Genomic DNA, 55587 nt, shown 5'->3' on the forward strand with positions numbered 1-55587 from the left:
ACCAGCCTGGTTCAGCAGATAGAGCGCTTTCGAGAGACGTACCTCCCAGACGTCTTCGCCACCGTCAAACGTCGGAATCAGCGTATTGTCGATCATCTCCTGAACCCACAACGGCACGTAGGTCGTCTCTTCGACTAGGAGATCGAACAGGACGTCCCACGGGACGATCCGACCGGCTTCCTTCGACGACCAGCTGAACTTGGTGAACAGCGACCGGACCAGCACGAGCAGTGCCCGGCCCTGAATGTAGTCTCTATCGGTGGTCCGACCCTGGGTGATGAGCGTCTGCATCACCGATCGGAGCAGTGTGAGATCGTATTCCCGGAACGGGTATGACTCGACGGGATCAGGATCGGCACTGGCGACCGAAGCGTACGTCTCAAGTGAGAGATCCGGCATCGACTGCAAGAGCGACGTGACAGTGTCCTCGCCGTCAGGCGTCGATTTCTGGAGCCAACGCTTTCGAACGATGATTTCCGTGTCCGCGCCTTCGAGGCGAACTTGCTGATGGGTCCAGTGATCCGCCGGTGGCTCACCGATGAGTTGCTGGCGCGTATCCGGAAGCGAGTACTGCCCCGTCGTGACGACGACCGGATTCGGTCCACGTTGCAGCGCCTCCATCGTTTCTTCGAACTCCCGGTATCTGTGACTGCTGTCACCGACGAACAGCGCGACCTCGTCGAGGCCGAGCAACAGTTCCGTTCGTGTACTGCCGTCGTTGAGTGCATTAGTCGCCGTCTCGACACGGGAAACGAGTTCGTCGGCGTCGAATGACTCCGGTTCGACATCGTCTTCTGCGGCCTCGATAGAGGCCTTCACTCCCTCTCGGGTGTCCAGTTCCGTCCCGGTCGTTTCGGCCATTGCCGGCAACGCCTCGTACAGCCAACTGCGGAGGGACGCACGCTCGTTGTGCACGTCTTCGAACGTCTTCCCCTGATGCTCGAACTCTTGGAGCGCGTCCCAGACACCGTCGTACTCCATATCGAGCGTCCACGCCCATTCAAGCAACCAGTTCGGGTCGGTTCGATATCCCAATTCACGACCGATAGCCTCGAAGATCATGAACGGCAACGGCGGCTCTTTCGAGGCATCCCGGTCGAGCAAATTGAGGAAAACCGGCTTCAAACGATCGACGTGAGAGTCCCTGATGGCGCGTTGGAGTTCGTCGAAGCCCGGCCACTGGTCGGCGAGTTGATCCCCGAGATATGCGAATTCCGAGTCGTCGTCGGCGAGGAAGCCGACGAGTTTCAGAAGGTGTGTCTTCCCCGATCCAAACGTTGCATGCATGTAGAGGAAGCGTTCGGCTTCGCTCGGATGGGTTTCGACGACGTCGCCGAGCTCCTCAAGAACCCGTTTCGCACTGTCGGTTTCATAGAACTCTCTGACGTCAGTCTCGGCTCGTTCACGGGCGTTGACCTTCTGTACCTCTTCGAGTGGTCGCGTCGGATCGCTATGAAAGAGATCACTGATTGTCATCGTTGGAGATGCACCTCCCGGATCGGACTATTGATCTGATGGGCTGGGTAGTAGTGTCGTGACGGGCCGCCGAAGAAGCTCAATTTCCCGCCGACAACGTCACCCGGGAAGGGAATACCGATGGTGGACTTGACGTTTCGCCGGTCGAGTTCGTCGAGGAGTTCTGACGCACGACTGAAGGGGTACAGGCTTCCGAGGTTAAGCAGGAGCAGTACGTGACTCTGTGTCTTCACCTTCTCTTCGGCGACCGCCTCTTCGAGTATTTGTTGGACGAGTTCCGCGGCAAGGCGGTCTTGCATCGTCTCCTCGATGCGTTCTCCGGCGGAGACCTCATCCTCGAACTCGGAAAGCGGTTCACCGAGATCGACGAGAAGTTTGTACACGTCAGTCTTGGGGAGCAATTCGTCGAGCCAGATCGGTTGGACGGTCACGCCGTCGGGAATCGCTGGTGCTTCGGCCGGAGTGGTTGCCCAGGCTTCCAGACGCTTTGCTGTCCGGTGTTCGACTGCGGGATCGACAGCGGCAATGACGAACGGGTTCCGAATCCCACGCTGACCACGGGCGAAGGTACACAGCTTCTCCTTGAACGAGCGATACGGTGACGCACTCGTCGTTTCGCTCATCGAATGATCACCCCCTCATCGACGTCACTGATATCGAGTTCACCGTCTTCTACGAGACGTTGGAGACGTTGGTTCAGTTTCTGACGGTCGTCGGGAACGATCCCGATCCGATCGACATCTGACGGCCCACGAGTCTCGACTATCGAAGAAAGGGTGTCGAGTCGGGTCGCTAACTCCTGGGGATCCGGTTCGACGGCCATTTCGAGCGATTCCAGATCCGAGATCGTATCAGCAGCGTCGATGAACCCTTCTGCGCCGCCATCACCACCGAGCGTCGTGATCGCGGAATCGATCGACTGGTACCACTGCTTGCACTGGCGCATCGGTGTGATATACGTTTCTTCGAAGGCTCTATGGACGCCAGCCGGGAGATCGGTCGCCGGTACAATCCACAGATGGTCGTCGATCCGCTCGATCAGATCGGTCAGTTGCTTCTCGTCCGTGAACGACGCCCACGCCCGTTCGAGTTCGGGAAGCGGATCTGGAACGAATTGCTCGGAGAACGTACTCCAACCATCCGTCGTCCACCAGTCACCATCATAGGTCACAATTGCACTCCTGCGTTCTTCGAGCGCTTGTTGTGCCTGCTCGTCGATCCAGTCAAATTCCCGCTCTCCGATCACCAGCAGCGCATCGAGACGGTGAAGGGTAGACAGTCGGCGATTCCATACGTCGGTTACCTCGGCAAGCCACTCATCCGTGGCGTTCGTCTGCTCGATCACGTCCTCGATCCCATCTCCTTGGGACTTCACTGTCGTTAGGCGATCTTCCGTTGCCGCGATGCGATCGTCTAAATTCGTAGCGAACGCTTCCAGCAACTCTGTGACGACCGCCGTTTGCACGTCGGTATCGGCAACTAGAGTTACGTCTTCGCGGAGGCCACTGAGCTTCGCGTTAATTCGCTGATTGGCTTCCTGAAGGTGAATCAGTCCGTCAGCGACGGTTTCGGTCGTCTCCTTGAAACCGCCATCCTCCAGAAGTTTCCCGAGCGGTTTGCGTGGGAGGAGTTTGAGCATCGTCGTCGCTACATTGTCGAGATCGAGTACGGCCTCATCTTCGAGGGTGTTCCCGTTTTCGTCGATCGGAAGTAGCCGTCCGTTTCGGCAGAACCCCCAGATGATCGCACAGAGAGCAGGCCGGGCGTCATCGTAGAACGGTTTCTCTTCGACGACACCGTCGAGAACAGTGGTCATCTTGAGTCCACTCTCCCGATCCTTCAGCTGTCGCCCAACGAGAGCCATCACGTTTCGCTGGATCGTCTGCTGGCCTTCGCTCGTTTCGTCATTCGATGTAGGCACTTGAATTTTTTGCGCCCACGTCGGGAGCGGCTCCGTACTATCGAGCTCGCGTAATTCTTGGAGTCGCTCCTCGTTGACCTGGAGCATCATCGGGTGGAAATCGTCGGGGTACGAGATATCGACGGCCGTCTGAACTGCGCTCGACAGAGATTCGATATCAGATCGGTCCTTGACCGTGAACGAGCCGCGTCCCATTGCACTCTCCAGTTTGCTCCGGACAGCGTTCGCACGCTGTTCGAGATCCTGGTTGACTGCTGGCGGGGCATCGTGACTAGCGATCGCATCGCGGAGGGCCCACCACTCGATCAAACTGTTGCGCAAGTCCTCGATTCCGTCTGTGTCGATGTCCCAGTAGAGTGTCTCCTCGTCCATTCTCTCTTCAGTAGCATTCGGACGAAGTCCCTGGATCGTCACATCGACATCAAGTCCACCGTCCGTCTCGAGACTCGTTTCGAGACCGATATCGTCAACGCGGAAATGATACGAGACCGGGTATTCATCACCGGACTCACCATATGGCACAGACTCCGGGAGAGAGAGGTCTTGGGTGATCCGCTCCCAGAGGTGTTCATCGAGGGTCGAAAGAATGTCGTCCCAATCTGGGTTCGCTTCGTTTTGCTCTGTCTCCTCGTAGATGGTGCGTTCTTCTTGCGTTGCGAATCGATAGCGGGGACCGCTCTCTTCCTGAGCCGGTCGTATGAATTTCTCGAGTCGATCGAGGGATTCCTCGACACGGTTAGTCGTGCTGATCCAGGACTGCCCGTTGAGATCAGACATGACCGCGACGGCAAGGTTCCCTTCGTTTTGCGGAACGATATCCGGCACGTGTTTTAACAGCAACACTGCCTTTGCAACGCGGAGGTCGAACTCGCGCACGTCGCTATCACTATCGTTGACTGCATCGACGATACCCGTCGTTTCGTCTGTTCCCTCCAAGACGCGCATATCCTGTGGAAGGATCTCCCGAAGCTCGGGCTTGATCAGCTCGAAGAAGTCTACGATCGAGATGAGGTGATCCGCTTCGGACTCATCCACCCATCGCTCGAGCAATCCATGCATCAGCGCGAGGATGGCCCGTGCCGTCCCAGAGAAAATCGATTTTGCAGGATCATTTGCCTCACGACGCAGATTGAACAGGATTTCCAGGAAGAGCGGCGCGTGATAGGGAAGGAACGGATAGTACTTGACGAGTTCTTCGTCATCGATCTCGTCAAGAGGGGGCTTGGTATTCCGTTTGATCTCATTGTAGACCAGCGACTCGGTCGGTTTTACATCGGCGTCGTCGAGGATTCGACGAACCGCGTCGGACCCCTGCTCTGACTTCTGGAAGAGTCGGCGTTTGGCGATCTCACCGACGTGTTTGCTTGGGAGTTGGTATCGGTGAGGGAATCGATCCTTGACGATGCTGAAATCAGCGCCATGTGCCGCAAACTGTGGCTGAACGTCTTCGATTTTTGCCTGTGCGGTTGCGACTAACTGGATATCGCCGTCCCCGATTTCGTCGACGTTCTCTGCAAGCGTCTGAAGTTCGGTCAGTCGCTCGAAATCCGTCCCGATGAAGAGACTCACTTCGTCAAGTAATAATACCAGCTTCACGGGTTCGCCGAGCGCTTCTTCGCGCTCCTGCCGAAGCGCTTCGAGTCTGCTGACGACTTCTGCTGGATCAATATCCGACGGCTGGAGATCAGTGTAGCCATCCCGAGTCCCAGTGACTTCTTCAAATAAGGCAGGCAATACGACGTCGGACAGCGCACTGTACTGTTGGATATCGTTCCAGAGATCGTCTTCGTCCCAATCATACAGCGGAGCGTCAGATGTTACTCCATTGACAACCCTGGCTGCCCGCTCCTGTCGATTCGACCAGTCTTCGGTCGTTCGATACCAGTCCTCGAAATATGCGACATCGAGCTGCGAAGACAATCCCGTCGAGACGTCGTCTGATACTCCTGTCAGTATCGGGTTCTGGTGAGCGTGTCGAAGAACGATCTCACTGAAACTGCGTTGTTTCTGGCCCTGATATTTCAGGAGGTTCATCGAGACAGGGATAACGTGATACGCGGAGTGAACTCGCTCCCATTGGTCACGAAGATCAGCAAGAGCATCCCCCGGCACCCCTTCAGTGGTGAGATCATTCCAGATATCCTCGTATCGGGTTTCAAGCCAGTTCGTATCAAGCAGCCCGTCAAGGACAGTAAGGAGGTGGCTCTTCCCACTCCCGTAGTATCCATAGAGCCAGTAATTCGAGCCGGTTCGCATATCCTCGGACTCACCGAGCAACCGGTCGATGAAGTCCTCCAAGAAGCGTCGGGAGTCCGCAGTTACGTGATACGATTTGATTGCCTGTCGCCGATGTTGATGGTCGCCCGGGGTTTGCTCTTCGCGGTCAATTCGGACAGACTCCTCGAAGTCCTCCGGGAGGTCCTCGAACCAGTTCGCGGTATCCATCACGTTGACTCACCTCCGGTAACCCATCCGTACGTCTCACTGGTTGGCCGAAGTTGGAGACCGCCAGGCAACTCGACAAACTCCCATGCATCCGTCCGTGCCGCTCTGTCGTATAGTTCGTCCCAGCGATCGCTCGGCTGGAACAGATAGAGCAGTCCGATCGGCGACTCAAACCAGTCGTCATCGCCTTCTTCGTAGGCATACCCCATCGAGACAAGAAGAGGAATTGCACCGAGAGAGGGTGGTTGCTGAGCGACCGTCTGTTGCTCCTCGAGAACGCCGATATCTCGCATTACGGATCTAAACCCTTCATACCAGCGTTCGAGGGTAGAGTCGGCGTAATCCAGTGGGGTACCATCAGCGTACTCGAATTGATCGAGAATCGATGCGAGTGTTTCATTCGAGAAGTCAAGCGGGTTCTGCTGATTCGTTGAGAGACGTTGCGCGTACTGATGGACAACGTAGCGAACGAGTGGATCGTCAGCGACGAGATACAGATAGAGGACTTGGGCTTTGTCCCGCGTTGTGCCACACGAAGCTAACACTGCCGGGAGAACACTCGGATTCGGGAGGCTCGAAGGCGCATTTTTGAACCGTGAAGTAAGCACTCGAAAGATCTTCTGTGAACTCCCCCGAGTACTGCGATCCGAACGACGTTCGCCGAACCAGACCTCCTTTACCTCGTTCCAGTTTTCATGGGCTTGATACAGCTGTGCGATCTCTTGGGCCCGATCAACGAGAAGACCACACATTGTCAGATCCATCGTAACCTCCTTAGAAGAGAACCGGTGGGAAAGAGAAGGAAGGTGGATCTGTCCGCCATCTGGGAGCGTGCTCATGCGATAGTGGAATCAACCTATCCACTTTACTATTTGTGGTGGAGAACGGGTCGTGTTCAGATTAGCTGATTCCGGGCCCGTTCGCTCCTCGCAGAACGGGCGTGGCGGGATTCGAACCACGGTCGGACGTGCTCGCTTCGTTGCGCGCGACCACTCTGATTCGAATCCGCGCCATGCCGGCTCGCTCACTACCTTCGCTGCACGGGCGTGGCGGGATTCGAACCGGACCGAGACTCGCTTCGCTCGTCTCGTAGGGTTCGAACTCCGGGGCCCGTTCGCTCGTCGCGTTCGCTCCTCGCAGAACGGGCGTGGCGGGATTCGAACCCGCGATCGAGAGGTTAGGAACCTCTCGCCCTGTCCGCTAGGCCACACGCCCGCACTCAGAGGTCAACTTCGGGACGAAAAAATGCTTGCGCTTGCCCCCGAGCCTTTATCCACGACACGTCCTGAACACAGGGTATGGCAGACGAAACCACGAGACGGGGATTTCTCGGCTCGCTGGCAGCGGGCGCAGGGATCACACTCGCCGGGTGTGCGACCGCCCCTGCAAGCGAGGCGGACGATCTCCCGGGTGACGTCACAGATCTCGAACCGCTGGAGACTCCTGACGATCGCGGCGACCCGTCCCGGTTCACCGACGTCTACCGGGCAGTCAGGGACTCGGTCGCACAGATCCGCGTCCGGACAGGCACGGGCGTCGCCAGTGGTACCGGCTGGGTCTACGATACCGACGGCAGGCTGGTGACCAACGAACACGTCGTCAGAGACGCGACGGACGTGTTCGTCCGGTTTCGAACGGGCGACTGGCGAGAGGCCGATGTCCACGCCGAAGACATCTACAGCGACCTCGCGGTGCTGGTTCCCGAAGCGGTGCCGGACTCGGCGGCTGCGCTCCCGCTCAGGACACAGGACCCACCGATCGGCGAGGAGGTCATGGCGATCGGCAACCCCTTCGGATTTTCCGGGTCGGTCTCCTCGGGAATCGTCAGCGGCCTGAACCGCTCGCTCCCCGCCGCGGGCGGTAGCGGGTTCTCGATCCCGGACGCGATCCAGACCGACGCCCCGGTCAATCCCGGGAACAGTGGCGGCCCACTGGTGGATCTCCGGGGATCGGTCGTCGGCGTGATCAACTCCGGCGGTGGTGACAACATCGGGTTCGCCATCTCGGGGGCGCTCGCCGCGCGAGTCGTCCCCGCGCTGATCGAGACCGGCGAGTACAACCACTCGTATATGGGCATCACACTCAGACCGGTTACGCCAGCAATCGCCGAGAGAGCAAACCTCGAGGCGGCGGAGGGCGTCTATGTCGCCAGTGCGATCGAGGGCGGGCCAGCAGACGGTGTCCTCGAAGAAGGCGACGTCATCAAACGTATGGGTGGCCAGCCGATCCCGACCGAACAGACGCTCTCGACGTTTCTCGCGCTCCGGACGAGCCCGGGCGACACGATCGAGATCGAAGTCGTCCGCGACGGCCGTCGCGAGACGGTCGCGCTCACGCTGGGCGAGCGTCCGGAGCCACAATTGCTGGGGTGATCGACGCCGAACGGCGCGTTACGGCGGTAGCGAGGCGAAATCCCACCGTCCTCGCAGCTGATCCGCGTCAATCCGCGCGTTCCGGCTGTGACGTCCTTATCGCGGCGCGCGTAGTCGATACGGTTCGTCTGAGTAGCCCCCGGACACTCTCGCGTCGGCGGAAAAGGAGACCGACACCGAGGACGACGTACACGGCGGTATAGACATAAAGGATGGCCATACTCACCTCGGTTGCGGCCGGTTCAGCGAACGTCTGGACGACAGCGAACTCGGCGACCACCTGCGTCACGAACAGCCCGAGCAGCGCTATCGCCTCACGGGTGCTGACCTCGAAGTTGGTCAGGATAGCGATAGCGAAAAAGCTCTGGGCGGCGGTGATCCAGATCTCCACGGTCTGCTTCGAGTCGAACGGGAGCGTCCCGACCTGTCCCGCGGAGAGCGAATAGACGACTGCGAGCGTGCCGATAAGGAGCGTCCACTGGTTGATCTTCGAGGAGATGAGCGCGTTGAACCCTGCGGTCGTCCGCGCCTTGTTCACGAGATACGCGACGACGATCAACTCTGGACTTTCCGAAGCAAGGGGTGCGAGCCACTGAATCATGAAGAACTTGGGAACGCCGTACTGGAGGCCGACGTGTTCGAGTCCTTCCGCGAATGGGTGGACCGCGGTGAAGATAATCGCACCCGAGAACGCGAACCCGAAGAGGACCACGAGCACCCGTGGGACCTTCGGGTACTGCTGGAAGTACGCGGGGACGCCGACGTGCTGCTCGGCCTCGTCAATGTCGCCTCGGACGATAATGAGGAGATAGAGGACATAAATCCCGACGAGCACGAGCGAATCGACTGGTCCGATCCCGCCGCTGAGCGGAACCAGGAACGCGACTACTGTCGCAGCCAACAAGAAGACAATTTCCAGGGAGATACCGCGATCGAGTGTGACCACGTCTGCGAGCGTGCCCGGCCGACGTTCGACCGCCGGATCGGACGATCGTACCGCGCGGTAGATACTGAACAGGGCGATGCCCGACCACCCGAGGCCGATGAGAATACGGTTCGCGCCCGTCATGTTTGCGACGGCGAGGTTAGCCGCCTCGCTCGACCCGCCGCCGGCCTGCCAGGCGTACAGCGCGTCAACGGCGTACTCCGGGGCGACGGCGAGAACCGCCAGAACTGCGATAGCGAAGGCTCTCGGGACGTCTTTCTCGGCTGTCTCGGCGGCCCACGCGAGCAGGAACGCGGCTCCGAGAATGGCCCCCCCACCGACGATGACAGCCAGTCCTGCAGCGATGTTCTCGCCCGGATGGACCGTACCATAGCCACCGTGGGAGAGAAAGGTCCCGATCCAGGGTACTGTCAGCAACACCGTCGCGGTGACCGCAATGAGTGGGTGACGCAATCGGGATGACATTGAGTTGTGCGTCAGCAGAACGCCTCGACGTAAAAATTACAAGATATCACCGTACCCCCCGAAATCTGGTTATATAGCCCTTGAATCGCCAGAATGCTGCTTCTGGCGACTGTTCGAAGAGGCGCGGCTCTGAGGCTCTCAGCTCCGGAGACTCGGCGGTATCGACGAGAGAAGCGGTACGTGTCGCGTCAGGACGATGCGTGGGCTACTATCACTCGTCCGTCACAAACTGAACATCCGCATCGGCTGCACTTCGTTTCACACTGTCGATGCCGCGCTGCACGCCTTGTTTCGATTGATACCCTTCGCCGCTGTCGGCGATGATGTTCCCGTTGCTGGCGACGAGGCGCCATCGCCACTCGCCAGCGTTGTCGCGGAAGACCTCGAATGTGGCCGTGCGAGACATATACTACACACTGGTGGAAGAGAGTCTTAAAACAACGGACTGGGTCCCGACATTGCGTCTCCCGATCTTTTGGGGCGTTCGCCGTGCTCGGTCGCACAGGCCCGACCGAGAGCGTCCCTCGTGCCGGACGCTCGCTCGCCCGCGTTAATCGCTTGCCGTCTCACGACTCATGCCGCTCGTCCGCTCGGCGCGTTGCCGACCGACGTGCTGATCACTCGCTGACGACCAGCGTGTCGTCTTCGAGGTAGTGGTCGAGGTGGTGGGCGTCTTCTTCCACTTCGACGAGGATCTGCCGGAGGACCTCGGCGGTCGCGTGGTCACCGAGGTTGGTCGCGAGGTCGACGTGATCGCGGAGACTCTCGATGATCTCGCCGTAGATCTCCAGGTCGTTCTCCAGGGACGTCCGGATGTCGTAGACGTCCTCGCCCTCGGGTTCGACCGGCGCGTGTTCTTCGAGGCTCTTCCCGCTCGCGATCGGCGTGCCACCGATAGCCTGCAGTCGTTCGGCGAGTTCGTCGGCAGCCTCTTCGGCACGTCCGGCGGCCTCGCCGAGGTACTCGTGTACGTCGTGGAACTCCGCGCCCTCGACGTTCCAGTGGTGCTTCTTGAGCTGGTGATACAGGACGTACGTCGAAGCGAGGTCGGTGTTCAGCGCCTCGACGATCTGCTCGGCTTTCCCCTGCTCGAGACGAAGCCGGTTCTCCTCGACGGTGCCTGCCTGCTGGCGGATCTCCCTCTGAGTGCTCATTGCAATCACCGATACGAACGCGATCCCCATATAGTTTCTCAATCCGGAAATGTATTTCTGAAAAGCAAAACAAGAGTTCGATATGGCGGAAACATTTGCGGCAGTCTGTGACGATCCGGGCGTCGTCATTGTCGTCACAGTGTAACTGTCATTGCCTGACGATCGATCAGCTACGAACCGATCGGCAAGGTCTCGACGCCGTTCGACAGCGCCGAAGGAATGCCGATCCAGCCGCCGGTGGCCGACGACGACAGCCGCGAGTACGCCGACGATCGGTTCGTCTAGGAAAACAGCGATCCGCAGTTATTCGAGGCCGAGGTCCGCGAGCGAGTGAGTATGCTGCCAGGCCCCGGTGACCTCGTCGACGTCGAACTCGAGGACGCCGTCAGTCAGGCGGAGTCGAACTGTCTCGTCGCCGATCTCGGCGTCGTGCAGGTGCAATTCGAGGGGCTGATCGAACTCGCTGACCGCGACCATCAGCTCACCGTTCTGTTCGAGCATCTCTTGGAGATCTTCGGATTCCATGGTTCGGATATATGCTTTGTTCGGCCCCGGCAAAAGCGTTCCTCTCCCATCAGTGTTTTTGGCAGGCCTAAAAAGAGGCAGAACCCGCCCGTTCTGTAACCCCTTTACCTGCGACTCCACTGAGGTCAACTGTATGCAAGTCAAAGCGTACCACCAATGTCAGCACTGCGGGCAGGAACTGGACAGCCCGACCGTCTATCGACGGCACGCCCTGTGTGAGTCCTGTACATAGACGACCTGAACAGGCGATTACGATTCTCAACCGGCGGTCTCGGGCTACCAGAGTCACCAGCGGGTCATCTACGCTGTCGCGATCACGATTCACTACTCGAGCAGAAACCGGATCGCGTCGGGAAACCGATCGGCCCACGCCGACTCGTGGTGAGTCGCGCCCTCGTCGTAGACGTACCGGAGTCGCTCGTCGTACCCCATCGTTTCCAGGGTTTCGACCAGCCGTTCGGCACCGCTCTCGAACGCGGCTGACCGGCCGGAGTCGTCCGGGAACTCGTCGCCGCCGACGTCGACGTAGACGCGACCGTCGACGTACCCGGCGTCTTCGATGAACTCGAAAATTTCGTGCCAGGGCCCGCCGACGGCCGGACTCATCGCGCCGACGAACGCGAACGCCTCCGGATCCCGAAAGAACGAATAGAGGCTGATCAGTCCGCCCATCGAGGAACCGAATACACCGCGTACCTCCGAGACACGAACCGTCGATTCGACGGCCGGTCGGACGGTTTCGAGTAGCCAGTCCGCGTGGGCGTCTCCAAGCGGTTCCACGTCGTCGGGCAGGTTGACGTCGTCCGGTGCTTCAGTGTGGTCGTAGAACGGCGCGTACTCGATCGGTCGCTGTTCCCCTGCGTTCGGGATTCCGACGACGATCGCTTCGATCCCCTCGGCCGCCAGCCGTTCCATCGTCTCGTCGACGCGCCACTCGCCGTCGTAGCTGGTCTCCCTGTCGAAGAGGTTCTGTCCGTCGTGCATGTACACGATCGGATACGTGTCGTCGCTGTCCTCGTAGCTCGGTGGAAGATATACCAGCAGTTCCCGTTCGAGATCGAAGTAGTCCGCTTCGATCGGCTCGGAGACGCGCACATCCCCGACGACGGTACTTCGGGGTTCGCCCTCGTATGGCTTCCAAGACACGCCCATGTGACTCCCATAGTATAGCCTGTTGCTAATACTATCGACCGTGCCACTTGATGCCGGCGGAGAAAGGAAGGGAGTTCCCGGTATCGGACGGAAATCAAATATTTCTGTGATCAGCAAACGCCGGAACCGTCGCCTCTTTATCAACAATTTGGGTCACACTCGGTTTGTGCAATAAAAAGAATCACACATCGATTATCCCGAATTTTTCTCTACACCGTCATACGAAATAGCGGTACTTTTAAACCTCGGCCTGCTAATTGGTCACACAGGATGTCCGAAGACGACCAGATGAAGCGACGACGATTCCTGCAGGCGACCGGTGCATCCGCCCTGACTGTGGGACTCGCCGGTTGCAGTGGCGGTGGCAACGGTAACGGCAACGGCAACGGCAACGGCAACGGTACTGAAACCCCGGGCTCCGATGTGTCGTACCCGTACGGGGCCAACGAGATCCGCATAGGCGAGGCCAAGGCCGTGATGGAAGAGGCGGGATACGGTCCCGACAACCGGTTCGAACTGGATTGGCTCCAGTATGTCAGCCCTGCGTGGGGAGAGATCGCGGAGACGGTCCGTGGCCGCCTGGAACAGGCCTATATCGACATGAACACCAGCGAGGCCGACTTCGGGCAACTGCTCGACAAAACCGAGAACGGCGACATGCAGGCGTTTACGCTCGGCTGGGTCGCCGACTACCCGGGTGCGCGCAATTTCCTGCAGTTGGTCGATCCCGAAAACACCATTTACGACGCCGAAGGGATCTCACCTAACGGTGCTCGACTGTTCTGGTCGGAGGACGCCTACACCGACACTGACGTCCGCGACAGCATGACCGAACAGTTCGATCGCATCCAGAACAACCCCGAAAACACCGATGAGGCTCAATCGACCCGCGCGGACGCGACCAGAAAGATGGAGGAACTCATCTGGGAATCCGCCGCGATGCTGCCGATCTACCACAGCGTCGAGGACAGCTACTGGTACGACCGGGTCGACTACAACCCACCGGGCGGCATGGGCGGCTCCCGGGCGAAAGCCAGCAACTCGGTTCGGGGCATCGAGGGCAGCGATACGCTGAACGGCACGTCAGTGACGCTCAACTCGCTGGATCCGATCGCGTCGGGCAACACCTCCAGTGGCAACAAGGTCATGGACCTGTTCGACGCGCCGATGAACTACGTCAACGGGACCACCGAGGTCGAACCCCTCATCGTCGAGGACTACACCGTCAGCGAGGACCTCACCGAGTACGAGTTTACCCTCAAGGAAGGTATCCAGTTCCACGGCGACTACGGTGAAGTCACCGCTGACGACGTCGTCTACTCCATCCGGCGACTCGTCGAATCGCCCAACTCCACGAACACGTACTTCCCGATCAGCGTTCTGAACATCGACCGCGAGGAAGACGACGATGGCAACGTCGTGCCCGGTTCGACCGCCGTCGAAGCCACCGGCGATTACACGTTCACGGTAACGCTGCGAAACGCGTTCGGCTTCACGCTGGAAGTGCTGGCGTATTCGGCGTTCTCGGTGGTTCCGGAAGGAATCGTCGGGGACATCGACGGCTACGAGGGCGAGATGGAGTGGTCGGAATTCTCGAGCAACCCCGTCGGCTGTGGCCCGTTCGTCTTCGAAGAGTGGCAGTCCGGGGTCGGCGGCGAGTTCCGCGCGTCGGCGTTCGCAGACTATCACGACGGCGAGCCGGCGGTCGGCAACCTCAGCTACACGATCCTCTCCGACCCCAACTCCATCTACAACCGTTTCGTCAACGGCAACGCCGACGTGTCGGGGATCCCGACTTCCCAGTACGACCAGAGCCTGGTCTCGATCGAAGAGGAAGACGGTGTGACCCAGCTCGGCACCTACGGCCCCATCGGCAACGACAAGACCGTCAACATGGCCCGAACGCCGACGATCGACACCTTCTACATCGCGTTCAACATGGAAGAAGTCCCCAAAGCCGTCCGTCAGGCGATGGCGTACGTCATCACCCGCGATGACTTCGTCAGCAACGTTTTCAAAGGCCGCGGGGAATCGGCTTTCCACCTGACGCCCCCGCAGGTCTTCCCCGGTGGCGCCGAAGGATACCGGAACCACTGGCAAGAGTAACGGCGCCCGGATCAATATAGTTAAATCTCCCCCTCCGCATTTCTCGGGTGTGCTCGCGTACCATGTCTCCGATTTATAAGACTGACCGTTGCCCGGATCTGGTGCGTGCCGGATCACGAGGGGATACCGTCTTCCCAGGTGGACCGAGTTCGATGTCGCGGTCCCGTCGGGCGGCAGATTTCGATCTCTCTCGGAATTCGCTTGACGCTCCGCCCGATCCAGGGCAGGTGATCGGCAGATGAATCGTTCGCTTTACCTCGTCAAACGCCTGCTGTTGGCGATTCCCGTAATGCTGTTCGGGTTGACCCTGTCGTTTCTGATTCTCTACTTGGGGCCGATCGACCCGGTGGGAACGATCCTCGGCCGGGATGCGACTCCGACGGATATCCGTCAACTCCGGATCCAGCTCAATATCATCTACCCGAACGGTGAGCGGGTACCGCTTTGGGACCAGTATTACAGGGTTATCCGCGACCTGGTCACGTTCCAGTTCGGCGACTCGTGGACGATCAAGCGACAGGTGCCAGTCACTGAACTCATCCTCGGCCGGATGGCCCCGACCATCTGGCTCGGGTTCTGGTCAGTGATGATCGCACTGATCGTCGGGATCCCGCTCGGTCTGTACGCTGGCCTGCGGGCGAATACCTATCGCGACTACGCGTCGTCCGGGTTCGGTATCATCTGGCGTGCCATGCCGAACTTCTGGCTCGCAGTAATTCTCGCCGGGCTGATTTCGGCCGGTGGGGCCCTCGACTGGTATCGGACTTTCCTCGTCGAAACCCCGGTCGGCGGAACACCGGACGCCGTTCGGAACCTCTTTACCGTCCATCCTGTCTTCGAGGGGATCCCGATACTCGAAGCAGTCGGGATCCCAGTCCCGAACATCGTTCCGATGGCGATCGCGTTCAAGTGGATCCTACCGGGTGCACTGGTCCTAGGGTCGTCGTCGATGGGCAACGAGGTTCGAATCGGTCGAACGGCTGTCCTAGAGAGTATCAATTCCAAGTACGTCGAAACCGCCAAAGCTAAAGGGGTGTCGTCACGACGGATCGTCCTCAAGCACGTCGGACGCAACGCGGTCATCCCGCTGCTGCCGGTTATCATGGGCGAGTTCTATCTGCTGATCGGCGGTTCCGTCCTCGTCGAACAGGTGTTCGGGATCAACGGACTCGGTAACCTGTTCTTCAGGGCGGTTCTCGGCCCGGACATCCCGCTGGTGATGGCGCTGATATTCATCTTCATTATCATTCAGATAGCGTTCAATATCACGCAAGACCTGCTGTACACCTACATCGATCCCCGAATTAGCCTCGAGGATACCGAATAACCATGTCTGATATGACCGACACCGGATCAATCCGGAAAGAACTCACACAACGTGACGAACTGTCGTTGTACACGCGCATCGCGAGCGACCCGAAACCGTTCCTCCGGTGGGCTGTCCCGATGCTCGTGCTCATCGCTGTCGAATTCCCGACCTACGCGGGAATCGCGGTCGGGACACTGGACGCAGCAGTCATTGCAGTCACAGGTCTCCTTGAGGTTCTCCTGGGGCTGATTTCGACGGGACTCGCACAGTCGGTCGCCGGCGCGCAGAACGCTGCCGTCGGAGTGCTTCGCGATGCCGGCGGATTCGTCGACGGGCTCCCCCACCTGTTCAGTCGCGAAGTGATCCCGAATCAGGGATACAAAGCGGGGCCGAACGGACCATGGAAGGGTACGTTCCTCGGACTTGAACCAGCATACGCGTGGGCACTTCGGGCGTTGCTCATTGTCGCGTATGCCCTGCTCACGTCCTACTGGGTGTTTCAGGGCTGGGTCGTCTATCGCGCCCACTACCGCGAGGCGGACTGGACGCCGACTGACGATATCGTCGACAACCTCAGGAACCACCAGTGGGGAAAATTCGGACTGCTGGTTCTGGTGCTATTTCTGACGATGGCAGTGTTCGGATCTGCGCTCGGACCGACGACAGTCGAGCAGAACATCATGAGTCCCTACAGCGACAAGATACAGTATTTCAACGGGGAAACCGGAACGGTCGATGACATCTATCCCGGTCAGGCAAACTTCAACTCCAAGTCGAAAGGGTCCGCCGAGTTCAACGTCGGGCCGATGTCATATGACGATTATGGACGATTCCATCCGTTCGGGACGCTCACGAACGGTCGTGACCTGTTTACCTTTATGATGGGGGGTGCCCGGATCACATTGATGGTCGCGGGCATCGCGATCGGCGGCGCGGCACTCGTCGCGGCACTACTGTCGATGATATCGGCGTACTACGGTGGATCGGTCGATCTGGCCGTTCTGACGACTGCTGACGGCGTCGTCTCGATTCCCAGGTTGCTACTGTTGATCTTGATCAGCGCCGTCTTCGCAAATCACTGGCTCGGAAACGTCCTCAATGGCGGGTTCTTGCTGGCGCTCATCTTCGCGTTCACCACGTGGCCGTTCCTGTGGCGTGCAGTCCGTGGTCCGGCGTTGCAGGTCGCACAAGAGGAGTGGATACTCGCGGCGAAGAGCTACGGGCAACAGCCGCGAAAAATAATGCGCAAGCATATGTTTCCCTACATCGTCGGGTATCTGCTCGTCTACGCATCGATGTCGGCTGGTGGCATCATCATCGGTCTCGCAGCGCTTTCGTTCCTCGGCAACGGACTGGGGATCTCACCCCCAACACCGGCCTGGGGACGCGCGATTTCGATGGGTCAGGATTACGTGTCGAGTCCGTCGTGGCATATTTCCATGATACCGGGACTGATGATCGTGCTACTGGTAACGGGCCTGAACGCACTCGGTGACGGAATCCGAGACGCGATCGATCCCGAGGCTGGGAGCACAGAGGGCGAAGAGGCCGCAGCAGGAGGTGGCGGATGATGTCATCGGACAAATCTATCACAATGAGTGACGAAGAACCGATCCTGTCGGTGGACAACCTTCAGACCGTGTTTTACACCGACAGAGAGACGATACGAGCCGTCGATTCGATTAGTTTCGACGTCAGGCTGGGCGAGACAGTCGGCATCGTCGGCGAGTCAGGTTCCGGAAAGAGCGTCACTGCACGCTCGATCATGGGTTTGATCGACGCTCCCGGACGAATCGAACCGGAATCCTCGATCACGTTTGATGGACAGGAGCTCACCGATCTCTCGGAGGCGCAGTATCAATCGATCCGTGGCAGCGGTATCGGGATGGTCTTCCAGGACCCACAGCAGTCGTTGAATCCGGTCTACACAATCGGAAATCAGATCCGCGAGTCACTGCGGATCAACCGCGACATCACGGGGAAAGAGGCGATCGAAGAAGCGACGAACTTGCTCGAATCAGTCGGTATACCGGACGCAAAGCGCCGACTCGACGAGTATCCACACCAGTTCTCCGGAGGAATGCGCCAGCGAGCAGTCATTGCGATGATGCTGGCTTGCGATCCCGATTTCCTGATCTGTGACGAACCGACGACCGCACTGGACGTGACGATCCAGGCCCAGATCCTCGATCTCCTCAAAGAACTTCAGGAAGAGCGAAACCTGTCAATCCTATTTATCACCCACGACATGGGTGTCATAGCGGATGTCGCCGACCGCGTCAATGTCATGTACGCTGGACAGATAGTCGAACAGGCACCGGTCGAAGAGCTGTTCGAGAACCCGAGACACCCCTATACCAGAGCACTCATCGACTCGATTCCGGGCGAACACTCTCGGAAAGAGGGGCTCCAGACGATCGAGGGCAGTGTGCCGACCCCGAACGAACCGGCGGATTACTGTCGGTTCGCACCCCGCTGCCCGAAAGCGTTCGGTGCCTGTGATAAAGTCCCGCCACAGCACGTGTCCGTGAGCGACGAAATCGACCATACAGCGGCGTGCCTGTTGTACCCGGAGGGCGAACCGGAATCGAGTCGAATCGAGACACATCTGGCGAAAGGCGACGGAACGGAGGACGATACATGAGCGAAACGATCGGAGAGTCAAAATCAACCGTTCGGGACGATACCCTGATCGAAGTGAGCGGTCTAAGAAAGCACTACGGCGGTGACGGGATCTTCGCAGGGCCGCCAGTGAAAGCTGTCGACGGTGTCGACTTCACGATCGAGCGTGGCGAAACGCTCGGGTTGGTCGGCGAATCAGGCTGTGGCAAGAGCACGCTCGGCCGGACGTTATTGCGACTCGAAACGCCCACCGAAGGCTCGATCTTGTTCGACGGGACGGACATTACGACACTGTCCGGATCGGACCTGAAAGAGTGGCGGCGAAACGCCCAGATGGTGTTTCAGGACCCCGAATCGAGTCTCAACGACCGGATGACTGTCGGCGAGATTATTCGTGAGCCGCTCGACGCTCACGATTGGAAGGGCAAGCAAGACCGCCGCGAGCGTGTGCTCGATCTGCTGGACGCGGTTGGCTTGAGCGACGAACACTACTTCCGATATCCACACCAGTTTTCCGGCGGTCAGCGCCAGCGAGTCGGGATCGCGCGAGCACTGGCTCTCGAACCGGAGTTTCTGGTTCTGGACGAACCCGTCTCGGCACTGGACGTGAGTGTACAGGCCAAGATTATTAGTTTGCTCGAAGACTTGCAGGAAGAGTTCGACCTCACATACCTGTTTATCGCGCACGACCTGTCTGTTGTCCGTCATATTTGTGATCGAGTCGCGGTGATGTATCTCGGAAAGATTATGGAACTGGGCGAAACCGAGGACCTGTTTCAGAATCCTTCGAATCCGTACACGAAGTCGCTCATATCGGCCATTCCCAGGCCGGACCCGACGGACGCGACGCGGCGGATAACGCTTCCGGGGACGCCACCGAGCCCACGTGACGCGCCCGCTGGCTGTCCGTTCGCGACGCGCTGTCCCGCGAAAATACGCCCCGAATCGCATACCGACCTTGATGAGGACGTTTGGGACCGGATCGAACAGTTCCGTGAAATCATCCGAGAGCGGTCCCGAATGGATCTCAGTACGGCAGACATTGCGAAGCGAGGACTCGGCCGGTTCTCCCGGTTCGACGATATCAACGAGACGGCTTCGGACCTGTTCGGAGACATCGATGTCCCTGCAGATATCGCGGAGCATATCGACGTAGCGGTCGAATACGTCGAAGACGGGTATCCGAGTAAGGCCAGAGAGTACCTGTACGAGGAGTTCAGCAGTGTCTGCGACCGCGAAAAACCGGAAAATCACGTCGTTTCGGAGTCGGATCGGTACAGTTACTGCCATCGCCACACGAACGAGTACGAAGATGTCGATACGGTCCTCTCCCGCCGTACAAGTGACGAGTGAAATATACCGTTCTATCGAGTTCGCGTTTTGGGTCGGCACCGTCTCGGTGATGATCGTTGGCGTGAGCGCGGTAGGAGCCGTGCTCTTCGGAAGCGGGCTGCTGACGCTGAAATATATCCTTTTCGTCGTCGGCTTCGTCCTCTTCGGGATCGGAAGCTTCGGAATACAGCCCAAATCGCCCCGGAAACGGAAGAAACGGATCACTGTCGATTCCGACGATCCACTCGCGTTCGAAGAGCGGATTCAACAGTTACCACCACTCGATGACAATCCTGTCCCGCACCCTGACCGGATCAGCCGGAACATAAAGGTATTCGTGACCAGCCTGGTCGTACTCGGAGTGTCACTGATATTGGAATACGCACTCGGCGTCTCGGTGTGAGACACGACAGTACGCTTTCTACTCTCGGATATCAGTTCGAGACGATATTCGGCACACCGTCGTGTCGAATCCGTTCGAAAGCGTATAGTTGGCAGTACCAGTCGGTGTCGACACGCACACGTATCCGGATACCATTTATTTGTCCGCAGCGAGAGATACAGATATGGTTCGAACAGGTCCGGACGGAGCGGGTCCCGACACGAGTGAGCATCTGGCGCAGGCGAGCGACGAAGCACAGAGCGGCTGGGAACAGACGGTCGAAGACATGCGGCGAATGGCAGCTGACCGAGCGGATACCGGGTACGAAACAGTAACCATCGCTGCGGGGGATACAACCCCGAAGCCGCCGTCGTCCGGGGATACCGACGAGTGGGGGCTCTCGTATGTAGTTCCGAGCAATTTTGCGGACGATTTTCTGGACGCATACGAACAGGCAACGTTCGAGGAAACCGGAGTTTACCAGGCCGAATCAATGGGATTCGCGTTCGTGGTCACTGAGTGTCTCGACCACGACGCGAACATCGCGCTGTTCATCGCGGGAACGTACCAGCTCCAGTTCGCGGCACCGCTAGTTAGAACTGCTATGGATCGCGACCAGATGTACACGCACGTACAGAAGATCGACGGAACGCACTTGGGGACGATTGAGCATGACGACCCGTCAGCTTTTTTTCCGGATCCGGAACGGATCTACGCCTACGAGATGTAGGGCCACACCTGCGATTCCGTCTCCGATCCGAAACCGCTTTTCGGCTCCCACTCCGAGTTGCGGACGCGCGAGGGTGGCTGAGCCTGGCCAAAGGCGGCGGGCTTAAGACCCGCTCCCACAGGGGTCCAGGGGTTCGAATCCCCTCCCTCGCATGAGTGTGCGGCACAACATCGCGCCGCACCGAATCGTCTGGTGGATTCGAAGCCTACCAGTCGCGCGCAGCGAAGCGAGCACGTCTGGGTTCGGTTCGAATCCCCTCCCTCGCATAGCGAGGCCGACCGAAGGGAGGCCTCGAGGAAGCGAACGGCGAGCGAAGCGAGCCGTGAGCCCCAAATGCAGCAGTGGGATTCGAACGAGTCTCACTCCGACTGTCCGTGCGGGCCGGGCGGTCCTTCGAACCCGGTCTCCATCATCTCGCACTCGCCGTTCTGGTTGATGAGGATCCGTCCCTGATAGCCACACGAACCGCTGTTGTTGTACCTGCAGCGCGTGCACCGACACTCGAGATCCTTTCCTGAGCCTGGGAATGACATACAGGCTATTACGCACCAGAGCCCTTGGGAGTATGGGTCAGTGACGTGGTTCAGGACGATCGAACGACGGTATTATCGGCCACCGCGTCTCCTGTCGGCGTATAGAACAGCTATACACCGACAATCCGGAACTCTACGACGCGATCCAGTCGGAGTGGGACTACGACCGGGACTGCGCGTTCGTCCGCGATCTGCTCGATGGCCGAGACCCTGAAGATCTGCGGTTGCTGGAGATCGGGTGTGGAACCGGCGAACACACCCGCCGGTTCGCCGCGGACGGCTACGACGTGACCGCCATGGACCCGAACGAGGGGATGCTCTCCCGTGCCAAGGAGAAAATCGATGTCGACTATCACGCCGCCGGCGTTCCGGGAATCCCGGTCGATTCGGAGTTCGACGTCGTCGTCGCGATCGACGTTGGCGAAGCGGACGACAGTCGATACGCCCGGATCGTGCAGATGAACCCCGACGGCCACGTCTGCGTCGACATGCGGCCAATAACGCCGTTCAACGATCTGGATATCGCGCTGGCGCTGGCCGAACACGGACTCGACATCGAACCGGTCGACGGTTACGGCCCGGATGACGATCGAACTGTCTTCGTTTGCACGCCGCGCTGATACGGGCACGCTCGCCTAGAATCGATACGTATCCGCGTCGTCCCGATCCCCTCCGATCTCCGAACCACACTCGGTGCAGACTCCCAGTTCGGCGTCATAGTGACGGTCACAGACCAGCCGCCCACACCGGTCACAGACGTGGTCAACGTCCGGCTGTCCACAGACGTCACAGAGTCCCGAGACGCTCATGTCTGACGATAGCACGCACGAACGCTTGACACTGGTGGTAGCACGGCTGCCACGTCTCCGGTGCGACCCAGAAGTCCCGACACGCTCTGCCGCTGCCGGGACGTTTAGGCGTCGCCTGTCCGAAGGCAGTCCGTGTACGAATCACGCCTGCTGGTCGGGCTCGCCGCGGCGTTCGGCGGGATGGCGCTTTTGCTCGCGCTCCTCGGCGTCGTCTACAACCCGATCGTGCTCGCGGTCGCGGCAGTGTTCGGTGCCGTGGCCTACCTCCTGTGGATCCACGGCACGGGCCGGCTCGCGGGCCGTCTCTACGCGCGCGTCCAGCGGCAAGCCGAGCGAAACGCGAGATGCCGGGGCGATCGCGACGCCCGCCGCGGGCGGGCAGAGGGGCAACGAGATCGCGGCGGGTTCGGGGCCGGTCCTCGCGGGGACTGGCGACCACCCGGTTCCGGGAGTCGGAGACACCGGCGCGCCGACCAGCGCAGCGGTGGTACGCAAAAGCGACCGCCCGGGCAAACCGACAGTCCGAGCGTCGCGGAGGCCGCCCGCAGACTCGGTGTCGATCCTGAGGCCGACCAGGAGACGATCAAACGGGCCTACCGGGAGAGAGTGAAAGCAGTGCATCCAGACACCGACGGCGGCGACGAAGAGCGGTTCAAGCGCGTCGCGGCCGCCTACGAGCGGCTCAAAGACGAGTGACACGCGACAAGGAACGACAGGGAACCGACCAACACAAGTCGGATATATCGAACGCTCTCACGGACAGATATGACTGACGCGCCGCCGCTCACAATCGACGTCGACGGAACGCTGACCGACGGTCAGGGAGCGATCGATCACCGGACCCTGCCGGCACTGCGGGAGTGGCCCGCCCCGGTCGTGATTGCGACGGGCAAGTCGATGCCGTACCCGATCGCACTCTGTCACTTCGTCGGAATCGAGGGGCGGGTGGTCGCCGAGAACGGCGGGGTCGTCGCTGTCGCCGACACCGACACGCTCCAGTTCCAAGGGGACCGCGAAGCCGCACTGGCCGTCACCGATGCCTACGTCGAGGCCGGATACAGCCTCGGGTGGAGCGAGGTCGACTTCGTCAACCGGTGGCGTGAGACCGAGATCGCAGTCGCCCGCGAGCAACCGCTCGAACCACTGGAATCGATCGCCGCCGACCACGGACTGGAGGTCGTCGACACCGGCTACGCCTATCACGTGAAGTCCCCGGACGTGAGCAAGGGGAAGGGGCTCGAGGTTGTCGCCGGGGAACTCGGGCTCGACCCGGCGGCGTTTCTGGCGATCGGCGACTCGGAGAACGACGTCTCGACGTTCGAGGTCGCTGGCGAGGCCGTCGCAGTCGCGAACGCCGACGACGCCGCGCTCGCGGCGGCCGATCGAGTCACTGAGGCGGCATACGCCGACGGGTTCTTCGAGGCGATCGGTCTCGATCCGGCCTGATGGTGGTCGGCTTTCGCCACCGCTCTGCTGTGATACCGTACTGTTCTGCGGTCGGTGCGGACGGGATGTACTGTAATACGGTCGGTTGTAAGTCTGTTCCAGATCGATCGCATCCGTTATGCGATCGTACCGGTAAATCGTTACAACCGACCGTATAAATCGTTCCACGCATCTGGCCCCGAGATATAGCGATACAGACCTGTACTGTGGCGTATGCGGGGAAGGCTTATAATAGCGCCGCGATTACCCACGCCCATGAGCCCGGACCGGGCCCCCCTCGAACGCGCGCTCGAACGCGGCGAGCAGGAAGGGGGCAGCGTCGAGTTCAAGGAGCGACTCAGCGAGGACCTCCACGCGACGGAGGGGCGATTCGAGAGCCTGGCGGCGCAGCTGCGCCACCGCGTGCTGAGCGGTGACGGCGAGGCGACCTACGTCGTCGGCGTCACTGACGACGGCGGCCTCGCCGGTATCGAACCCGAGACGTTCTCCGAGTCGATGGACGTCCTCTCGCTTCTGGCCGACGAGGCCGGCGCACACATCGCGGACGTCCAGACATGGAGCGTCGAGCGCGGCGGCATCGTCGGCGTCGCCACGATCCGGGAGGGGACGCGACTGGCCGACGACGAGCACATCGTCGTCGGGACCGCGGGCCACGTCGACCACGGCAAGTCCACATTGGTCGGATCGCTTGTGACCGGCCAGGCCGACGACGGGCAGGGCAGTACCCGGTCGTATCTCGACGTTCGTCCCCACGAGATCGAGCGGGGCCTCTCGGCGGACCTCTCCTATGGCGTCTACGGCTTCGACGAGGACGGGCCGGTCCGGATGGACAACCCCGACCGCAAGTCGGATCGAGCGCGCGTGGTCGAGGAGGCCGATCGACTCGTCTCGTTCGTCGACACCGTCGGCCACGAGCCGTGGCTGCGAACGACCATCCGCGGGATCGTCGGCCAGAAGCTCGACTACGGCCTGCTGACGGTCGCGGCCGACGACGGCCCCACGCGGACGACCCGTGAGCATCTCGGCATCCTGCTGGCGACCGAACTCCCGACGATGGTCGCGATTACTAAGGTCGATCTCGTCGACGACGACCGCGTCGCCGAGGTCGAACGCGAGGTCGAGCGACTGCTCCGGGACGCCGAGAAGACGCCGCTGCCGGTCGCCCGCCACGGGGTCGATGCAGCGGTCGAAGAGATCTCCGAGACGGTCGTTCCGGTCCTGCGGACCTCGGCCGTCGACGGCACCGGGCTGGAGACGCTCGACGAGGTGTTCGAGCGCCTCCCGAAGACCGAGACCGCCGCTGACGGCGACTTCGAGATGTACATCGACCGAACCTACAAGGTCAGCGGCGTCGGCGCGGTCGCCTCGGGGACGATCCGTTCAGGTCGTGTCGAAGCCGGCGACGAGCTCCTGCTGGGACCGATGGCCGACGGCACTTTTCGGGAAGTCGAGGTCCGCTCGATCGAGATGCATTACCACCGCGTCGACGAGGCCGAGGCCGGCCGTATCGTCGGGATCGCGCTCAAGGGCGTCCGCGAGGCCGACGTCGAGCGCGGGATGGTCCTGTTGCCCCGCGAGGCCGATCCGACGCCGGTTCGGGAGTTCGAGGCCGAAGTGATGGTCCTGAATCACCCGACGCGGATCGGCGACGGCTACGAGCCGGTCGTCCACCTCGAGACCGTCAGCGAGGCGGCCGCGTTCTACCCCGAGGGCGGGCAGCTGCTACCCGGCGACACCGGCCGCGCGCGGGTTCGGTTCAAGTTCCGACCGTACTGCGTCGAGGAAGGACAGCGGTTCGTCTTCCGAGAGGGGCGTTCGAAAGGCGTCGGAACGGTCACGGACATCACTGGCCCGGAGTAGCCGGATCGATCCGGCAGACCCGCTCGCCGGCGACGACGCGCCGGAAGTTCTCGAAGACGAGCCGCGCCTGTGCGGCCGCGGCGTGGTTGTCCTCCGTGACAGTCTCGAGTGCCGCGTGCTTTTGCTCGTCGGAGATATCCTTCCCTTCGATGACCCACCGGGCGGAATCGAGGTCGTATTCGGGATGGAACTGGACGCCGTAGGTGCGCCCGAGCTGGAACCCCTGTAGCGCCGCGTCGTTGCGCGCGATCACGCGTGCGTCGCCGGGGAGTTCGACGACGGCGTCGGTATGGGTCTCGAAGGCGGTGAACGTCCGTGAGACGCCGTTGAACAGCTGAGACGCGCCGGCGCGCCGGACCGTCCGGTAGCCGAGTTCGCGCTCGCCCATTGCCTTGACGCGACCGCCCAGCGCTTCCGCGAGCAGCTGGTGGCCCCAGCAGACCCCGAGCATCGGGATCCCGGCCTCGTGGGCCGTTCGCGCCCAGTCTTCGACGTCGGCGATCCACGCGCGGTCGTCGTAGGCCGAACACTGCGAGCCGCTGATGATCGCGCTGTCGAAAGGGAAGGGGCCGGGCTCGGGCGGTAGTTCCCCCTCGCTGACCTCGAAAACCGTCACCTCGCCCTGCAGTTCCCGCCGGAAGTTGCGTCGCACGGGCGTCTCCCCGACCGAGGCGTCGAGCAGCGCGAATTCGACCATTGTATTGTAGGGTACGCGCACAACAGCGAAATATGTTGCGCCCCGAACGGGCCAGCGGCGCTACGCCGATCCAGTGAGATCCGCCTCGAGGACGAAGAACGGTTCGTCGGAGATCACTCCGTCGGCGGCGACCGCCTCGAACAGCGCCCGCGCGGCGTCGGGCCCGTCCCACACGCTGTGGCCGTAGACGGCCCACGTCTCGACGCCGTCGCCGGTCTCTCGTTCCCGCTGGCGCACGCGTGCGGTCGTCGCTCGCGTTCCCGTCTCGTCGTCGGTTTCGATCGGGACGGGGTCGGCTCGAGACGCGCCGTGCGTCCGACGCGGCGAATGGATAGATAGAAAAGTGCTGACGGGCAACCGTGGAACATGCACGTCCCGACAGAGCTATCGTCATACATTCGCGTACTCAAGCTGGCGAGTACGCCCTCCTGGAACGAGTTCTCGCAGGTGGCCAAGATCGCCGGGGCCGGGATCCTCCTGGTCGGCTTTCTCGGTTTCTTGATCTTCGCGTTCATGTCGTTCGTCCCGGGTGGTCCGTGATGGGAATCTACGCTGTCAAGACCACGGCAAGCCAGGAACGCACCGTCGCGGACATGATCATCAGCCGCGAGGAGGAGGAAATCCACGCCGCGCTCGCGCCCGACTCGCTGACGAGCTACGTGATGGTCGAAGCCGACGACATCTCGGTCTTCGATCGGATCCTCGACGAGATCCCCCACGCCAACGGGGTCGTTCAGGGCGAGTCCTCTATCGCGGAAGTCGAGCACTTCCTCTCGCCCAAACCCGACGTCGAGGGGATCGCCGAAGGCGACATCGTCGAACTCATCGCCGGCCCGTTCAAAGGCGAGAAAGCACAGGTCCAGCGCATCGACGAGGGCAAAGACCAGGTGACCGTCGAACTGTACGAGGCGACGGTCCCGATCCCCGTGACGGTGCGGGGCGACCAGATCCGCGTGCTCGACTCCGAAGAACGATAGGACTACGACGAAGGTTGCCAGCACCACCGAATAAAAACGACGAAGTTTTTTCTACCGTCGCTGCACAGTAGAGGACGTGACAGATACGTTGCCGGTCCACGTCAACCGGGGTCAGTTACACGGACTTGAGGTCCCGAACGAGGTCGAGGTGAGTGGATCGTTCGACGTGGTCCTGCAGAACCACGGGGAGTCGGTCCACGTTCACCTGCATCTGGACGACGCGCTCTCCGATATCGCGACGCTGGCGGCGAACAACCACCACGTCGCAAGTGACTCGTCGCGGCGTGTCACCGTCGACGTGTCGGGATCCGGACCAGCCCGTGGAAAACTCAAGGTCGTTACTGCCTACGGTGCGACGACTCGGTACGTAGACGTCGTCCTCACCGAACCCGAAAACGAACGGCGGGACGTCACCGTCGACGAGTCGCTTTCGAAACCACAGCCGCAGGCAGTGTCCGCCCACTCGGGGACGACCGATCCGGGCGCGTCAGATTTCCCCCTCCGTCCCGAGATGGCTGTCCTCGGACTCGGTGGCGTCGCGCTGGCGATCGCCGCCGTCGCCGCGCTCGTGCTTGACAACACCGTCGTCTTGCTGGGTTCATTCGTCGTTCTCGCTGGTGTCCTCGTCGCTGTCTATCAACTCATACGGTAGCAGCCAAGCAGCGTCCGTGCTACTGGTGGCTAGACGTTCGTAACGATAGCTGGCACGACGGGGTGCCAGATCAGTTCGAAATAGTATCGTCACCAGTATGCGCAAACGTCGCCGGACATTGCGTATGCCGATCATACGGTCGGTTGTAAGTCTGTTCCGGATCGATCGCACCCGTTATGTGATCGTACCGGTAAATCGTTACAACCGACCGTATCAGTCGTGGGTCGCCGGCATCACGTTCTCGGCCACCGATTCGGGATGGGGCCCTCGCATCGAAGCGTCTTCCGGTATCGCGCTGACGGCGTAGAACGTCGTCTCCGGGTCCCGGTGTTTCCGCCAGTGCCACCAGGTCTTGGCTATCAGATAGAGCTTGCGGGCCCGACTCAAGTTCGCGTCCCGACCGATCGTGTCGAAATCGACCTGACGGATCTTCCGGTGGTGGTCGGCATAGAGGACGGCAGCGAGCAACACCGCGAACTGACAGTCGTCAGGGAGATAGCGGATCCCGGCGACGCCGTCGCGGTAGAGGCGCTCCGTTCGGGCCATCTCGGCACGCATCGCGGCCTTGAGCGATTCAGTGGCCCGGCGCTGGACAATGTCCTCCTCGCTGGCCCCGAACTGTTCGAGCGTCTCCAGCGGGAGATAGATTCGACCGTATTCGGAGATGTCTTCGCCGACGTCACGCAGGAAGTTCGACAGCTGGAACGCCTCTGCCAGCGACGCCGCGTGTGGTCGTGCCGTCTCCTTCTGTTCGGGATCCATCACGTCCAGCATCATGTTTCCGACGGCGACGGCCGATCCGCGCATGTACGCCTCGAGGTCCTCGTAGGTCTCGTAGCGGTCCCGCTCGATGTCCTGCTCCATCGCGTCGATGAAGGTGTTCACGTCCGCGTCCCGGATCGAGGTCCGTTCGTGCAGCGACTGAAACGCCGACAGGACGTCGTCGTCGGCAGGCTCTTCGCCCAGTGCCTTCGCACGGAACGATTCGAGCCGTTCGTACTGCGCTTCTGGCGGGAGACCGTCTGCCTGATCGACGACCTCATCAGCGATCCGAAAGAACCCATAGAGGACATAGGTGGGTTTGCGAATGCGCTCGGGGAGCAACCGCGTGGCATAGTAGAACGTCTTGCCGGTCTGCCTGTGGATTTCCTTGCTCGTGGTGATATTGTCGTCTAACATCGAGATCGAAGGGTGTTACTTCCTACTGGGAGTGAGAGACAGTTAGTTCTTTGCCTGACAGAAACCGACACCGGGAACGGGGACGTGTCGAGGGGTTCGTGTTGCAACGGTACCCGCTCATATGTGGGCCACAAGAATAAGTCGAACACCCAAATGGTTCGGGCAGCGCGAACGGTCACGGGGCGCGCTGACCGGGCCGCGGCGGATTCACGAACAGCGCGTCAACGACCGCGATCGCGCTGAACACGGCCCCGAGACCGATAGCCACCTGCACTGAAATCGGCGACAGATGTCCGAACAACACCGCACTGAAAAACGCCAGCGGAATGGCCACGAGGACGACGTCGTACCGACTCAAGTCGGGGCCCGTCGCGCGTGTCTCTGACTGCTGTTCGGCCGGTTCGACGTACCTGTCGCTCGTAGCCATTCTCAACACACCTCCTCACGTAGTACTATGGACGATTCCGACTAAAAAACTTACGGCGATATAGTTCTCCAAACACACGAAATGCCTTTCTCAAACTAACTTGCTGACGCAGGAGATTATTCTTATATTATTTTAGAATATAGAGCACGACAGGGGCGAACATAGCGTGTCCGAAACAGCACAATAGATAGTCTCTGCGCCGACAATAGGTTGTGTATCTCGCAGCGGACAGAGCGGGAATGTCCTTCTGGGGCTTGTACTCCGGGGTGTCAACACACGTGCGAAAAGTTATAGTGTCAGCCTCGACCGGCTCCCGGACAGATCACGGGAAAAGGCCGGACTTCTCGGCGGCGTCGAGCACGCGCTGGATCGAGACGGTGTACATCGCAGTCCGGAAGTTCGGCGTGCCGCGCTCCTCGTAGGCGGTCGTCATGGCGTCGAAAGCGTCCGTAACGAGCCGTTCGAGCTCCTCGTTGACCCGCTGTTCGGTCCAGCCGAAGCGCTGGCGGTTCTGCACCCACTCGAAGTACGAGACCGTTACTCCGCCGGCGTTTGCCAGGATGTCGGGGACGACGTAGACGTCACGGTCGGCGAGCACGTCGTCGGCGTCGGGCGTGAGCGGGCCGTTGGCCGCCTCGATGATCACGTCGGCCGACACGTCCTCGGCGAGGTCGGCGTCGATGGCGTTCTCCAGTGCCGCGGGCACGAGGATGTCGACGTCCAGCGTCAGCAGTTCCTCGTTGGTCAGCTGCCGGCTCGCACCCTCGTAGCCGACGACGCTGCCCGTCTCGGACTTGTGCTCTTTGACCGCGCGAGCGTCGAGCCCGTCGGGATCGTAGACCGCACCGCTGGAGTCGCTGACTGCGACGACGTCCGCGCCCTGGTCCTCGATCAGTCGCGCACCGATCGAACCGGCGTTGCCGTAGCCCTGCACCGCGACGGTCGCCTCGGAGATGTCCCGATCGAGGTACTCGAACGCTTCCCGGGCGGTGATACTGACCGACCGGCCCGTCGCCTCGACGCGACCCTTGCTGCCGCCGTTGTCCAGCGACTTCCCGGTGACGACGCCGGGTTCGGTCGTGTCCTCCAGGGTCTCGTAGGTGTCCTTGATCCAGTCCATCTCCCGCTGGCCGGTGTTGACGTCGGGAGCGGGGATGTCCTTGTCCTCGCCGATCAGCGGTCGCAGTTCCGTCGCGAACGTCCGGGTGATCCGTTCGAGTTCGGACTCGCTGTACTCGGAGGGGTCGATCTCGATACCGCCCTTGCCGCCGCCGTAGGGGATGTCGACTGCCGCGCACTTGTACACCATCCAGCCCGAGAGCGCCTTCACTTCCGCGCGGTTGACGCCCGGGTGATACCGGATCCCGCCCTTGTATGGGCCGCGGTCGCCGTTGAACTCCGAGCGATAGGCGCGGAACGTCTCGATCGACCCGTCGTCCATCTCGACCGACAGCGTCGTCTCGAGCACGCGTTCGGGCTGTTTGAGCCGATCGATCATCCCCTCGTCGGCGTCGAGGTATTCGGCCGCGTCGTCGATCTGCTCCTGTAAACTCTCGAATGGGTTTACTTCGTCCACCATATCCTACCGGAAATCGACGACTGGCAAAAAGTTACCGTTCTCTCCCGCATTCCGATAAACGATTGAACATTTTCCAGAGCGGTACCAGTGGCGCCGTTTCGCATTGGCTCCACAGTCCACGGGGCGAGGTCGAATCGCTTAAGCGGCTGTCACCACCCATGGACGGGTATGTCGCGCTGGTTCGCGCCGGGGACGTGGTGGTACGCGTTGCCGCTGTTGCTCATGGCCGGTCCGTTCATGTGGGTCTTGCCATCGGTTGGAGCCGGATCCGCCATCGCGGGACTCGCAGTCCTGTACTTTCACCGCGATCCCGACCGCGAGACGCCCGCGGCGGGATACGTCTCGCCGGCGGACGGGACAGTTTCAGTCGTCCGCGAGGAAGACGGTCGCCTGCGCGTCGGCGTGTTCATGAACGTCTATCACGTCCACGTCAACCGCGCTCCGACCGCCGACGCGGTGCAGGAGACGACGCACGTGCCCGGCGCTCATCGACCGGCGTTCTCCAAGGAATCGGATCGCAACGAGCGGCTTCACGTCGACTTCCCCGACTACCGCGTCACGCTGATCGCCGGTGCGTTCGCCCGCCGGATCCATCCGTACGTCGAGGCCGGTGACACGGTCGAGCGCGGCGAGCGTATCGGACACATCTCTTTCGGGAGTCGCGTGGACGTGCTGTTCCCGCCGTCAGTGACCCGCGAGGATCTGGTGGTCGAGCGCGGCGACTCAGTCCGGGCCGGCGAAACCGTGCTCGCGGACCCGTAGCTGGCTGTCTGGGCCTCGCCGCCTGCTGTCCTCCTACCGCGCCCACTCGACCATCTCGGCGTAGGTCTCGTCCGTCGAGAGCGCGTCGGCGTCCCCAACCAGAACCAGCGACCGCTTCGCGCGCGAGAGCGCGACGTTGATCCGCCGGTAATCCTCGAAGATCGGTCCGTCGAGGTCGCCCGTGGCGACGAACGAGACGACGATCACCTCCTTGCTCGATCCCTGAAACCGGTCGACGGTATCGACTGCCACGTGGTCGTCCAGTCGCTGACCGATCTCGGCGACCTGCGCGCGATACGGCGCGATGACGCCGATGTCGTCCCGGGAGACGCCGGCCGAGGCGAACTCCTCGACGACCTGTGCGACCGCATCGGCCTCCTCGGGATTGGTGTTCCCGTGAGCGTGACCACCCGGATCAACGAACGCGACTCGACCCCGGAGCCGCTCCGGGAGTGCGGACGGGTCGACGCCATCGAGGTCGCCGACGTGCCGGCTCGCGACCTCGCCGGTGGCAGGACGCAGCTGTCCGTCGTAGAACGCCTGCGAGGGGAACGCCTGAATGCGCTGGGCCATCCGGTACTGCCGATCGAGCAGGACGCCGGCCTCCGGGTGGGCCTCGATGAGCCGCTCGAAAAGCGACCGTCCGAGGTCTGCCTGTGGGTGTCCGCCACTCTCCGCTCCCGTCTTGCCGTCCGTTCCGCTGTCTTCGGATCGCACGACCGGGGGTAGCTGCCGGTGATCGCCGATCAGGACGAACCGGTCGGCGAGGTTCGTCGCCGCGAGCGTCCCCGGTTCGGTGAGCTGGCCGGCCTCGTCGACGACGGCCGCGTCGAAGCGCTGCTCGCGAACGACACGCGAACCACACGAGGCCGTTGTCGCCGCCACGACCGGCGCGTCTTCGAGCCTGGTCGCCAGTTCGTCCGGGTCGCCGGCCTGCTCGAGCCTGAACCGCTGCATGTCCTCGCGGACACCGCTCTCGGTCCCGACGCGGACGACGTCAGTGAATCCCTGTTCGACCAGCGCCTCGATCGCGTTGTCGACGGCCCGGTTGGTGAACGCCGACAGGAGCACGTGCTCGCCGCGATCGACGAGTTCCCGGACGATCTTCGCGAGCGTGTAGGTCTTGCCCGTGCCGGGTGGGCCGTGGACCAGCGCGAAGTCCTCCGCGCTGACCGCCCGCCGAACGGCCTCGTCCTGGGCCGGATTGTTGTCGACGAACGTCTCAGACGGACAGTCGAATTCCGGATCGCGTCGGCCGAAGAGCACGTCTTTGGCCGACTGGGGCTGTTTGAGCACGGCGTCGTGCAGCGCGGTCAACAGCCGGTCGGTCGACAGCTCCGAGGGGTAGATGTCGAGCCGGCGGAGTTCGACCGGTTCGTCCGCCGTGACGACGATCTCCTGACCGCTCGCCGACCCGTCGCTCGAACTGTCGGCGTCCGGCGACGGTCCGCCGAGCCGCTCGACTCGCGCGAGTTCGGCCTCGCCCCGGATCGGGTGGCCGTCGCTGGCCAGCACCACGTCGCCTTCCCGTATTTTCGAGGTCGCGCCCGTGCCCGCGGCGCGCAACTCCCAGCGGCCGCCGTCGATCTCGCGGCGTCCGAGCGGCTGGAGGTCCACGAGCGCGCGGTCGTCGTCGGCCCGTTCGGTCGGGCCCTGCCGCCAGAGTTTGGCGTACTCGCGGTGGACCGCCCGGCGTTCGGCCTCGATCGCCCGGTAGAACCGATCGAAATACGCCCGCTCCCGTTCGGGGATCGGACTGCCGACCTGCCCGGCCTTCGACTCCTGATCGAGCCGCCCGGAAACGGCCATGCAGGTGTCCTGCTCGAAACAGTACTCGCACTTGGCGTCGCCCTCGTAGCCCGTCGGGACGTCGGTCCCGTACTCCGTCGCTGCGATCGCGTTCCGCGCACGGAGGACGAACTCCAGGAGCCCGGACCCGATGGAGAACTCCTTGGCCGGCGAGAGGTCACCGCCTTCCTCGGCCCGGTCGACGGCGGCGTTTTTCGTGTACAGTAGCGTTCCGGTGTCGGGCGCGGCCGCGAGCGCGGAGGGCGTGTCGGTATCCACCGTGGCCCCGCCGTCGCCCATCATGCTCGCGGCTGAAGTCTCTTCGGCCGCTCGCTCGCCGAGGATCAGCGCGTAGGCCGCGGCCTGGATCTTGTCGTGAAAGCGCGGCTCCCGTCGAGTGTTCTTGCCCGTCTTGAGTTCGACCGGCATTCCCCGGCGGACGGCGTCGGCGCGGCCCTTGATGCCGTATCGCTCGCTGATCAGGGTCATCTCCGAGCGCCACTCGTCTCGCTCCGTGAGCGTCCCCTGGGCGAGCCAGCCCTCGATGGCGCGGGCGTGATCGCGCACGTCCTCGGCGACACTGTCGCTGTCCCGGCCGAGCAGGCCTAGTTCTAACCCGGCGGCCTCGACCTGCTCCTCGACTGCGGTATCGATATCGCGCCCGCGAAGCAGGTCACCGAACACCTCGTGGACGATCGTCCCCTTGACGACCGGGTAGGCCAGCGGGAGCCCGTCGATCTTGTTGAGGTAGTACATCCGCGGGCACTGCACCCACGCGCGGACGTCGGTCACGTCCACGACGAACTCGGGTTCGACGACCACCGTCGTGTCGCTCCCGGTAGTGTACTGGGTCTCCCCCTGGTAGGTTCGCTTCTCGGCGTCGTAGACGGCCAGCTCCATCCCCGGTTCGAGTTGCTCGGCGTTCTCGACCCAGTCGCCCCACAGCGTCACCGTCGTCGGTTCGCTGCGGCCGCGGTCCGACCGGACAGTGACTTCACAGAGCTCGCGCTCGCCGTACTGCGTGCTGACGGTCTCGGGATCGTCGACTTCGACGACGACACCGCGAACGTTCACGGGTCCAGTCTGGACCGCACCGGGAAAAACGCTGTCGGTGCCTAGTCCGGGGCGGCACTCCTACGGGGACGTCGAAACGTTCTCCAGGCGGAGGGCGGTCAACTCCACGTACCGGTTTCCGGTCGGACAGAGCTCAGGCTGGCCGGGATCGGACCCGTACCACTCGACTGTGACCCGATCCGGCCCGGAGAGTTCGAACCCGATATCACCGGGCGGAACCGTAACCGAATCGCCGCGAGACAGCGTCTCGTCGTCGCTGATCCACTCGCGACTGGCCGCGTCCGGGCTGGTTGCGCTGCGAACCGAGACGACGATCCGGTCGGTCCCCGGACCGCCGACCGTGTCCTTGCCGACGTACGTCGCCGTGACGGCCGAGCCGTTCGTGGAGACGGTAAACTCGGCGGTCGGCGCTTCGACCGTCCCGGTCCCGCCACAGGGTGCGCCGGGGACGACGAACAGTCCGGCGTACGCGAGCACGACGCCCCCGAGGAGGAGCGCGACCGGGCCGAAGACGACGACGGCCCAGCGCCGACCTGTGACCTCTGCCATCGGTAGTGGTTCGCCCGCAGTGGCAAAGAACGCGCCGGTTCCGATCGACATGTTCATTCTCCGTCAGACACAACCCTCGAGTATGCGCGTTCGTGACTGGCAGGACATCCTCGAAGACGTCGTCGAGAACGACAACAATCCCGACCAGTGGCGAGCGGTCGGCGGCGACCGCCGATCCGGCATCGGCGAGGACCTGTATCTCGCCCACCCCTCCACGGGCGTCTACCAGCTGAAGACCTACGCGAAAAACCCCTACGAGGTCGAGGGGGTCGGCACGCAGGTCGCCCGGCGGATCGACGACGAGATCGATCCGCTGTTCCCCGAGGAGGGCAGCGGGCTGTTCGGCGTCCAGCAACCGATCGAAGACGAACGCGAGGCCGAACAGAAGGCGAAGGATCTGGAGACGGTACTCGAAACCCACGCCGACGCCCCGACGACGCCCGAAGCGCTGTTCGAAGACCTCATGGAAACACTCGACAGCCCGGCCTACGGCCCGATGGAGTTCGACACGCACGGCCGTCCCGACTCGATGACTGACCTCACCGACACCTTCGAGGAAGCGGAAGAGCTGCTCGATGCCGAACTCGAAGACCTCATCGACGAGGGCGTGACGCGCGGCTTCCAGTGACGAGCGGTTGTATTCACTGATAGTGATCGTTGTACCGATTTACCGGTGCGACCGCACGGCTTCGTGCGGTCGACCCGAGACAGACGTACAACGGCCACGCTGAAACGACGGTGCAACCGACATTTTGAAGGTGTGATCTGCTAGACTCTCAACCGGTTCGCGCTGCGGGGCCGTCTCATCGACGAGTCGCGTGCGCGGCAGGAGAACAGATGTCACAGAATATATTCACGACACGGCAACACTGGTGGAACGACGGGCTGCCCGACGGCGTGCCAGTAGGCTCTTCGATAGTTATCACGGGGCCCGGCGGCACGGGCAAGCCGATCCTGGCACTCGGATTCGTCGCCTCCTGGATCGAGGCCGGTGGTAGCGTGATAGTTGCGCCGTTGCAGTTCCCCGACCCAGCGTTCGTCAACGGTATTTTGAACGATCTCTACGGACTCGATCCCGGCGCCCACGAGCGGAGCCTCACTCACGTGGCGTTGGATCCGGAAGCTGACGGTCTTGAGCAGCGAGCGGACGGTCAGCTGACGGCAGATCTGGTCCGGCCCGACAACTGGGATCGGCTCCTGAAGACCGCCTCGCCGGCAGTCGAAGACGGGCCCGGCGTGTTGCTATTCTCGACGGCACTGAACCTGCCGTTGCTCTCGCCGTCCTATGCGGAATCGTTGCTCGATCAGTTCGAAACGTTGTTCGACGACGAGTCGCTCACGACGCTGTTCTGTGTCTCTCGATCGATGATCGAAACCCGCGCTCGAGATGTCGAGTCGATGGCTGACGTGCTGGTCGAAGCCAGCGTTGAGAGCGACCCCAAACGACTGCAGTTGCAGGTCGTTCGGGCGCCGGATGTCGCATCCGCATCCGAAACGATCGAGACACCGTTCGCGCCGGACGAACTGGCTACGATCGAAGAACTGGCCGACGAATATCGCGTCACACCGGTTCAGACGATCCGAGATATCTGAGTATAAATAATTATGGTTTACAGATACACAGCGTGCGACCCAATAACGAGGGAATAATTGGAAAGAAAGCCAATATTCCGCACGTTTGTCTGTGGCTTGCGGCCAATTCTCACACAACGCTTTTACTGGACTGAAACTATTATTCATGTATGGACTCCGTCAGTCCCACCGGCCGAACGGGCAGCAGCGTCGAGATGCAGCTTGCGGACCCGTGTTCGGAGACATTTTGCAAAATGGTGGGAACTAATGGCTCGACAAACTGGACGGAGTTCGCACACGGATTTCGTGCTCGACCACGGTATCGTCGACGTGTGCGTGAATCCCCACGGGCCACGGGAGACGGCCGCCTAGCCTGATGAGCAGTTCCCAACATCCGATCGCGCTCGCCATCGAGCGACAGGTCGGGGGTGCGACCCGACTGCTGGCGACGGTCATGTGGCTCCCGCTAGTCGACGGTGTGTTCCCCGCGCTCGTGCTTGCGGGTGCGATCGACGGCGTCGGCGGTATCTTCGAGGTCGGACTGCTCGTCTTCGGCGGCAGTGCGACCGTCGCGGTCATCCTCGCTGACATGGACGGCGGCCCGCACGAGCAGGCTCCGAAAGTCTTTGCCGTCGGGGCCGTGCTCGTCGTCGTCGCCGGGATCGAGGCCGCGCTCGCGCCGACCATCCAGAGCCTGCTCGATCTCCAGACCTTTCAGCGGTTCGCGGCCGTCGTGATCCTCGCGGTCGCCGCAAAGACCGCGAGTTCCCGTCTCGGGGAGCTGCTTCCCCGCCCCGCGATGATCGTCGCGCTCGGGTTGCTCGCGAGTCTCGAACCCGCCAGCGCGACGCTCGCGTTCTCGACCGATCCCGGACTCGTCGTTCGCGGTGTCGCCGCCGGGCTGGTCGGCGCGACCTTCGCGTTGCTGGTCGCGCTCGCGGGCCCGGTCCTGCGCGGAATGGTCGATCTCGATCGGTTCCGGTTCGGGAGTGCGGTCGCGCTCGGGATGCTCCCGCTGTCGATATTCGGGCTCGTCCCCGGCGACGCCCCGATCGCGCTCGTCGTGCTGGCGCTGACGGCACTGCTCGCGTTCGACCCCGACAGTACCGACAAGCGCGCCTCCGAACCGGCGATCACCGACGGCAGCGGGCCTCGTGACGACGAGCGCGACGAAGTCGGCGACAGTGACTCCGACGAGCAGCATCGTGCCCCATGGCTATAGTCGCGTTGTCGCCGTCGAGCGACAGTCTTAGGAGTTTGCTTGCCCTGGCAGGTGTATGAGCGAAAACCGCGTCGTCCAGGGGCGGATGGTCACCCCGAAGCGACTGGCCGAACTGATTGAAGGGGAGAGCGTTATGGACGCCGAAGCGATCGAAGACGCCGATCGCGCCTGTCCGGAGTGTGGCGGTGACGTCATCTCGGTCGGGTACATGCTCTCTGTCACCTCGTTTGTCACCGGATACAAATGCCAGGACTGCGACTGGGCGGCGACCGACGACGAATGATCGCCACCCGAAGACGAGGGGAATCGAAATCCCTTTAGGGGAATTGTGCTTACGGGTGGATGCGGGGTCGTGGCCAAGCCCGGCATGGCGACTGACTCCAGAGGCACTGACGCCCGGGACGAAACTCCAGACTGATATACTGAGCGACCGACTGATCATCGGTCGCGCTGATGACCCTCTGGAGTTCCGAGGCGTCTACCGGAGATATCAGTCGATCGGGGGTTCAAATCCCTCCGACCCCACTGCGATTATCACTCTATCTTATCGTTTCTTAGAGGTGTCTCTCGGAACCATCCAGCGGGGTGGTCGGCGTGAGCCAGGCCGTCCCTCAGGGGAAAGAACTCCCCGAGACGGTCGTTCGGAACCGCTCGCAGTACGCGAAGACGCTGCACCGTCGAGATCCCGACGCTGACGAGCCGCGGCCAGCGTGTCCGACGCGCAAGTCTGAACACGACTACACGGAAGTTCCGACGGCCGCCTACCGGCCGCACTACAAGCTCTGCCAGAACCCAGAGTGCTTCGGGGGTGAGTGGCGGTGACCGAGTTCGTCCGGGCCAGCCGTCTGTACGACGCGCAAGCGAGCGAGCGCGTCGAGTGGGACTGGTCGAAGATGCAGCCGCTCGCGGTGAGCCAGCAGCGCGTCAAACGCGCCGTTGAAACCGTCGAAACGGGGGGTGGGAAACAGTGAACGGGGGAACACCCACGCACGGTGGGGATTCCCGTCGGACGATGAACTTCGGCGGGCAGACACTGGGGGGTGACACCAACAGAGTGGGGGAGAGTTGGTATCGGCAGCCCGCCATCCGGTGCTCAGTTCTCCGAAACTGTAAATGTATTGGGGGTGTACCCACGTGAGCCGGCACGTCAAACCCGCGCCCCACGAGGGCGACGTCCGGTTCACCTTCGGCGTACATCCGAAAGAACACGTCACCGATCACGGGCTCGCGCCCTACTACGCGATGGACAGTCTCATCAAAGAGTGGGGCGATCGCTGGGAGACCGAGGGCAAACCCGCCGAAGAGATCCAGTTCCAGGGCGAGACCTGGGCCACTTGTTTCGACTACTCGAAGAGCGGGCTCGATCCCTGGGACAACCCCGACTTCGAGCTCGAGCAGGTGCGCGAGTTCCAGTTCTATTTCGTCTCGAAGGACTCGCCGACCTACGAGGGCGTCCGCGCCGATCGCGACAAGCGCGTGAAGGGCGGGACGATCACCGTCCGCCCCCGCTGGCCCGATCTCCGCTCGGACGGCGAGCCGGTCTCGGTGCCGGACTACGGCGCGCCATACATCGACGTCCAAGTGCAGGCGTCGAACATTCCCCACGAGACGTATCTGACGCTCGTGAAGCGCGTGATGGACGCCTACGGGATTCACAGCCGGTACTTCGATCACCCACACCCAGACAGCCACATCGACGACCTGGCGTACTACGTGCGCCTGAAGCGATCCGAGAGCGGGCCGCTATACGCACCGGACGGGCCAATCGCGCGAGCGCACACGCTGATTCAGGGCGATCGCTCGGGGTATCGCAAGCACGTCGAAAACCACACGAAAATCCCCGGCTACTACGTCACCGCGACAGTCGAAGACGAGAAGGCCGGCGAACTGGTTCGCGGTCACTCTCTCGGGAAGGAACTGAAGCACTACTACCCCGAGGAACCCCAGCAGTACGCGCCGGACGAGGCGCCGTATCACCCGAAGTTCGAAGTCTCCTATCAGACCAGCCGGACCGACCAGACCGTGCGATGGGACGATCTCGAGGATGCCCGGCGCGAGCTCGAGGAGACGATCCTGAACTCCCTCGAATGGGCCGGGCTCGCGACGACCGCCGCGAGTGACGCGTTCGTCGAGTTCGATCCGTACTGGGATGTCGTCAACACCCACAAGTCTCGGAAGCTCGTGAAGTGTCCCCTGCCGGAGATCGAAGACGAGCAGGAACACCGCGTGATGCAACTCTGGGGAGACATGACCGAGGCCGACCGGGACGTCACCGAACTGCTGCTGACCGACGGCGGGAAGGTCTCTCCCCAGGAGGCCGCCGAGAAGACGGGCAACACCTACCGAACGATCCGCGAGGTGACGAACCGAATGGAGGGGTTGATCCGGCACACCTACGGCGAGTTAGAACTTGAGTCGAAGAAGATCCAGCAGGAACTGTTGAAGCGAGTGCGCGCGGCGGGCGATCGCTTCGAGCAGGAGATCGGGAGCGCCGCGATGGAGCTGGCTGACGTCGCCGAAGAACGCGCCCGTGACGCGTGGAGTCGCCTGCGACGCGAGTACGCGATTAGTTCCGTCGATCGCGATGACTGCCGGAAACTCCTGAAGGTCGGCTACCAGCCGGCCGATCGGGAGGAGGCGCGGAATATCCTGCGGGAGATCAAGACGACCTACCAGGAGCACGTCGAGTCGATCATGGCCGGCGTCCACGTCGTCGTGACGCTGGCCGACGGAACGCGTCGACGAGTTCGTGACCTCGAGCAGGCGTTCCAGAAGTCCGTCGAGAGCCAGCAGCGCGAAGCACGTCACAACCAGCAGGCGCGGGAGATCTTCGACTTCGAAGCGTGGAAGGCCGCCGGGTGTCCGCCGGCCGATGAGTGGGACACCGGGTAGCGCCGCGCCCCGGATAGAGGCATCTCTCTCATTTTTACTTTATTTCGTGTTTTAGACGTTGTATAGTGGGTGAACCCCGCGTTTCGCGCGGCTGGGGATCTCGCTGACGCTCGCCCCCAGCCGCGCGACCAAGGGGAAACCCGGAAAGCAAGTTTCCGGTTTCCCCTTAGTCGTGTGGCTAAGGCCACCTCACCAAAATACACCGCCCACCTCTGGCGGAGCCAGCGCGAAAAATTTTGACCCCCACCTTTCTCTCGAGATCTCCCCCGGATCCCACTCTCGGCAGAACCCTATTCAGAAAGATCTCTCTCACCGCCTCGTATTGTATAGGTATATCCTGCGTTCCGGGTGCGGGTGAACGTGAACGCGGCCGCGCCGTACTGCGGCCGCGCGGTTACGCGGTTGGGTCGTTTACCAGATCGCGGTGTTGACCCTCGCGCCATTCAGAGACGCGATCGGACACCCAGCCAGCAGAGTAGCCCGCGATATCGCCCGCTTCACGGTAGGAGACGCCAGCATCGTCCGTCCAGGGTTTCACCGCCCGGATCGCCGTCGCGATTGCCATGTCTCGCGTCGTGTCCTGATCGTCGCTGTCGTCGTCTTCGCTGTCCTCGAGGGTCACTTCGAACTGTGACGCCTCGTGTTCGTCGTAGTCTTCGGGCGTGTCCGTGACGCCCTGGTACTCGGCTGCTTTGTCGAGTCGATCGCGACCGCCTTCGCTTTCGTAGATCACCATGCGGCCGGGATCGCGACGAGACGGTTTCTCTGCGACCAGCGTGGCGAGTCGCCGGATCGGCGCGCCCGTGTCCGACCGCTCGTGGCCGACGATCATGACCGAGCCCTGTTTGGCGTAGCGGTCGCCGTCCTGCTTTTTCCGGACCATTTTCAGATCCTTCGCGAACTTGTTGGTTCCCTCGGTGTCCTGGCCTTTCGTGGTCAGCGTCTGCGAACCCTCGTCGATCAACCCTAAGACCTGGCCGCGGTGATCCTGCATGGCGTCCAAGAGCTCATCGCTGGTCGTGACGGCGACGTCGGTGCCGTCCCACTCGTGGATATTCGAGACGACGATCCCGTTCGTGAGTGCTTTCCAGATCCGCGCGGCGTCGAGCGCGAGCGCGGTCTTGCCCGCGCCCGGCGGCCCGTTCACGAGCGCGATGGACCCTTCGAGCGCGAGCGTTCGTGCGACGCGCATCTTCGCCTCGTCGCCGTCCTTACTGTGATCGACTAGGCCGACCGTGAACTGCATCTGCGAAACGTTGCCCTCGTCGACCGCCTGGTTGACTGTCTCCGTGCCGGACGGCTGGACGAGATCTTGATACGCCTCCGAGTCTTGAATGTCGCCGTCAGTCGCGAGCGCCAGCAGATTCAGGACTTGGAGCCGCCGTTCGTCATGGACGAGTCCCGCGTGCGGGTAGGCTTCCGAGGTATCCGAGAGATCGACTTTCTTGAGTCGTTCTCGGAGGTTCGCCGCCGCATACGCTTCCTGTTCGTTGCTATTGCTCATCGGTGCCTCCGTCAGTGGCCGCCGGGGTCCGAGTCGGCTGGCCGGGGTCGAGATCGGGATCGGCCGGATCGGTTTCCGGATCGGTCTTCCGTCGATCCTGTTCGTTCAACTCGGCGGTGAGATCGACCTGCTCGAGGACGTCGTCGATCCGATCACTGAGTGCGGTCACGTCTAGGAGGCTCGCGCGGTTGTACTCCTGGACGAGCAGGCGCGCGTTCGCCATGACCGCCTCGCGGACGATCGTCTCGGCGCGGGTGACGAGCACGTCCCGCTCTTTGGCCTTCTCTTCGAGGTGATCGCGGATCTCGTCGATCTTCGCCTGTTCCTTCAGAAGTTCCTCGTCGCTAGCCGAGCCCCGCCAGGACGCCTTTGCGAAGTTCGTCTCCGGATCGTACCACTCGACGCCGTAGGTCGGGTATTTCGTTCCGGGCCACTGGTAGAGTTGCCCGCCTTTGACAGTCAGATTCTCGAAGGCGGTCGGGGAGAGTTCGTAGATCCCACCCTCGTCATCGCTGACCGCCGGCTGGACGAGATACCGTTTCGGTGGGTCGTAGAGCCACTGGTAGATCTTGACCAGCGGGAAGTAGCCCGCGAGTCCGAGCAGGACCGCCGAGAGCAGAAACACCTTCTGCTCGCGTCCCAGGGAGATCTCCGGGAGGGAGATCCCCAGGAGGGTCAGGGCCGCGACGATCGTCCCGACGACCAGGAGCGCCGCGAGACCGATCCAGTTACGATACGCTTTCAGCAACTCGACGGCCAGCTCGGCGCGAGACTTTCCTCGAGATTCGTCACTCATGCTATCCGCTCCGTTCGTTCTGTGCCACCGTTCCTGAGTCGATACGCGAGCAGGGCCGCGACGACCAGGACGCCGGACGCCCCGCCGAACGCCGCGACTTGGACGGTCTGCCAGGTACTCTCAGAGTCGAACCACTGAACTTGACTGGTCAGCGGGACCGCGTACAGGGTCTTTTGAGTGGCGATCGACACGCCGACGAATCCATCCGCGTTCGTGACCGGAATCGAGATCTCGGTACGCTCGCCCGGAGTCACGACGACCGATCTCTGTGGAACCTCGCCACCCTGAACGAACGCGCCGGCATCTGTGAGCGTGATCTTTTGCGTTTCCTCGGATTCGATCACGACTGTCGCCATGCCAGCGTCCCGATCGTAGCTAGCCGAGACCAGCACGGTCGAGTTGTCGATCCGTTCGTGGGTCTCCCCCGCATCCGGGGTGGGGGTTTCCGTCTCGCCGGTGATCGGATCGGTCGCGTTGTCGAGATCTTGTGCGACCGCGCCGCCGGTCGAGAGCGATACTACAATCAGAACCGTCAGTAGCGCCGAAAAAGCGTGTTTCATGATTAGGACGTGATCGCGTTAAGGATACCGAGACCAGCGACGAACCCGCCCGCGTACAGCCAGATGTTCTCTGGCAGACTCGGGCCGGATGGCCACGAAAAGCCACCGCCGCCGGCTTTCGCTTCCTCGTATTTGTCGATCAGTTCTTTCTGCTGTTCGAACAGTTGATCCCACTCCTCTTGAGTGATGTAGTTGTCGTCTTTCTGTGGCGTCCGGGACTGACCGGGTTCGACGGGCTCGCCGTTTTGCGTCTCAGTGACCGTAAACGGTTGCTGGATGCGTTGAGTCGCGTAGCGCGACTCAGTATCGAGCGTGATCGTGATCGACTCGACTTCGGTAATCTTGACTTCGAGCTTGCTCGATAGGTCGATCTCCCAAACCGTTGTGCCGCTGTCGTTGGTAGTCTTGTTTACGTCGGACGCCCGGAACGCCGCCGTCTCGCCGGCGGTCGTTTTGACGGTGTAGATCAAGACAGAGGGATCGTCTACCGGCTGGCCGTCCACGACTGTCGGATCAGCGGTCAGATGGAGTAGGCCGCCGTCGATCCCTTTGTTACTGTCCCAGTCCGTCCACGGCGTCGACCACTCTGCGAGGTCGTGGGCCATGTACACATCGCCGGAGACAGCGGAGGGATCGAGCGAGTCGCCGGGCGCGAGGCCGCTCGTCGCCGTTGAATCGGTAAATCCGAGGAACCCGGCCATGATCGTCCCGTCGTCAAGCTCGATCGTCGCTTGGTTGTCGAGGTCAGCGGGGATGTTGAGAGACGCGAGGTCAGTGACCGCTTGCGGCACCGAATCGTCGGTCATGTTAGCGAGATCGACGCCGCTGATCAGTTGCGACGTGTCAATCTCGCCGGCCTGGACCTTATCGTAGACGTTATCAACCCAAAGCGAGAGGTCAGATAAGATTTGACTTTCTGCATCTTTGAGTTTTGTCCAAAGACCATTCCATTTAGCATGCTCAAGATAATGGAAAGAATCTCCACCAATACCAGCGACAGGCACATACGGATCAGAACCGCGACCCGGTTGATTATATTCGGCCTGAAGTTTATTGAACTCATCGCCAACAGGAGAATAGAAACGTTCGGCTTTAGCGGGATAGTCAGAACTATGCGCTTTAAATTCAAATCTCATACGTTGCACATCTATAGAAGACCCATCAGGCAAAGTTACAGATTGAGGAGAACCAGTTTCAATAATGTAATAGTCCCTAACATCGTCTAGATATGCACTTGAGAAGGCGTGGTAAGCATCGGTAAATAGATCTTTATAGCCAACATCGGGATGTGATACCAAAGTTGATCTCGCATTGGCGAATTCATTTACAGACTCATTCCACGACTTGAGGAGGTTCTTTTCAACCGTGACGAAATGTTTGTTTGCGGCTTGTTCGCCAGCGGCCTGTACCTGATCTTTGGTTTTCTGGTCGTTCAGCGCCTCTAACGCGGCGGTTTTCGCCTCGCTAAAGGCCGCTTCCGGCATGTAGTTGAGGATGTTCTGGTTGTCCACAAAGGTGGACTGATTGACCGACTTGCGCTTTTTGGCCGTGGAGTAGACCTGCTGTTTCAGCGTCTCGGGCGTCAGTCCTTCCGGCGGGTCGTCGGAGCCGATCACCTCATACTCGCGGAGCGCCCACCCGGTCGCCGCCGCGCCGCCAACGACAGCGAGCGCGGGCAGGAGTGCCTCAGACTCTCCGACGAGCGACCGATCCGTACCGAGACCGGTCGCCAGCGTCCCGCCAGCGACCGCGCCCGCGCCGGTCTTGAGCAGGGTCCGGCGGGAGAGAGTCGGGTTCTGGTTAGTTGCCATAGTATCTCCCGTAGGCCAGTCCACCCCCGCCGATTAGAGCGAGCGCGAGACCGAGGATAGTTGTTGAGTCGCCCGGCAGAGCAGGCATCGAGACGCTACCGAGGAGATCGCCCGAGCCGCCACCGCCAGCCGAGACGACCTGCACCTTCGCTACGTCGATCATGTCCGCACCGTCACCTTCGACCAGCACGCGGTACTCAAGCGACGTGTTGATCTGGCTGTATTCGTACACGTCGGTCGTTGTACTGGTTGTATTGAGGGTTCCAGTCCCGACTTGGGTCTCGGTTCCGTTGTCGATCTCGTAGACCGTCACGGACGCCGTTTCATTCGTGACGTTTTCAGCGATGACTTGCAGGCTCTCGGTCTCGCTGTCTGGCGTGACCGTCTCGTTGATCGGCATGTCTGTACTGTTGACTGGTTCGTAGGTCTCTGCCACCGCGCCGCCGCTCGCTCCGAGCAGAGTCAGACCGAGCAGGGCGACGACCGCAATCGTACCGAGTAGTTGTTTTCTCATGGATGAATCACCCGAGGTAACTCAGAGTCGAGAATCCGACTGTTTGAAGCACGAACGCGACGAATCCGCCCCACGTCGATCCCATCAGTAACGTCTTCATGAGGGGAACGAACGGAGGCGAGACGACGAGCCACACGACGACGATCACGAGCCAGATCTGCATGGCCGACCAGCCGCGCCAGCCGAGATCGTTCGTCCACAGGACGTAACCGATCGCGAGCACGGACAGCATCAGCCCGATCGAGATCTGGGAGGTGTAGCCGTCCGCGCTGAATGAGTACAGCACGGTCGAGAGCGAGATCCCGGCGAGCGAGACCGAGAGGAATCCCAGCTGGCCGAGCGATCCGAGCATGAAGACCGGGAGCACGAGGAGATCTTCGCCGTCGAGCGCGAGATCCGTCACTTCGATCCCTCCCACACACGGCGCGCGCACGTCTTGCAGACCGATTCGCCGAACACGCTGTGCAGCGAGGCCAGCGTGCCGCATCGTTCGCACTGTCCAACTCCCGTATGTCTAGGTTGTGTTGACATACGGGCGTCCGTCTTTCAGCATCCGGTAAAAGACAGGTGGGGAGAACTCACTGCGACCCGGTTTTCGGCACGACCACACGGGGTTGCGCGTCGAGATCTCGGCGATCCTCGATATGAACACGAGCGCGAGGGAACCCGTGTTCATATTCGCGCTCGCGAGCGCTGGTCGGGTGGGGTGGTCGGCATGATCGTGGCGGTGGTCGTAGCGAGGTTTATAAATCGTGGGTGTTTCAGTGACCGGAAAATCCTAGGATGTGCGTCTCGTGTTCACGAGTATGGCCGACAGTTTGCGGATACGGTTCGACAAAGCCCGGTATCGAGAAGACGCGATCGAGAAGGCTGCCGATTTCTACGACTGTAACAAGAGCGACGCCGCAGCCCAGGCGTGTGAAGACGTCGTCGAGATCGTGCGCGCAGCCGAGACCGTCCTTGAGCGTGAGGACCTGACGTTGCAGCAGCGCCGGGAGATCGCCGAGGAGTTCTCGACGCGCGTGACCGAGTTCGACGTTGAGCTCACCGTCGAGCGCGAATGAACTCACCCGCACGCGGGGTGGGTGAGAAGGGCGTTCGTTACGGGATCTCGTAGGTGCCGACTGTGCTTGAGGAGTCTCCACCGTCAGACTCCCAGACGACGCGAATCTCGTCGCCCGAGTCGAGGTCAGCAGCAGTGTGGTTTACAACACCGATCATAGCACCTGACGTGAACGGTGCATTGTCCGAAAGTGTTTTATTTGTGAGGTCGCCCGATTTGATGCTCAGAGAATCGTTTTCAAGCGTATCCCCACTCTCGTGGTAGATTGTGACGGCAGTTCCATTGTCTTCGAAGTCGAGCGTCGCCGTCGGTGTCGTTGTAGTCGTATCTCCCAGTCCGAGCACGAACGACGCGATGACCGCCGCGAGGATCACCGTGATCGCAACCATGAGGATCACGCCGATCACCGGACTCACCGCGTCGTCGTCGGTGAAGAGTTCTTTCAGTTTCATTGTATTTCCCGCACGCTTGCTGCGTGCGTAACCGATCAATTACCTCCAGGGGGTATAAAATCTATGGACCGTCTGACGTTTCCAGGGTGTTTTCGGAACGAGAAAGAACCGTTTCCAGATCTGAAAGTGACTTGTTCGTGCCCGACTCTCTCAGTCACTATCCGTGAGAATCTGGAAGCCACTATTCTCAGTCGTGAAATCAGCCGCGTGAAAAGGTGATGCGCTGGCGTGCACACCACAAGTGATCAACAAACTGTCTTTCGACAGCGTGCGGGATAGGGCCATTCCAGGCCCATCGGGATTTATTTGTCTGTGATAAAATATCTATCGCTCGATTACTCTTCGAGCTCGTCAGCATCGAGATCGCCCGCGAGATACGCGCGTCCCTTGTCGGCGATCCGGTACAGGCCGTCGTCGACTTTCTCAACTAAGTCCGCTTCTACCAGATCCGAAAGTCGACGAGCCACATAGTGGCGGGAGTAATCTGTGTTCTCTGCTAATATCCGCGGAGAAAGCGTTAGATCGCTATCTTCGAGGGTTTCAAGTAGACGGTCATCTGCTTGAGTCATCCATGAAACCCTCGGACGGCGCATACCACTTGATTTCGTGCCGGTTCAATAGATGCACCGATCCGTGGCAATTCAGTATACATTCGTGCATCTGTAAAACAACGTACGTTGATTTTAAGTGAGGTGGATCCAACAGTCCTGATAGCAGCGACACCCTCGGCGAGCCGGTCCGAAGAAGGAGTCCGTCGGCCAGCGCCTGACCGCCGGCCGGTGTCGCGTGATGACACATGATCACGACGTCCGCCCGCCGCCTTAACACAGGTGGCCGCGACCGCACGTATCGCCCGCGAGACGGTTTTACTTTCACCCGCCGAGTCGCCGATTTGACGGGGACGGGGCCGCGAACCGGTCACTTTCACTTTCACCGTCCGCGTGTGGGTTTCCGTTTTTATACCCCCGCCCGTCAGTCCCGTTCGGCTATGTCGAAGGTAACTGTCGAAATCGAGAGCCGGAGCGACCGCTGGCGCTTTGTCTGCCCGCGCGGTCACCGGAGTTGGGAACCGACGAATCACCACTTCTGGTGTCAGCAGTGCGCGCGGATGGACGGTGTTGATGGGGTGTTCCACGAACTCCGAGACCGCAAGAGCGGTCACTTGATCGAACGCCACGAGGTGCGACTGCTCGACGAGGTCGGGCCGTACGATCAGGATCTCGACCGGAGGGGATCGGCATGACGACTAACTCGTATTTCGTCGACGATGACCGGCCAGCTGTCAGTTACGGTCCGAAGCCTGGCCACGGTGATCGATGGGTGCTCGCGTTCAGTGCCGAGGGCGAGCGCGTTGAGCTCGAACTCGGCGAGCAGGCGATGTACGATCTTTGGATTGAGGTCCGTGGCGTCCCCTGGCCGCACGCGGACAACCACAATCGTCTCGTCCGACAGGTTGTACACGCCGCGAACGGTGCCGATCGGGAGATGCTCGAGGACGCTCTCGAAGCGCTGGGGGTGCCGGCATATGAGCGATAAGAAACCGACGCCACCTGTCCCGCCGGCCGATCACCAGCGCGCCCGCGAGCTCGACGAACGCGGGAGTCGCGTCATCGAGCGTGAACCCCAGGATACGACATGTCCCGTCTGTGGAGGCTCGATTTACTACGAGGAAGTCGCCACCGGCGAAGTCATGATCGCGGCGTGGGAGTACGACGAGTGGGATAGTGATGAGTACCGACTGTCGGAAACGTACGAGCGCACCGAGCAGTATCAGCAGTGCGAGCGCTGTGGATGGAGGATCGACGTATGACCGTCAAGCAAGACGTCCCGGATCTCGAGATCGCCGAGGCCGTCGATCTGTTCATCCGCCGGAAACGGCCAGACTGGAACGGAGGTACCGAGCGAACCTATCGCCGGAATCTGGAACTGTTCGTCGAGTACACCGCCGAGCGCGAGCTTGAGACGCTTGATGACCTTTCGCGTTGGGACGTCGGGGCATACACTGACTGGTTGCTCGAGCAGGACTACGCGAAAGCGACAGTCGCGAGCCGACAGAAGAGTGCCCGGACCTGGCTGAAGTACCTCGCGTCTCAGGGTCTCGTCGAGCATGGCCTGCATACGGCAATCGAGACGCTTCGACTCGACGACGAGGAAGAGACGTCGGACCAGCAACTCGCGCCTGAGGACGCGCGCACGCTGTTGGCGTTCTACCGAGAGAGCGCTGAATACCGGGGAACCCGCCGACACGCGATCCTCGAAGTCCTGTGGCACGTCGGCTGTCGAATGTCCGGCCTGCGGGCTCTGGATCTCGGCGACTACGACGCCGAAAACGGCGACTTGCTGTTCCGGAACCGGCCTGAAACCGACACTCGTCTGAAACGTGGCCGTACACACGAGCGGAACGTCACGCTGTCCGAGGAACCGCAGGCCGTGCTGGATCTGTACGTTGCTCGCGAGCGGATCGACGTCCGCGACGAGCACGGGCGCGAGCCGCTGTTCACGTCCCAGACCGGTCGCCCGACGATCGGAACGATCCGGTCGTGGATGTACGAGGCGACCCAGCCCTGTATGGCCCGGGAGTGTCCGCACGGGAAGCGCCGGCCGAACTGTGCGTTCGTCCCGCGCGACCAGGCCAGCCAGTGCCCGTCGACGCGATCTCCCCATCCGATCCGCCGGGGATCGATCACGTGGCAGCGGAACCTCGGCTTTTCGGCCGAGACGGTCGCCGAGCGGGCCGCTGCGACGCCGTCGGTGATCCGGCGGTACTACGACGATCCTGATTACGACGACGAGCTCGAGCGGCGACGGTCCGAAACAGCCGAGATCGACATTCGTAACCACCTGCACCCGACCGATTTGGAGGATTCAGCATGATCCGTATCCAGTATTTCAGAACGGCGAAACGTCCGGAATCGAACACCCTCCGACCCCACTTTCGTCGCTTCGCGCCGAAATAAACTGTTACAGAGCCGCTATTGCCGGTTTACGAATCGGGTAATCGAGATTTCACACCCGGATTTGTAACGATATATTTCGGCCCCGTTGCCGTATGGCGGTATTCAAGATTCCACTTCCGGCAATATTACCACCTTCGTTGTCGGCAAGGCCCAGCCGCGGGAATCCATTCGTGGCGAGAACCTGGCGCGCGTCAGGCGAGAACACGAAGGGCATGCTGACGTTTCTCGCAGATGAGATCAGGCGGGAGACGTACGTTAACCTGATGGACCAGTACCGGCCACGTTACCGGGTACGGACGGACTCGCGATACGAGGAGATCGGCCGGCGAGTGCGGTCAGAGGAGTTCCGGGAATGTGACAGCGTACGCGCGCGCGAACTCGGGCTCCGGTTGGCCTGACGGGACGCCGGTCGGCCTGACGAGGAAGTCCCATAGTGGTTGCTGTAACGATCTATCAGTGTGACCGCATCGACTGCGTGCGGTCAACCCGGAACAGACGTACAGCAACCATCATCAATGGAGCGTCCCCTCGCGAACGTCGTCGTCGTAGGCGAACAGAGCGTAGCCGACCTCGGCGACGGCATGGTCAGTCTCTGTGGCGATCTCCCGGATCGGTTCGAGCATCGTCACGTAGTCGGCAGCGTCGAACGATTCTCTGCGGCCGTCAAGGTAGCCGAGGCGGTCGAGACTCGCCCAGACGCGCGTGTCGACGACGGCGTGGCGGTCGGGATCGAGGGCCGTCAGCACCGCTGAGGCCGTTGGAGCTTTAAAGCCGCTGAGCCCGGTCAACAGCTGGATCTTCGAGAAGTCGCCGTCGACGGCGAGGACGTTCGCCGTGACTTCGCGGCACCGTTCGGGTGGGTTCGACTCGACGTGATAGGCGCTTCTGGTCGAGTTCTCGTAGGCCAGTTCGTGCAGCTGGTCGCGGGTGAGATGACCCTGTTCGCGGTAGGCAGCACCGATCTCTTCGAGGCGTTCCGGGAGCACTCCCTGCGTCTGTTCGTAGGCGTCGAGATACGTGTCGACGAGTTCGTTCACGGTACTCGTCTTGTGGCCGGGCTGACTTGATAGTGACCGTTGTACCGGTTTGCCGGTGTGACCGCGCGATTGCGTGGTCAACCCGGAACAGACGTAGAGCAACTACGATTAGTGATCTCCGCTCGCATTGAGACCAGTCCGCTTACACTCGCAGGAACCAGCGGAAGACGTTCCGGGTGTACGGCCTCACTGCGCTCGGCCGTTCCGGGGCTGCGACTTCCAGGGGTTCAAATCCTGCGAACGAAGCGAGCGGGAAGTCGGCGAGGGAATGAGACGAACGGAGTGGGTCGAATGGACTCGCCGGGATTTGAACCCGGGGCCTCTCCCATGCCAAGGGAGTGATCTACCGCTGATCTACGAGCCCGCGGTGCACTCGGTCATACCCGAGGGGAATTCTTAAACCCATCGAACCGCGTCGCCGACGCAACCGATCGATCGGTGTTCATCCGGTAATGCTCCCGAACGGTAAGTCAATGTCGCCACTCGGACGTGCGAAAAACGAAGGAAGTTGCACCGACTTACTCGATTCGGCTGACGACTTTCTCGTACTGTTCGGCGACGTTGTCCCAGTCGACGACCTCGAAGAAGGCGTCGATGAAGCTGCCGCGGTCCGGGCCGTAATCGTAGTAGTAAGAGTGTTCCCAGACGTCAAGCGCCAGGATCGGGTGGGAACCCCACAGCGCGCCCTGGTCGTGCTTGTCGACGACGAGGTTACGCAGTTGCTTGGCGACGGGGTCGTACACCAGCAGCGCCCAGCCACCGGCCGCGCCCGCAGCGGCTTCGAACTCGCCTTTCCAGCCCTCGTAGGAGCCGAAGTCCTCCTCGATGCGCTCGCGCAACGCACCGTCGGGCTCGCCACCGCCGTTGGGATCCATGTTCTCCCAGAACAGCGTGTGCAGGTAGTGACCGCTACCGTTGTGGGTGACGTTGCGGATCGCACCCGCCGACGTGCCGAACTCGCCGGCTTCGCGGTTCTCCGCGAGCGTCTTCTCGGCGCTTTCGAGGCCGTTGACGTATCCCTGATGATGGGTGTCGTGGTGCCAGGTCAGCACCTGCTCGGAGATGTGCGGCTCCAGCGCGTCGTAGTCGTACGGAAGCGGGGGCAGGTCGGGCTCTGAATGTTCGCTCATCGGTGTATCACCGTCTATACCATCGGCTGGTTACCTGTTAAGCTTTGAGGAACCGTTCGGTAACACATCACAAGAAATGCAGTGCAGGGCGGCGGCCGTCACGCCGTCGCTGAGCAGGACGATCGTCACGTCTTTTCGCTGCCGGCACGACAGACTGGCTATGGACGTGACATTTCTCGGGACGGGGAGCGCGATGCCGGCCGACAATCGGTTCCAGACGGGACTGCTACTGGAGGCGGGGTCCGATCGGCTATTGGTCGACTGTGGTAGCGGCGTCCTGCACGCGCTCCAGCGGACCGAAGCGGGGTACGAGGACGTCGATACGGTGCTGTTGACCCACCACCACCTCGATCACGTCTCCGACCTGCTGGCCCTGCTGAAGGCTCGATGGCTCGCCGGGGAGGACTCGCTCGCCGTCGCCGGTCCGCCCGGCACGTCGGCACTCGTGGACGGACTGCTCGATGTCTACGAGTATCTCGACGGGCGAATCGAGCTTGCGGTCCGGGACTTGACGGGCGAGCCGTTCTCGCTTGCCGGGTTCGACGGTCGCACGCTCGAGACCCGCCACTCGATGCAGTGTTTCGCGTACCGGCTCACCCATCCCGAAAGCGACGCCACGTTCGTCTTCAGCGGCGACAGCGCGGCCTCGCGCGACCTGCTCGCGTTCGCCGACGGAGCCGACGTGCTCGTCCACGACTGCTCGTTTCCCGACAGCGTCGAGACGGACACTCACGCAACGCCGACGAAACTGGGGCGCGCACTGCGAGACGCCGGGGCCGAATTCGGACGCGTCTACCTGACGCATCTCTACCCGCACACGGACGGCAACCACGAAGCGATGCTCGAGACGATCGGCGAGTACTACGACGGCGAGGTTCAGTTCGCCGCCGAGGGAACGACAGTCAGCCTCGACTAGACGCGCTGTAACGAGAGTCTGAACTCCGCACCGCCGCTTTCGCTGTCGGCCACGTCGACCGACCCGCCGTACGATTCAGTCAGCGCGCGGACGAATCCCAGCCCGAGTCCCGTCCCACTGCTGTCGGGCCCCTTCTCGCCCATCTTGAACAGGTCGTCACGAACTTCTTCGGGGATGCCACTGCCGTCGTCTGCGACCACCACGGTCACGTTCGACGGCGTCGCTTCGACGGACATCGAAACCGTGACCGCGCTCTCGTTGTGGACAGCCGCGTTCGACAGCACGTTCTGGAAGACCGAATCCAGCAGGTCGCCGCCGTAGATCCGATATTCGAACGCTGTCGGGTCGAACTCGACGGTCAGCGATTCGTATTGTGACCGGACAGTTTCGACGACGCTTTCAAGCACGGCATCGAGGTCGCGAGGCTGGGGTTCCGCTTCGGCTTCGAGCGTGGAAACGAGGTCCCCGACACGCTGGATGAGGTCGTTGGAACTCCGGGCTGCACGGTCGATTTTCTCCGCATATTGCTCGTGTTCCCCGTCGAGTTCCTCGGCGAGTATATCAGCGAATCCAGTGATGACTTGCAGGTCGTTGCCGAGGTCGTGACGCAACAACCGGTCATAAAGCTCGATCATTTCCTTGCGCTTGGCGAGGTCGGTGCGCGCCCGTTCGAGTTGCTGGCGCGACCGGATGTTGCTGATCGCGGTCGCGGCATGTGACGCGAGCATCTCCAGCGGCGTGGCGTAGCGGTCGCCGACGTTTTCGTCACTGGTCGTCCTGACGACGAGCACGACCACCACGTCCTCGACGATCGCAGCCGGCACGGCCAGCGCCGCTCCGACTTCCGAACCGTCGCGGACACTGGCCACCTGGCCGGTTTCGATCGTCGTCTCGCCGGACTCGACGGCCGCTCGCGCGATTGCGCCCGGTTCATCCCCAGCACTGTAGCCCGGATGTGTGCTCTCTTTGATCGCGGGTTCGCCCTCCCGGACTTCGACGAACGTCGTCGACTCGAAGTCAAACAGCAACGAGACTGCCTCGATGGTCAGCGAGACGACCTCTTCGACCGTTTCACAACTGTTGAGTGCCTGCCCGTAGTTGTTCAGGTCGGCGACCTGCCGGGCGAATTCCGGCTGTTCTTCGAATGACATCTGTCCGGAGATCGATCCAATTGTTCCGATATCGACGTATGACGACAAAATCGTTTCGGTCACACCGATTGCCGGTAGCGAGGCAAACGCCCCCCGGTGATGTCAGGAGATCCGATATCTGAGCAGCGCGGCGATCCCGCCGAGGTTCGAGAGTTGCTGGCCCGGATCGAACTCGCTGGAAAAGATCGTCACGTCCCCGCCTTTCTGTTCGGTCGTCTCGATGATCCGATCGGCGTCGAGATCCCACTGGCTCTCGCCGGATCGTTCGGCCCGGAGGTGTTCGTCGAGCACGAGCAGGTGTTCGATCGCGCCGTAGTCGGCTGCTTCAGCGACCTCGTCCGGGCCGTAGGCGACCGGCTCGTCGGTCGCGATCCGCTCGGTCAGTTCGTCGATGAGCTCGGCCTCCGCCGCGATCCGGGTCTCCTGCTGAATGTCTTCGACCGCGCCGCGCTTGAGGACCTCGTGGACGCCGCGATCCCCAACTGCGCTGGTATCGACGGTCGTGATCGACTCGGCCAGTTCGGGCGCGTTTTCCTCGATGTGGTCCAGCGCGTCCTGCTTGGTGAACCCTGGGCCCGCGAGGACGATCGCGTCGACATCGAGGCGACTCAGTACGGCAGTCAGCTCCTCGAACAGTTCCGAGCGCGAGCGGGCGTACTCGCCTTTTCCGGTCGGACCGGCAATGGTTGCGCGCTCTTCGGTTCCATACTGGGCGATCGTGTGGACGTACGCTTGCCCCTC

At 61.6% G+C, this 55587-nt stretch carries 60 protein-coding genes and 4 tRNA genes (2 of these 64 only partly in view); 32 read left to right on the plus strand and 32 right to left on the minus strand.

Going from position 1 to position 55587, the window contains the following annotated elements; genetic code table 11:
• From HSR122_RS06875 to HSR122_RS06895, 5 genes are all read right to left on the minus strand, one after another.
• Positions 1–1476 carry the start of a hypothetical protein gene (locus tag HSR122_RS06875; protein ID WP_229112049.1) on the minus strand. Its footprint begins 2361 nt before the window's first position, so 1476 of the gene's 3837 nt are visible here — the first part of the coding sequence; it begins with the start codon at positions 1474–1476; its stop codon lies beyond the left edge, outside the window.
• On the minus strand, positions 1473–2099 hold the full coding sequence (locus HSR122_RS06880; protein ID WP_229112050.1) for a BREX protein BrxB domain-containing protein: 627 nt from the start codon (positions 2097–2099) through the stop codon (positions 1473–1475). The genes HSR122_RS06875 and HSR122_RS06880 overlap by 4 nt, the downstream gene beginning before the upstream one ends.
• Positions 2096–5842, minus strand: coding sequence for a hypothetical protein (locus HSR122_RS06885; RefSeq protein WP_229112051.1), 3747 nt, complete (start codon positions 5840–5842; stop codon positions 2096–2098). The genes HSR122_RS06880 and HSR122_RS06885 overlap by 4 nt, the downstream gene beginning before the upstream one ends.
• Entirely contained in the window at positions 5842–6681 is an 840-nt protein-coding gene (locus tag HSR122_RS06890) for a BrxA family protein (protein ID WP_229112052.1), read from the minus strand. The genes HSR122_RS06885 and HSR122_RS06890 overlap by 1 nt, the downstream gene beginning before the upstream one ends.
• 303 nt (positions 6682–6984) lie before the next feature.
• Positions 6985–7057 (minus strand) — tRNA-Arg (locus tag HSR122_RS06895).
• 83 nt (positions 7058–7140) lie between these two features.
• Here HSR122_RS06895 and HSR122_RS06900 point away from each other — a divergent pair.
• Positions 7141–8214, plus strand: a complete 1074-nt coding sequence (locus tag HSR122_RS06900) for a S1C family serine protease (RefSeq protein WP_229112053.1) — start codon at positions 7141–7143, stop codon at positions 8212–8214.
• A 67-nt stretch (positions 8215–8281) separates the two neighbouring features.
• Here HSR122_RS06900 and HSR122_RS06905 read toward each other — a convergent pair whose 3' ends face one another.
• The 5 genes from HSR122_RS06905 to HSR122_RS06925 form a co-directional block, all read right to left on the minus strand.
• A complete protein-coding gene (locus HSR122_RS06905; RefSeq protein WP_229112054.1) occupies positions 8282–9625 on the minus strand; it encodes a sodium:calcium antiporter in 1344 nt (447 codons plus the stop codon).
• Between the two features lie 211 nt (positions 9626–9836).
• Positions 9837–10031: an HVO_2922 family protein gene (locus tag HSR122_RS06910; protein WP_229112055.1), complete on the minus strand. Its 195-nt coding sequence runs from the start codon at positions 10029–10031 to the stop codon at positions 9837–9839.
• Positions 10032–10242: 211 nt separating this feature from the next.
• The gene (gene dpsA / locus HSR122_RS06915) at positions 10243–10779 is read right to left on the minus strand and encodes a DNA starvation/stationary phase protection protein DpsA (protein WP_229112056.1); all 537 of its coding nucleotides are present in this window, start codon (positions 10777–10779) and stop codon (positions 10243–10245) included.
• Between the two features lie 303 nt (positions 10780–11082).
• Positions 11083–11304 (minus strand): hypothetical protein, encoded by a 222-nt coding sequence (locus HSR122_RS06920; protein WP_229112057.1) that lies wholly within the window; start codon positions 11302–11304, stop codon positions 11083–11085.
• Between the two features lie 324 nt (positions 11305–11628).
• Positions 11629–12450: an alpha/beta hydrolase gene (locus HSR122_RS06925; RefSeq protein ID WP_229112058.1), complete on the minus strand. Its 822-nt coding sequence runs from the start codon at positions 12448–12450 to the stop codon at positions 11629–11631.
• 276 nt (positions 12451–12726) lie between these two features.
• Here HSR122_RS06925 and HSR122_RS06930 point away from each other — a divergent pair, with 276 nt between their 5' ends.
• The 8 genes from HSR122_RS06930 (at position 12727) to HSR122_RS06965 (ending at position 21089) form a co-directional block, all read left to right on the plus strand.
• The gene (locus HSR122_RS06930) at positions 12727–14562 is read left to right on the plus strand and encodes an ABC transporter substrate-binding protein (protein WP_229112059.1); all 1836 of its coding nucleotides are present in this window, start codon (positions 12727–12729) and stop codon (positions 14560–14562) included.
• A 238-nt stretch (positions 14563–14800) separates the two neighbouring features.
• The gene (locus HSR122_RS06935; protein ID WP_229112060.1) at positions 14801–15889 is read left to right on the plus strand and encodes an ABC transporter permease; all 1089 of its coding nucleotides are present in this window, start codon (positions 14801–14803) and stop codon (positions 15887–15889) included.
• Positions 15890–15891: 2 nt separating this feature from the next.
• Positions 15892–17442: an ABC transporter permease gene (locus HSR122_RS06940; protein WP_229112061.1), complete on the plus strand. Its 1551-nt coding sequence runs from the start codon at positions 15892–15894 to the stop codon at positions 17440–17442.
• A gap of 23 nt (positions 17443–17465) precedes the next feature.
• Positions 17466–18515 carry an ABC transporter ATP-binding protein gene (locus HSR122_RS06945; protein WP_229112062.1) on the plus strand — a complete coding sequence of 350 codons (1050 nt, stop codon included), beginning with the start codon at positions 17466–17468 and terminating at the stop codon, positions 18513–18515.
• Entirely contained in the window at positions 18512–19846 is a 1335-nt protein-coding gene (locus tag HSR122_RS06950; RefSeq protein WP_229112063.1) for an ABC transporter ATP-binding protein, read from the plus strand. Before HSR122_RS06945 ends, HSR122_RS06950 begins: the two co-directional genes overlap by 4 nt.
• Complete coding sequence (locus HSR122_RS06955) at positions 19806–20228, plus strand: DUF7555 family protein (RefSeq protein WP_455428717.1); 423 nt, start codon at positions 19806–19808, stop codon at positions 20226–20228. Before HSR122_RS06950 ends, HSR122_RS06955 begins: the two co-directional genes overlap by 41 nt.
• 88 nt (positions 20229–20316) lie before the next feature.
• A complete protein-coding gene (locus HSR122_RS06960) occupies positions 20317–20937 on the plus strand; it encodes a DUF7529 family protein (protein ID WP_229112065.1) in 621 nt (206 codons plus the stop codon).
• A 67-nt stretch (positions 20938–21004) separates the two neighbouring features.
• Positions 21005–21089: transfer RNA gene (locus tag HSR122_RS06965), tRNA-Leu, on the plus strand.
• 207 nt (positions 21090–21296) lie between these two features.
• Here HSR122_RS06965 and HSR122_RS06970 read toward each other — a convergent pair.
• Positions 21297–21470, minus strand: coding sequence for a hypothetical protein (locus HSR122_RS06970; protein ID WP_229112066.1), 174 nt, complete (start codon positions 21468–21470; stop codon positions 21297–21299).
• A gap of 191 nt (positions 21471–21661) precedes the next feature.
• On the opposite strand from HSR122_RS06970, the gene HSR122_RS06975 reads away from it, so the two are divergent.
• Complete coding sequence (locus tag HSR122_RS06975; protein ID WP_267491233.1) at positions 21662–22090, plus strand: class I SAM-dependent methyltransferase; 429 nt, start codon at positions 21662–21664, stop codon at positions 22088–22090.
• Positions 22091–22105: 15 nt separating this feature from the next.
• On the opposite strand, the gene HSR122_RS06980 is transcribed toward HSR122_RS06975, so the two are convergent.
• Positions 22106–22279 (minus strand): hypothetical protein, encoded by a 174-nt coding sequence (locus HSR122_RS06980; protein WP_229112068.1) that lies wholly within the window; start codon positions 22277–22279, stop codon positions 22106–22108.
• A 132-nt stretch (positions 22280–22411) separates the two neighbouring features.
• On the opposite strand from HSR122_RS06980, the gene HSR122_RS06985 reads away from it, so the two are divergent.
• The 3 genes from HSR122_RS06985 (at position 22412) to HSR122_RS06995 (ending at position 25585) form a co-directional block, all read left to right on the plus strand.
• Entirely contained in the window at positions 22412–22975 is a 564-nt protein-coding gene (locus HSR122_RS06985) for a J domain-containing protein (protein WP_229112069.1), read from the plus strand.
• A gap of 69 nt (positions 22976–23044) precedes the next feature.
• The gene (locus HSR122_RS06990; RefSeq protein ID WP_229112070.1) at positions 23045–23725 is read left to right on the plus strand and encodes a phosphoglycolate phosphatase; all 681 of its coding nucleotides are present in this window, start codon (positions 23045–23047) and stop codon (positions 23723–23725) included.
• Positions 23726–23980: 255 nt separating this feature from the next.
• Entirely contained in the window at positions 23981–25585 is a 1605-nt protein-coding gene (locus HSR122_RS06995; protein WP_229112071.1) for a GTPBP1 family GTP-binding protein, read from the plus strand.
• Here the strand turns inward: HSR122_RS06995 and HSR122_RS07000 are convergent.
• Both HSR122_RS07000 and HSR122_RS07005 read right to left on the minus strand, forming a co-directional pair.
• Positions 25569–26282 carry a type 1 glutamine amidotransferase gene (locus tag HSR122_RS07000; protein ID WP_229112072.1) on the minus strand — a complete coding sequence of 238 codons (714 nt, stop codon included), beginning with the start codon at positions 26280–26282 and terminating at the stop codon, positions 25569–25571. The two genes, HSR122_RS06995 and HSR122_RS07000, sit on opposite strands and share 17 nt — an antisense overlap.
• 60 nt (positions 26283–26342) lie before the next feature.
• A complete protein-coding gene (locus HSR122_RS07005) occupies positions 26343–26639 on the minus strand; it encodes a hypothetical protein (protein WP_229112073.1) in 297 nt (98 codons plus the stop codon).
• A gap of 9 nt (positions 26640–26648) precedes the next feature.
• Between HSR122_RS07005 and HSR122_RS07010 the strand changes: the two genes are divergently transcribed.
• The 3 genes from HSR122_RS07010 (at position 26649) to HSR122_RS07020 (ending at position 27911) form a co-directional block, all read left to right on the plus strand.
• Positions 26649–26822 carry a protein translocase SEC61 complex subunit gamma gene (locus tag HSR122_RS07010; RefSeq protein WP_229112074.1) on the plus strand — a complete coding sequence of 58 codons (174 nt, stop codon included), beginning with the start codon at positions 26649–26651 and terminating at the stop codon, positions 26820–26822.
• Complete coding sequence (locus HSR122_RS07015; RefSeq protein WP_229112075.1) at positions 26822–27259, plus strand: transcription elongation factor Spt5; 438 nt, start codon at positions 26822–26824, stop codon at positions 27257–27259. Before HSR122_RS07010 ends, HSR122_RS07015 begins: the two co-directional genes overlap by 1 nt.
• A 76-nt stretch (positions 27260–27335) precedes the next feature.
• The gene (locus tag HSR122_RS07020; RefSeq protein WP_229112076.1) at positions 27336–27911 is read left to right on the plus strand and encodes a DUF7524 family protein; all 576 of its coding nucleotides are present in this window, start codon (positions 27336–27338) and stop codon (positions 27909–27911) included.
• 213 nt (positions 27912–28124) lie between these two features.
• On the opposite strand, the gene HSR122_RS07025 is transcribed toward HSR122_RS07020, so the two are convergent.
• The 3 genes from HSR122_RS07025 to HSR122_RS07035 all read right to left on the minus strand — a co-directional run bounded on the left by HSR122_RS07025 (position 28125) and on the right by HSR122_RS07035 (position 31096).
• Complete coding sequence (locus tag HSR122_RS07025; protein ID WP_229112077.1) at positions 28125–29090, minus strand: phytoene/squalene synthase family protein; 966 nt, start codon at positions 29088–29090, stop codon at positions 28125–28127.
• A 175-nt stretch (positions 29091–29265) separates the two neighbouring features.
• On the minus strand, positions 29266–29517 hold the full coding sequence (locus tag HSR122_RS07030; protein WP_229112078.1) for a hypothetical protein: 252 nt from the start codon (positions 29515–29517) through the stop codon (positions 29266–29268).
• A 322-nt stretch (positions 29518–29839) separates the two neighbouring features.
• On the minus strand, positions 29840–31096 hold the full coding sequence (locus HSR122_RS07035) for a Glu/Leu/Phe/Val family dehydrogenase (protein ID WP_324254653.1): 1257 nt from the start codon (positions 31094–31096) through the stop codon (positions 29840–29842).
• 168 nt (positions 31097–31264) lie between these two features.
• On the opposite strand from HSR122_RS07035, the gene HSR122_RS07040 reads away from it, so the two are divergent.
• Positions 31265–31858: a protein sorting system archaetidylserine decarboxylase gene (locus HSR122_RS07040; protein WP_229112079.1), complete on the plus strand. Its 594-nt coding sequence runs from the start codon at positions 31265–31267 to the stop codon at positions 31856–31858.
• A gap of 33 nt (positions 31859–31891) precedes the next feature.
• Here the strand turns inward: HSR122_RS07040 and HSR122_RS07045 are convergent, their stop codons facing one another.
• Positions 31892–34720, minus strand: coding sequence for an AAA domain-containing protein (locus tag HSR122_RS07045; protein ID WP_229112080.1), 2829 nt, complete (start codon positions 34718–34720; stop codon positions 31892–31894).
• Between the two features lie 60 nt (positions 34721–34780).
• Positions 34781–35269, minus strand: coding sequence for a hypothetical protein (locus tag HSR122_RS07050; protein ID WP_229112081.1), 489 nt, complete (start codon positions 35267–35269; stop codon positions 34781–34783).
• Positions 35270–35351: 82 nt separating this feature from the next.
• Between HSR122_RS07050 and HSR122_RS07055 the strand changes: the two genes are divergently transcribed.
• The 8 genes from HSR122_RS07055 to HSR122_RS07090 all read left to right on the plus strand — a co-directional run bounded on the left by HSR122_RS07055 (position 35352) and on the right by HSR122_RS07090 (position 40955).
• Positions 35352–35897 carry a hypothetical protein gene (locus tag HSR122_RS07055; protein ID WP_229112082.1) on the plus strand — a complete coding sequence of 182 codons (546 nt, stop codon included), beginning with the start codon at positions 35352–35354 and terminating at the stop codon, positions 35895–35897.
• Between the two features lie 209 nt (positions 35898–36106).
• Positions 36107–36862, plus strand: a complete 756-nt coding sequence (locus HSR122_RS07060; protein WP_229112083.1) for a hypothetical protein — start codon at positions 36107–36109, stop codon at positions 36860–36862.
• A gap of 355 nt (positions 36863–37217) precedes the next feature.
• Positions 37218–38063: a DUF5794 domain-containing protein gene (locus tag HSR122_RS07065; RefSeq protein ID WP_229112084.1), complete on the plus strand. Its 846-nt coding sequence runs from the start codon at positions 37218–37220 to the stop codon at positions 38061–38063.
• A 55-nt stretch (positions 38064–38118) separates the two neighbouring features.
• On the plus strand, positions 38119–38346 hold the full coding sequence (locus HSR122_RS07070) for a DUF5795 family protein (RefSeq protein ID WP_229112085.1): 228 nt from the start codon (positions 38119–38121) through the stop codon (positions 38344–38346).
• A 63-nt stretch (positions 38347–38409) separates the two neighbouring features.
• Positions 38410–38588, plus strand: a tRNA-Trp gene (locus HSR122_RS07075).
• Positions 38589–38657: 69 nt separating this feature from the next.
• Positions 38658–38885 (plus strand): hypothetical protein, encoded by a 228-nt coding sequence (locus tag HSR122_RS07080; RefSeq protein ID WP_229112086.1) that lies wholly within the window; start codon positions 38658–38660, stop codon positions 38883–38885.
• The gene (locus HSR122_RS07085) at positions 38882–39034 is read left to right on the plus strand and encodes a hypothetical protein (protein ID WP_229112087.1); all 153 of its coding nucleotides are present in this window, start codon (positions 38882–38884) and stop codon (positions 39032–39034) included. The genes HSR122_RS07080 and HSR122_RS07085 overlap by 4 nt, the downstream gene beginning before the upstream one ends.
• A 163-nt stretch (positions 39035–39197) precedes the next feature.
• Positions 39198–40955 carry a DUF7845 domain-containing protein gene (locus HSR122_RS07090; RefSeq protein ID WP_229112088.1) on the plus strand — a complete coding sequence of 586 codons (1758 nt, stop codon included), beginning with the start codon at positions 39198–39200 and terminating at the stop codon, positions 40953–40955.
• Positions 40956–41349: 394 nt separating this feature from the next.
• Here the strand turns inward: HSR122_RS07090 and HSR122_RS07095 are convergent, their stop codons facing one another.
• Genes HSR122_RS07095 through HSR122_RS07120 form a run of 6 tightly spaced genes read right to left on the minus strand, consistent with a single transcriptional unit; the run spans position 41350 to position 46543 of the window.
• A complete protein-coding gene (locus HSR122_RS07095; protein ID WP_229112089.1) occupies positions 41350–42459 on the minus strand; it encodes a DEAD/DEAH box helicase family protein in 1110 nt (369 codons plus the stop codon).
• Positions 42449–43255 (minus strand): hypothetical protein, encoded by an 807-nt coding sequence (locus HSR122_RS07100; protein WP_229112090.1) that lies wholly within the window; start codon positions 43253–43255, stop codon positions 42449–42451. The genes HSR122_RS07095 and HSR122_RS07100 overlap by 11 nt, the downstream gene beginning before the upstream one ends.
• Positions 43252–43815, minus strand: a complete 564-nt coding sequence (locus HSR122_RS07105) for a hypothetical protein (RefSeq protein ID WP_229112091.1) — start codon at positions 43813–43815, stop codon at positions 43252–43254. Before HSR122_RS07105 ends, HSR122_RS07100 begins: the two co-directional genes overlap by 4 nt.
• 2 nt (positions 43816–43817) lie before the next feature.
• Complete coding sequence (locus HSR122_RS07110) at positions 43818–45626, minus strand: twin-arginine translocation signal domain-containing protein (protein ID WP_229112092.1); 1809 nt, start codon at positions 45624–45626, stop codon at positions 43818–43820.
• Positions 45616–46140 (minus strand): hypothetical protein, encoded by a 525-nt coding sequence (locus tag HSR122_RS07115; protein ID WP_229112093.1) that lies wholly within the window; start codon positions 46138–46140, stop codon positions 45616–45618. Before HSR122_RS07115 ends, HSR122_RS07110 begins: the two co-directional genes overlap by 11 nt.
• A 7-nt stretch (positions 46141–46147) precedes the next feature.
• Positions 46148–46543, minus strand: a complete 396-nt coding sequence (locus HSR122_RS07120; protein ID WP_229112094.1) for a hypothetical protein — start codon at positions 46541–46543, stop codon at positions 46148–46150.
• 415 nt (positions 46544–46958) lie between these two features.
• On the opposite strand from HSR122_RS07120, the gene HSR122_RS07125 reads away from it, so the two are divergent.
• The gene (locus tag HSR122_RS07125) at positions 46959–47204 is read left to right on the plus strand and encodes a DUF7692 domain-containing protein (protein ID WP_394355558.1); all 246 of its coding nucleotides are present in this window, start codon (positions 46959–46961) and stop codon (positions 47202–47204) included.
• 37 nt (positions 47205–47241) lie between these two features.
• Here HSR122_RS07125 and HSR122_RS07130 read toward each other — a convergent pair whose 3' ends face one another.
• Both HSR122_RS07130 and HSR122_RS07135 read right to left on the minus strand, forming a co-directional pair.
• The gene (locus HSR122_RS07130) at positions 47242–47655 is read right to left on the minus strand and encodes a type IV pilin (protein ID WP_229112096.1); all 414 of its coding nucleotides are present in this window, start codon (positions 47653–47655) and stop codon (positions 47242–47244) included.
• A gap of 335 nt (positions 47656–47990) precedes the next feature.
• Positions 47991–48224 carry a MarR family transcriptional regulator gene (locus HSR122_RS07135; protein WP_229112097.1) on the minus strand — a complete coding sequence of 78 codons (234 nt, stop codon included), beginning with the start codon at positions 48222–48224 and terminating at the stop codon, positions 47991–47993.
• A gap of 419 nt (positions 48225–48643) precedes the next feature.
• On the opposite strand from HSR122_RS07135, the gene HSR122_RS07140 reads away from it, so the two are divergent.
• From HSR122_RS07140 to HSR122_RS07160, 5 genes are all read left to right on the plus strand, one after another.
• Entirely contained in the window at positions 48644–48898 is a 255-nt protein-coding gene (locus HSR122_RS07140) for a hypothetical protein (RefSeq protein WP_229112098.1), read from the plus strand.
• Positions 48895–49191, plus strand: coding sequence for a hypothetical protein (locus tag HSR122_RS07145; protein WP_229112099.1), 297 nt, complete (start codon positions 48895–48897; stop codon positions 49189–49191). The genes HSR122_RS07140 and HSR122_RS07145 overlap by 4 nt, the downstream gene beginning before the upstream one ends.
• Complete coding sequence (locus HSR122_RS07150) at positions 49181–49465, plus strand: hypothetical protein (protein ID WP_229112100.1); 285 nt, start codon at positions 49181–49183, stop codon at positions 49463–49465. The genes HSR122_RS07145 and HSR122_RS07150 overlap by 11 nt, the downstream gene beginning before the upstream one ends.
• Positions 49462–50529 carry a tyrosine-type recombinase/integrase gene (locus tag HSR122_RS07155; RefSeq protein ID WP_229112101.1) on the plus strand — a complete coding sequence of 356 codons (1068 nt, stop codon included), beginning with the start codon at positions 49462–49464 and terminating at the stop codon, positions 50527–50529. The genes HSR122_RS07150 and HSR122_RS07155 overlap by 4 nt, the downstream gene beginning before the upstream one ends.
• A gap of 253 nt (positions 50530–50782) precedes the next feature.
• Complete coding sequence (locus tag HSR122_RS07160; protein ID WP_229112102.1) at positions 50783–51010, plus strand: hypothetical protein; 228 nt, start codon at positions 50783–50785, stop codon at positions 51008–51010.
• Between the two features lie 114 nt (positions 51011–51124).
• Here HSR122_RS07160 and HSR122_RS07165 read toward each other — a convergent pair whose 3' ends face one another.
• From HSR122_RS07165 to sod, 3 genes are all read right to left on the minus strand, one after another.
• On the minus strand, positions 51125–51649 hold the full coding sequence (locus HSR122_RS07165) for a hypothetical protein (protein ID WP_229112103.1): 525 nt from the start codon (positions 51647–51649) through the stop codon (positions 51125–51127).
• Positions 51650–51941: 292 nt separating this feature from the next.
• Positions 51942–52013 (minus strand) — tRNA-Ala (locus tag HSR122_RS07170).
• Positions 52014–52167: 154 nt separating this feature from the next.
• Positions 52168–52779 carry a superoxide dismutase gene (sod, locus tag HSR122_RS07175; RefSeq protein WP_229112104.1) on the minus strand — a complete coding sequence of 204 codons (612 nt, stop codon included), beginning with the start codon at positions 52777–52779 and terminating at the stop codon, positions 52168–52170.
• Positions 52780–52939: 160 nt separating this feature from the next.
• On the opposite strand from sod, the gene HSR122_RS07180 reads away from it, so the two are divergent.
• Positions 52940–53695, plus strand: a complete 756-nt coding sequence (locus HSR122_RS07180) for an MBL fold metallo-hydrolase (RefSeq protein WP_229112105.1) — start codon at positions 52940–52942, stop codon at positions 53693–53695.
• On the opposite strand, the gene HSR122_RS07185 is transcribed toward HSR122_RS07180, so the two are convergent.
• Together HSR122_RS07185 and HSR122_RS07190 are read right to left on the minus strand one after the other, a co-directional pair.
• The gene (locus HSR122_RS07185) at positions 53692–54846 is read right to left on the minus strand and encodes a GAF domain-containing sensor histidine kinase (RefSeq protein WP_229112106.1); all 1155 of its coding nucleotides are present in this window, start codon (positions 54844–54846) and stop codon (positions 53692–53694) included. The two genes, HSR122_RS07180 and HSR122_RS07185, sit on opposite strands and share 4 nt — an antisense overlap.
• Positions 54847–54948: 102 nt before the next feature.
• Positions 54949–55587, minus strand: partial view of an mRNA surveillance protein pelota gene (locus HSR122_RS07190; RefSeq protein WP_229112107.1) — the 3' portion only. Its footprint extends 429 nt past the window's final position; the window shows 639 of its 1068 coding nt (coding positions 430–1068); the start codon falls outside the window, past its right edge — the gene reads right to left on this strand; it ends in the stop codon at positions 54949–54951.

The sequence above is a fragment of the Halapricum desulfuricans genome (assembly GCF_017094525.1).
GTDB classification, from domain to species: domain Archaea; phylum Halobacteriota; class Halobacteria; order Halobacteriales; family Haloarculaceae; genus Halapricum; species Halapricum desulfuricans.

What these genes read in the sequence shown, in the direction of transcription:
- HSR122_RS06920 (WP_229112057.1), bottom strand. Translation starts at nt 11,304, where the DNA reads ATGGAATCCGAAGATCTCCAAGAGATGCTCGAACAGAACGGTGAGCTG.
- HSR122_RS06940 (WP_229112061.1), top strand. Translation starts at nt 15,892, where the DNA reads ATGTCTGATATGACCGACACCGGATCAATCCGGAAAGAACTCACACAA.
- HSR122_RS07140 (WP_229112098.1), top strand. Translation starts at nt 48,644, where the DNA reads ATGTCGAAGGTAACTGTCGAAATCGAGAGCCGGAGCGACCGCTGGCGC.
- HSR122_RS07025 (WP_229112077.1), bottom strand. Translation starts at nt 29,090, where the DNA reads ATGTTAGACGACAATATCACCACGAGCAAGGAAATCCACAGGCAGACC.
- dpsA (WP_229112056.1), bottom strand. Translation starts at nt 10,779, where the DNA reads ATGAGCACTCAGAGGGAGATCCGCCAGCAGGCAGGCACCGTCGAGGAG.
- HSR122_RS07155 (WP_229112101.1), top strand. Translation starts at nt 49,462, where the DNA reads ATGACCGTCAAGCAAGACGTCCCGGATCTCGAGATCGCCGAGGCCGTC.
- HSR122_RS07010 (WP_229112074.1), top strand. Translation starts at nt 26,649, where the DNA reads ATGCACGTCCCGACAGAGCTATCGTCATACATTCGCGTACTCAAGCTG.
- HSR122_RS06945 (WP_229112062.1), top strand. Translation starts at nt 17,466, where the DNA reads ATGAGTGACGAAGAACCGATCCTGTCGGTGGACAACCTTCAGACCGTG.
- HSR122_RS06885 (WP_229112051.1), bottom strand. Translation starts at nt 5,842, where the DNA reads ATGGATACCGCGAACTGGTTCGAGGACCTCCCGGAGGACTTCGAGGAG.
- HSR122_RS06955 (WP_455428717.1), top strand. Translation starts at nt 19,806, where the DNA reads ATGTCGATACGGTCCTCTCCCGCCGTACAAGTGACGAGTGAAATATAC.
- HSR122_RS07100 (WP_229112090.1), bottom strand. Translation starts at nt 43,255, where the DNA reads ATGAGTGACGAATCTCGAGGAAAGTCTCGCGCCGAGCTGGCCGTCGAG.
- HSR122_RS07055 (WP_229112082.1), top strand. Translation starts at nt 35,352, where the DNA reads ATGCGCGTTCGTGACTGGCAGGACATCCTCGAAGACGTCGTCGAGAAC.
- HSR122_RS07105 (WP_229112091.1), bottom strand. Translation starts at nt 43,815, where the DNA reads ATGAAACACGCTTTTTCGGCGCTACTGACGGTTCTGATTGTAGTATCG.
- HSR122_RS06990 (WP_229112070.1), top strand. Translation starts at nt 23,045, where the DNA reads ATGACTGACGCGCCGCCGCTCACAATCGACGTCGACGGAACGCTGACC.
- HSR122_RS07050 (WP_229112081.1), bottom strand. Translation starts at nt 35,269, where the DNA reads ATGGCAGAGGTCACAGGTCGGCGCTGGGCCGTCGTCGTCTTCGGCCCG.
- HSR122_RS06970 (WP_229112066.1), bottom strand. Translation starts at nt 21,470, where the DNA reads ATGTCATTCCCAGGCTCAGGAAAGGATCTCGAGTGTCGGTGCACGCGC.
- HSR122_RS07000 (WP_229112072.1), bottom strand. Translation starts at nt 26,282, where the DNA reads ATGGTCGAATTCGCGCTGCTCGACGCCTCGGTCGGGGAGACGCCCGTG.
- HSR122_RS07035 (WP_324254653.1), bottom strand. Translation starts at nt 31,096, where the DNA reads ATGGTGGACGAAGTAAACCCATTCGAGAGTTTACAGGAGCAGATCGAC.
- HSR122_RS06930 (WP_229112059.1), top strand. Translation starts at nt 12,727, where the DNA reads ATGTCCGAAGACGACCAGATGAAGCGACGACGATTCCTGCAGGCGACC.
- HSR122_RS06880 (WP_229112050.1), bottom strand. Translation starts at nt 2,099, where the DNA reads ATGAGCGAAACGACGAGTGCGTCACCGTATCGCTCGTTCAAGGAGAAG.
- HSR122_RS07060 (WP_229112083.1), top strand. Translation starts at nt 36,107, where the DNA reads ATGTCACAGAATATATTCACGACACGGCAACACTGGTGGAACGACGGG.
- HSR122_RS06900 (WP_229112053.1), top strand. Translation starts at nt 7,141, where the DNA reads ATGGCAGACGAAACCACGAGACGGGGATTTCTCGGCTCGCTGGCAGCG.
- HSR122_RS06950 (WP_229112063.1), top strand. Translation starts at nt 18,512, where the DNA reads ATGAGCGAAACGATCGGAGAGTCAAAATCAACCGTTCGGGACGATACC.
- HSR122_RS06905 (WP_229112054.1), bottom strand. Translation starts at nt 9,625, where the DNA reads ATGTCATCCCGATTGCGTCACCCACTCATTGCGGTCACCGCGACGGTG.
- HSR122_RS07030 (WP_229112078.1), bottom strand. Translation starts at nt 29,517, where the DNA reads ATGGCTACGAGCGACAGGTACGTCGAACCGGCCGAACAGCAGTCAGAG.
- HSR122_RS07040 (WP_229112079.1), top strand. Translation starts at nt 31,265, where the DNA reads ATGTCGCGCTGGTTCGCGCCGGGGACGTGGTGGTACGCGTTGCCGCTG.
- HSR122_RS07185 (WP_229112106.1), bottom strand. Translation starts at nt 54,846, where the DNA reads ATGTCATTCGAAGAACAGCCGGAATTCGCCCGGCAGGTCGCCGACCTG.
- HSR122_RS07110 (WP_229112092.1), bottom strand. Translation starts at nt 45,626, where the DNA reads ATGGCAACTAACCAGAACCCGACTCTCTCCCGCCGGACCCTGCTCAAG.
- HSR122_RS06995 (WP_229112071.1), top strand. Translation starts at nt 23,981, where the DNA reads ATGAGCCCGGACCGGGCCCCCCTCGAACGCGCGCTCGAACGCGGCGAG.
- HSR122_RS07150 (WP_229112100.1), top strand. Translation starts at nt 49,181, where the DNA reads ATGAGCGATAAGAAACCGACGCCACCTGTCCCGCCGGCCGATCACCAG.
- HSR122_RS06910 (WP_229112055.1), bottom strand. Translation starts at nt 10,031, where the DNA reads ATGTCTCGCACGGCCACATTCGAGGTCTTCCGCGACAACGCTGGCGAG.
- HSR122_RS07115 (WP_229112093.1), bottom strand. Translation starts at nt 46,140, where the DNA reads ATGAGAAAACAACTACTCGGTACGATTGCGGTCGTCGCCCTGCTCGGT.
- HSR122_RS07135 (WP_229112097.1), bottom strand. Translation starts at nt 48,224, where the DNA reads ATGACTCAAGCAGATGACCGTCTACTTGAAACCCTCGAAGATAGCGAT.
- HSR122_RS06980 (WP_229112068.1), bottom strand. Translation starts at nt 22,279, where the DNA reads ATGAGCGTCTCGGGACTCTGTGACGTCTGTGGACAGCCGGACGTTGAC.
- HSR122_RS07065 (WP_229112084.1), top strand. Translation starts at nt 37,218, where the DNA reads ATGAGCAGTTCCCAACATCCGATCGCGCTCGCCATCGAGCGACAGGTC.
- HSR122_RS07070 (WP_229112085.1), top strand. Translation starts at nt 38,119, where the DNA reads ATGAGCGAAAACCGCGTCGTCCAGGGGCGGATGGTCACCCCGAAGCGA.
- HSR122_RS06890 (WP_229112052.1), bottom strand. Translation starts at nt 6,681, where the DNA reads ATGAGCACGCTCCCAGATGGCGGACAGATCCACCTTCCTTCTCTTTCC.
- sod (WP_229112104.1), bottom strand. Translation starts at nt 52,779, where the DNA reads ATGAGCGAACATTCAGAGCCCGACCTGCCCCCGCTTCCGTACGACTAC.
- HSR122_RS07145 (WP_229112099.1), top strand. Translation starts at nt 48,895, where the DNA reads ATGACGACTAACTCGTATTTCGTCGACGATGACCGGCCAGCTGTCAGT.
- HSR122_RS07095 (WP_229112089.1), bottom strand. Translation starts at nt 42,459, where the DNA reads ATGAGCAATAGCAACGAACAGGAAGCGTATGCGGCGGCGAACCTCCGA.
- HSR122_RS07180 (WP_229112105.1), top strand. Translation starts at nt 52,940, where the DNA reads ATGGACGTGACATTTCTCGGGACGGGGAGCGCGATGCCGGCCGACAAT.
- HSR122_RS07130 (WP_229112096.1), bottom strand. Translation starts at nt 47,655, where the DNA reads ATGAAACTGAAAGAACTCTTCACCGACGACGACGCGGTGAGTCCGGTG.
- HSR122_RS06935 (WP_229112060.1), top strand. Translation starts at nt 14,801, where the DNA reads ATGAATCGTTCGCTTTACCTCGTCAAACGCCTGCTGTTGGCGATTCCC.
- HSR122_RS07015 (WP_229112075.1), top strand. Translation starts at nt 26,822, where the DNA reads ATGGGAATCTACGCTGTCAAGACCACGGCAAGCCAGGAACGCACCGTC.